51 protein-coding genes (2 of these 51 only partly in view) are annotated in these 56,537 nt (G+C 67.3%); 16 read left to right on the top strand and 35 right to left on the bottom strand.

From position 1 onward, the window contains the following. A protein-coding gene (locus Cte04_RS10230; protein WP_066476109.1) for a 3-hydroxyacyl-CoA dehydrogenase NAD-binding domain-containing protein crosses the window boundary here: on the bottom strand, positions 1-1,877 show its 5' portion. It extends 244 nt beyond the left edge of the window; the window shows 1,877 of its 2,121 coding nt (coding positions 1-1,877); the start codon lies at positions 1,875-1,877; the stop codon falls past the left edge of the window. A 118-nt stretch (positions 1,878-1,995) separates the two neighbouring features. On the opposite strand from Cte04_RS10230, the gene Cte04_RS10225 reads away from it, so the two are divergent. Next, positions 1,996-2,901 (top strand): LysR family transcriptional regulator, encoded by a 906-nt coding sequence (locus Cte04_RS10225; protein ID WP_066476108.1) that lies wholly within the window; start codon positions 1,996-1,998, stop codon positions 2,899-2,901. A gap of 139 nt (positions 2,902-3,040) precedes the next feature. On the opposite strand, the gene Cte04_RS10220 is transcribed toward Cte04_RS10225, so the two are convergent. The 5 genes from Cte04_RS10220 to pyrC form a co-directional block, all read right to left on the bottom strand. Continuing rightward, positions 3,041-3,409, bottom strand: a complete 369-nt coding sequence (locus Cte04_RS10220; RefSeq protein ID WP_066476105.1) for a YXWGXW repeat-containing protein — start codon at positions 3,407-3,409, stop codon at positions 3,041-3,043. Positions 3,410-3,532: 123 nt separating this feature from the next. Then, complete coding sequence (htpX, locus tag Cte04_RS10215) at positions 3,533-4,405, bottom strand: protease HtpX (protein WP_066476102.1); 873 nt, start codon at positions 4,403-4,405, stop codon at positions 3,533-3,535. Between the two features lie 96 nt (positions 4,406-4,501). Then, positions 4,502-5,305: a DUF3025 domain-containing protein gene (locus Cte04_RS10210; protein ID WP_066476099.1), complete on the bottom strand. Its 804-nt coding sequence runs from the start codon at positions 5,303-5,305 to the stop codon at positions 4,502-4,504. Continuing rightward, entirely contained in the window at positions 5,306-6,187 is an 882-nt protein-coding gene (locus Cte04_RS10205; protein ID WP_066476095.1) for an NYN domain-containing protein, read from the bottom strand. A 68-nt stretch (positions 6,188-6,255) separates the two neighbouring features. Next, positions 6,256-7,287: a dihydroorotase gene (pyrC, locus tag Cte04_RS10200; protein WP_066476092.1), complete on the bottom strand. Its 1,032-nt coding sequence runs from the start codon at positions 7,285-7,287 to the stop codon at positions 6,256-6,258. A 148-nt stretch (positions 7,288-7,435) separates the two neighbouring features. On the opposite strand from pyrC, the gene ocd reads away from it, so the two are divergent. Together ocd and rocF are read left to right on the top strand one after the other, a co-directional pair. Next, positions 7,436-8,542: an ornithine cyclodeaminase gene (ocd, locus tag Cte04_RS10195; RefSeq protein WP_066476089.1), complete on the top strand. Its 1,107-nt coding sequence runs from the start codon at positions 7,436-7,438 to the stop codon at positions 8,540-8,542. After that, on the top strand, positions 8,539-9,528 hold the full coding sequence (rocF, locus tag Cte04_RS10190; protein ID WP_245633340.1) for an arginase: 990 nt from the start codon (positions 8,539-8,541) through the stop codon (positions 9,526-9,528). The genes ocd and rocF overlap by 4 nt, the downstream gene beginning before the upstream one ends. 3 nt (positions 9,529-9,531) lie before the next feature. Here rocF and Cte04_RS10185 read toward each other — a convergent pair whose 3' ends face one another. Next, a complete protein-coding gene (locus Cte04_RS10185; protein ID WP_066476086.1) occupies positions 9,532-10,269 on the bottom strand; it encodes a Crp/Fnr family transcriptional regulator in 738 nt (245 codons plus the stop codon). A gap of 165 nt (positions 10,270-10,434) precedes the next feature. On the opposite strand from Cte04_RS10185, the gene Cte04_RS10180 reads away from it, so the two are divergent. The 7 genes from Cte04_RS10180 (at position 10,435) to Cte04_RS10150 (ending at position 19,859) form a co-directional block, all read left to right on the top strand. Continuing rightward, positions 10,435-11,499, top strand: a complete 1,065-nt coding sequence (locus Cte04_RS10180; RefSeq protein WP_066476083.1) for a porin — start codon at positions 10,435-10,437, stop codon at positions 11,497-11,499. Positions 11,500-11,510: 11 nt separating this feature from the next. Further along, positions 11,511-13,673 (top strand): acetate--CoA ligase family protein, encoded by a 2,163-nt coding sequence (locus Cte04_RS10175; protein WP_066476241.1) that lies wholly within the window; start codon positions 11,511-11,513, stop codon positions 13,671-13,673. Positions 13,674-13,713: 40 nt separating this feature from the next. Next, entirely contained in the window at positions 13,714-14,721 is a 1,008-nt protein-coding gene (locus Cte04_RS10170) for a Bug family tripartite tricarboxylate transporter substrate binding protein (protein ID WP_066476076.1), read from the top strand. A 42-nt stretch (positions 14,722-14,763) separates the two neighbouring features. Next, entirely contained in the window at positions 14,764-16,152 is a 1,389-nt protein-coding gene (locus tag Cte04_RS10165; protein ID WP_066476074.1) for a DUF1254 domain-containing protein, read from the top strand. Then, the gene (locus tag Cte04_RS10160; protein ID WP_066476072.1) at positions 16,149-17,519 is read left to right on the top strand and encodes a DUF1254 domain-containing protein; all 1,371 of its coding nucleotides are present in this window, start codon (positions 16,149-16,151) and stop codon (positions 17,517-17,519) included. The genes Cte04_RS10165 and Cte04_RS10160 overlap by 4 nt, the downstream gene beginning before the upstream one ends. Position 17,520: 1 nt before the next feature. Further along, the gene (locus tag Cte04_RS10155) at positions 17,521-18,774 is read left to right on the top strand and encodes an alkyl sulfatase dimerization domain-containing protein (RefSeq protein ID WP_066476070.1); all 1,254 of its coding nucleotides are present in this window, start codon (positions 17,521-17,523) and stop codon (positions 18,772-18,774) included. 92 nt (positions 18,775-18,866) lie between these two features. Then, a complete protein-coding gene (locus tag Cte04_RS10150) occupies positions 18,867-19,859 on the top strand; it encodes a Bug family tripartite tricarboxylate transporter substrate binding protein (RefSeq protein ID WP_066476068.1) in 993 nt (330 codons plus the stop codon). Between the two features lie 168 nt (positions 19,860-20,027). On the opposite strand, the gene Cte04_RS10145 is transcribed toward Cte04_RS10150, so the two are convergent. From Cte04_RS10145 to Cte04_RS10125, 5 genes are all read right to left on the bottom strand, one after another. Next, positions 20,028-20,765: an amino acid ABC transporter ATP-binding protein gene (locus Cte04_RS10145; protein ID WP_066476066.1), complete on the bottom strand. Its 738-nt coding sequence runs from the start codon at positions 20,763-20,765 to the stop codon at positions 20,028-20,030. A 25-nt stretch (positions 20,766-20,790) separates the two neighbouring features. Continuing rightward, positions 20,791-21,462: an amino acid ABC transporter permease gene (locus tag Cte04_RS10140; RefSeq protein WP_066476064.1), complete on the bottom strand. Its 672-nt coding sequence runs from the start codon at positions 21,460-21,462 to the stop codon at positions 20,791-20,793. Positions 21,463-21,464: 2 nt separating this feature from the next. Next, complete coding sequence (locus Cte04_RS10135) at positions 21,465-22,217, bottom strand: amino acid ABC transporter permease (protein ID WP_066476062.1); 753 nt, start codon at positions 22,215-22,217, stop codon at positions 21,465-21,467. A gap of 117 nt (positions 22,218-22,334) precedes the next feature. After that, a complete protein-coding gene (locus tag Cte04_RS10130; protein ID WP_066476060.1) occupies positions 22,335-23,234 on the bottom strand; it encodes a transporter substrate-binding domain-containing protein in 900 nt (299 codons plus the stop codon). Between the two features lie 423 nt (positions 23,235-23,657). Further along, on the bottom strand, positions 23,658-24,608 hold the full coding sequence (locus Cte04_RS10125) for a LysR substrate-binding domain-containing protein (protein WP_174522909.1): 951 nt from the start codon (positions 24,606-24,608) through the stop codon (positions 23,658-23,660). Positions 24,609-24,891: 283 nt separating this feature from the next. Here Cte04_RS10125 and Cte04_RS10120 point away from each other — a divergent pair, with 283 nt between their 5' ends. The 3 genes from Cte04_RS10120 (at position 24,892) to Cte04_RS10110 (ending at position 27,959) form a co-directional block, all read left to right on the top strand. After that, on the top strand, positions 24,892-25,455 hold the full coding sequence (locus Cte04_RS10120) for a TRAP transporter small permease (RefSeq protein WP_066476056.1): 564 nt from the start codon (positions 24,892-24,894) through the stop codon (positions 25,453-25,455). After that, positions 25,452-26,750, top strand: coding sequence for a TRAP transporter large permease (locus Cte04_RS10115; protein ID WP_066476054.1), 1,299 nt, complete (start codon positions 25,452-25,454; stop codon positions 26,748-26,750). The genes Cte04_RS10120 and Cte04_RS10115 overlap by 4 nt, the downstream gene beginning before the upstream one ends. 171 nt (positions 26,751-26,921) lie before the next feature. Further along, positions 26,922-27,959, top strand: coding sequence for a DctP family TRAP transporter solute-binding subunit (locus Cte04_RS10110; RefSeq protein ID WP_066476053.1), 1,038 nt, complete (start codon positions 26,922-26,924; stop codon positions 27,957-27,959). Between the two features lie 288 nt (positions 27,960-28,247). On the opposite strand, the gene Cte04_RS10105 is transcribed toward Cte04_RS10110, so the two are convergent. From Cte04_RS10105 to Cte04_RS10070, 8 genes are all read right to left on the bottom strand, one after another. Continuing rightward, a complete protein-coding gene (locus tag Cte04_RS10105) occupies positions 28,248-29,189 on the bottom strand; it encodes a 2-hydroxyacid dehydrogenase (protein WP_066476052.1) in 942 nt (313 codons plus the stop codon). Between the two features lie 108 nt (positions 29,190-29,297). Beyond that, a complete protein-coding gene (locus Cte04_RS10100) occupies positions 29,298-30,266 on the bottom strand; it encodes a PDR/VanB family oxidoreductase (protein ID WP_066476051.1) in 969 nt (322 codons plus the stop codon). Between the two features lie 23 nt (positions 30,267-30,289). Then, positions 30,290-31,363 (bottom strand): Rieske 2Fe-2S domain-containing protein, encoded by a 1,074-nt coding sequence (locus Cte04_RS10095; protein WP_066476048.1) that lies wholly within the window; start codon positions 31,361-31,363, stop codon positions 30,290-30,292. A 37-nt stretch (positions 31,364-31,400) separates the two neighbouring features. Continuing rightward, positions 31,401-32,765 (bottom strand): MFS transporter, encoded by a 1,365-nt coding sequence (locus Cte04_RS10090; protein ID WP_066476046.1) that lies wholly within the window; start codon positions 32,763-32,765, stop codon positions 31,401-31,403. A 225-nt stretch (positions 32,766-32,990) separates the two neighbouring features. Then, positions 32,991-33,467, bottom strand: coding sequence for a MarR family winged helix-turn-helix transcriptional regulator (locus tag Cte04_RS10085; RefSeq protein ID WP_066476044.1), 477 nt, complete (start codon positions 33,465-33,467; stop codon positions 32,991-32,993). Between the two features lie 85 nt (positions 33,468-33,552). Then, positions 33,553-34,632, bottom strand: a complete 1,080-nt coding sequence (locus Cte04_RS10080) for a Rieske 2Fe-2S domain-containing protein (RefSeq protein WP_066476042.1) — start codon at positions 34,630-34,632, stop codon at positions 33,553-33,555. A gap of 53 nt (positions 34,633-34,685) precedes the next feature. Continuing rightward, entirely contained in the window at positions 34,686-35,450 is a 765-nt protein-coding gene (locus Cte04_RS10075; protein WP_066476040.1) for a GntR family transcriptional regulator, read from the bottom strand. 171 nt (positions 35,451-35,621) lie between these two features. After that, a complete protein-coding gene (locus Cte04_RS10070; RefSeq protein WP_066476038.1) occupies positions 35,622-37,460 on the bottom strand; it encodes an ABCB family ABC transporter ATP-binding protein/permease in 1,839 nt (612 codons plus the stop codon). 41 nt (positions 37,461-37,501) lie between these two features. On the opposite strand from Cte04_RS10070, the gene Cte04_RS10065 reads away from it, so the two are divergent. Continuing rightward, positions 37,502-37,963 carry an acyl-CoA thioesterase gene (locus Cte04_RS10065; protein ID WP_066476033.1) on the top strand — a complete coding sequence of 154 codons (462 nt, stop codon included), beginning with the start codon at positions 37,502-37,504 and terminating at the stop codon, positions 37,961-37,963. Positions 37,964-38,091: 128 nt separating this feature from the next. On the opposite strand, the gene Cte04_RS10060 is transcribed toward Cte04_RS10065, so the two are convergent. Then, entirely contained in the window at positions 38,092-38,730 is a 639-nt protein-coding gene (locus Cte04_RS10060; RefSeq protein WP_066476031.1) for a bactofilin family protein, read from the bottom strand. Positions 38,731-38,964: 234 nt separating this feature from the next. Between Cte04_RS10060 and Cte04_RS10055 the strand changes: the two genes are divergently transcribed. Continuing rightward, entirely contained in the window at positions 38,965-39,492 is a 528-nt protein-coding gene (locus Cte04_RS10055; RefSeq protein ID WP_066476029.1) for a MarR family winged helix-turn-helix transcriptional regulator, read from the top strand. Beyond that, positions 39,489-40,874 (top strand): MATE family efflux transporter, encoded by a 1,386-nt coding sequence (locus Cte04_RS10050; protein ID WP_066476027.1) that lies wholly within the window; start codon positions 39,489-39,491, stop codon positions 40,872-40,874. The genes Cte04_RS10055 and Cte04_RS10050 overlap by 4 nt, the downstream gene beginning before the upstream one ends. A gap of 113 nt (positions 40,875-40,987) precedes the next feature. Here the strand turns inward: Cte04_RS10050 and Cte04_RS10045 are convergent, their stop codons facing one another. The 14 genes from Cte04_RS10045 to Cte04_RS09980 form a co-directional block, all read right to left on the bottom strand. Beyond that, complete coding sequence (locus Cte04_RS10045; protein ID WP_066476239.1) at positions 40,988-41,467, bottom strand: thioesterase family protein; 480 nt, start codon at positions 41,465-41,467, stop codon at positions 40,988-40,990. A gap of 80 nt (positions 41,468-41,547) precedes the next feature. Beyond that, entirely contained in the window at positions 41,548-42,342 is a 795-nt protein-coding gene (locus tag Cte04_RS10040; RefSeq protein ID WP_066476022.1) for an enoyl-CoA hydratase, read from the bottom strand. A gap of 6 nt (positions 42,343-42,348) precedes the next feature. Then, positions 42,349-43,191 carry an acyl-CoA thioesterase gene (locus Cte04_RS10035; protein ID WP_066476021.1) on the bottom strand — a complete coding sequence of 281 codons (843 nt, stop codon included), beginning with the start codon at positions 43,189-43,191 and terminating at the stop codon, positions 42,349-42,351. Between the two features lie 38 nt (positions 43,192-43,229). After that, a complete protein-coding gene (locus Cte04_RS10030) occupies positions 43,230-44,201 on the bottom strand; it encodes an alpha/beta hydrolase family protein (protein ID WP_066476019.1) in 972 nt (323 codons plus the stop codon). Between the two features lie 14 nt (positions 44,202-44,215). Continuing rightward, positions 44,216-45,409 carry an acetyl-CoA C-acyltransferase gene (locus Cte04_RS10025; protein ID WP_066476016.1) on the bottom strand — a complete coding sequence of 398 codons (1,194 nt, stop codon included), beginning with the start codon at positions 45,407-45,409 and terminating at the stop codon, positions 44,216-44,218. 169 nt (positions 45,410-45,578) lie between these two features. Beyond that, positions 45,579-47,981 (bottom strand): 3-hydroxyacyl-CoA dehydrogenase/enoyl-CoA hydratase family protein, encoded by a 2,403-nt coding sequence (locus tag Cte04_RS10020; protein WP_066476015.1) that lies wholly within the window; start codon positions 47,979-47,981, stop codon positions 45,579-45,581. Between the two features lie 190 nt (positions 47,982-48,171). Further along, the gene (locus Cte04_RS10015; protein ID WP_066476237.1) at positions 48,172-48,618 is read right to left on the bottom strand and encodes a DUF2147 domain-containing protein; all 447 of its coding nucleotides are present in this window, start codon (positions 48,616-48,618) and stop codon (positions 48,172-48,174) included. Positions 48,619-48,675: 57 nt separating this feature from the next. Then, entirely contained in the window at positions 48,676-50,472 is a 1,797-nt protein-coding gene (locus tag Cte04_RS10010) for an acyl-CoA dehydrogenase C-terminal domain-containing protein (protein WP_066476014.1), read from the bottom strand. A gap of 88 nt (positions 50,473-50,560) precedes the next feature. Then, entirely contained in the window at positions 50,561-51,322 is a 762-nt protein-coding gene (locus tag Cte04_RS10005) for a TetR/AcrR family transcriptional regulator (RefSeq protein ID WP_370671028.1), read from the bottom strand. A gap of 340 nt (positions 51,323-51,662) precedes the next feature. After that, positions 51,663-52,355, bottom strand: a complete 693-nt coding sequence (gene slmA / locus Cte04_RS10000) for a nucleoid occlusion factor SlmA (RefSeq protein WP_066476010.1) — start codon at positions 52,353-52,355, stop codon at positions 51,663-51,665. Between the two features lie 171 nt (positions 52,356-52,526). Further along, a complete protein-coding gene (locus tag Cte04_RS09995; RefSeq protein WP_066476008.1) occupies positions 52,527-54,026 on the bottom strand; it encodes a sensor histidine kinase in 1,500 nt (499 codons plus the stop codon). A gap of 177 nt (positions 54,027-54,203) precedes the next feature. After that, complete coding sequence (locus Cte04_RS09990; RefSeq protein ID WP_066476006.1) at positions 54,204-54,923, bottom strand: response regulator transcription factor; 720 nt, start codon at positions 54,921-54,923, stop codon at positions 54,204-54,206. A 156-nt stretch (positions 54,924-55,079) separates the two neighbouring features. Further along, positions 55,080-55,970 (bottom strand): acetylglutamate kinase, encoded by an 891-nt coding sequence (gene argB / locus Cte04_RS09985; protein ID WP_066476004.1) that lies wholly within the window; start codon positions 55,968-55,970, stop codon positions 55,080-55,082. 111 nt (positions 55,971-56,081) lie between these two features. Then, positions 56,082-56,537 carry the end of a polysaccharide biosynthesis protein gene (locus Cte04_RS09980; RefSeq protein ID WP_066476001.1) on the bottom strand. 1,533 nt of this gene lie beyond the right edge of the window, so the window shows 456 of its 1,989 coding nt (coding positions 1,534-1,989); its start codon lies off the right edge, out of view; the stop codon is at positions 56,082-56,084.

Below are 56,537 nucleotides of genomic sequence, written 5' to 3'. Positions count from 1 at the left end.
ACCTTGGCGCCTTCGTTGACCATGGCGGCCATGTAGCGGCGCATGATCTCGTCGGCCGTGAACTTGCGCGGCGTGATGCCCTTCTTGGCGCGCTCGGCGTCGACGATGGCCAGCACCTCGGGGTCGGGCTGGCCCACGCGGGCGCCCTGCGGGTACAGGTAAAAGCCGCGGCCCGTCTTCTGGCCGAACCAGCCGCGCTCGCAGATGCGGTCGGCGATCTCCACATAGCGCGCCTTGGGGTCGCGCGTGGCGGCGCGGCGCTTGCGCGTGGCCCAGCCGATGTCGCCGCCGGCCAGGTCGGTGACCTGGAACGGGCCCATGGGGTAGCCGAAGCCGCGCACGGCCTCGTCGATCTCGTAGGGCGAAGCACCGTCTTCCATGATGTAGTCGGCGGCCTGCTTGTACACGGCCAGGATGCGGTTGCCGATGAAGCCGTCGCACACGCCGGCGCGCACGGGCACCTTCTTCATCTTCTTGGCCAGCTCGAAGGCCGTGGTCACCACATCGGGCGCGACCTTGGCGGGCACCACGATCTCCAGCAGCTTCATGATGTTGGCCGGGCTGAAGAAGTGCAGGCCGATCACGTCCTGCGGGCGCGAGGTGGCGGCGGCGATGGCGTCGATGTCCAGGTACGAGGTGTTGGTGGCCAGCACGGCACCGCGCTTGCAGACGCGGTCCAGTTCCTTGAACACGGCCTTCTTGACCTCGATGTCCTCGAACACGGCCTCGATCACCAGGTCCACGTCCCGGATGTCGTCATAGGAGGTGCTGGGGGTGTAGCGGGCCATGATGGCGGCCTTGGCCTCCTCGGTCATGCGGCCCTTGGCGATCAGGCCGTTGTAGACCTTTTCCACATTGGCCTGGCCGCGGGCGATGGATTCGGCATCGCGCTCGATCATGGTCACCGTCAGGCCGGCGTCCAGGGCCGAGACCGTGATGCCCGCGCCCATGGTGCCGCCGCCGATCACGGCGATCCTGGAGAAATGGCGCGGCTGGGCCGCCTTGGCCTCGGGAATCTTGGCGGTCTCGCGCTCGGCGAAGAAGGCATGGATCAGGCCCGCGCGCTGGGGGCTGGCCAGGCATTCCATGAACGATGCGCGTTCCTGGGCCAGGCCCTGGTCGAAGGGCAGCTCCACGGCGGCGCGCACGCACTCCACGATCTTCAGCGGCGAGAACAGGCCGCGGCTCTTCTTGGCGGTCTCGGCGGCCAGCGCGTCGAGTTCGGCCAGCGCGGCCGGCTTGTCGGCGATCTCGATGTCGCGCGTGCGGCGCGGCTTGGCGCCCTGCGCCAGCAGCTCCTGCACATAGGCCAGGCCCGTGGCCACGGGATCCTCGCCCTCGGCCAGCTTGTCCACCAGGCCGGCGGCCTGGGCGGCCTTGGCCGACAGGTGCTTGCCGCTGAGCATGAGGTCGGCGGCGGCCTTCACGCCCATCAGGCGCGGCGCGCGCTGCGTGCCGCCGGCGCCGGGCAGCAGGCCCAGGCTGACTTCGGGCAGGCCCAGCTTGGCAGCGGGCAGTGCCACGCGGTAGTGGGCCGACAGGGCCACTTCCAGGCCGCCGCCCAGGGCCGCGCCGTGGATGGAGGCGACCACGAGCTTGTTCGAGGCTTCGATGCGGTTGCAGACTTCGGGCAGCGACGGCGGCTGGGGTGTCTTGCCGAATTCGCGGATGTCGGCGCCCGCAATGAAGGCCTTGCCCTCGCCCACGATCAGCACGGCGCGCGCGCCGGCGTCGGTATCGGCCTGCTCGATGGCGGCCAGCAGGCCGGCACGCACGGCCTGGCCCAGGGCATTGACGGGAGGGTTGTTGATGCTCACCACCAGCACATCGCCGTCACGGCGGGTCTGGACCACGGGGGCCTCGGCTGCAGAACTCATGCGCTTGTCTCCGGTTAACTCGTCACAGGAAGCACCCATTCTTATTCCGATAATGGGTCTTTACAATCCATAGCCAGATTGACAGAGCGTCAAGTAATTTTGAACAAAGGAGGCCGCGGTGGATTTGAATGCGCTGACGCTGCTGGTGGAAATCATCGACAGCGGCAACCTGAGCCAGGCGGCGCGCAAACTCAAGATGACGCGCGCCAACGTGAGCTACCACCTGACGCAGCTGGAAAAATCCGTGGGCGTGCAGCTGGTCAAGCGCACCACGCGCCGCGTGGAGCCCACCGAGGTGGGCCTGCGCCTGTACGAGCACGGGCGCACCATCCAGAACGAGATGCAGGCCGCGCGCGAGACCGTCACCTCGCTGGGCCAGGGCCTGCAGGGGCGCGTGGGCATCAGCGTGCCCAGCGGCTACGGCCAGATCGTGATGAGCGACTGGCTGATCGAGTTCAAGCGCCTGTATCCGGGCATCGTGCTGGACGTGCTGTTCGAGAACCGTGCCGACAATCTGCGCGACGAGGTGGACATCGCCATCCGCGTGATCCAGGAGCCGCCGCTGTCGGTGATCGCGCGCAGCCTGGGCAACGTGCGCTATGTGGCCTGCGCCTCGCGCGAATATGCCCGGCAGCACGGCCTGCCGGCCACGCTCTACGATCTGCGCAACAGCCCGCTGATCACGGCCGGCGTGGTGGGCCGCCAGCTGCGGCTGTCCGCCTACCAGGGCATGGAGCGGCAGGAAGTGCTGCTGGAGCCGACCATGATCTCCGAGCACTTCCCGTTCCTGCGCCAGGGCATTCTCGCGGGCCTGGGCGTGGGCCTGGTGCCCGACTACGTGGTGCAGGACAAGGTGGCCAGCGGCGAGGTGCTGACCACGCTGGAGGAATACCGGCTGAGCATCTTCGGCACGCACATGTACCTGCTGTACCTGCCCAACCGCCACCAGACGCGGGCCGTGCGCACCTGCATCGACTTCCTGCTCGAGAAGGCCGGCAGCAAGCCGGCACCTCCCGAAAGTTAGTGTCTAGAAAAAAGCAAACACCCCAAACTGGCGTGGCCTAAGCCAGAGACGCCGAGCAAGAGCCGCCTCGCGGCGGGGGCGCCTAGCTGAAGGCGTCGTCCCCCTCAAAGGGAAGCCGCAAAGCGGCTCATGGGGAGCCTTACCTAGGCCCCCAGTGGCCGCCCCGGCCATACCAGCCGCGCGGACCATGGTTCCATCCGCCGGGATGCCAGCCGTAGCCGGGGCGCGGCGGCATGGCCCAGCGGCCCGGGTTCCAGCGGTAGCCGCCGCCCGACCAGCCCCAGGAGCCGCCGATCCAGACATAGGCCGGCGACGGCGCCACCGGGATCACCTCGGCCTGCAGCGGCGGCGGAGCCATGGGCGCATACACATCGCCCGCGATGGTGGTGTCGTACCCGTAGGCCGGATAGGCCGGCGCCACCACGCAGCCGGCAAGCGCGGCGCAGGCGCCTGCCAGGGCCACTGCAGGCAGAAAGCGGCGGAACCCCACCGAAGAAGACGATTGCATGACAACTCCTTGAAAGCGCTTCGGCGCCCCTGCTGCTTCAACGAAAAAGCCCCTGCCGGTTGTTGACAGGGGCTTGTGAAGCGGACGTAAAGATCGGCCGCAGCCGTTTACAAATCGGGGCGCTCAGTGGGCGTTTTGCAGTGCAGCAATGCGCTCCTCGATCGGCGGGTGCGTGGAAAACAGCTTGCCGATGTTGCCCGTGATGCCCATGGCCGCCACGCTCTTGGGCAGTTCGCCCGGGTGCATGCCGCCCAGGCGCGCCAGCGCATTCATCATGGGCTGCTTGCGGCCCATGAGGCGGGCGGCGCCGGCATCGGCGCGGAATTCGCGCTGGCGCGAGAACCAGGCCACGATGATGGCGGCCAGGAAGCCCAGCACGATGTCGAGCACGATGGTGGTCACGTAGTAGCCGATGCCCGGGCCCGAGCTGTTCTCGTCGTTCTTGCGCAGAAAGCTGTCCACGGCGTAGCCGATCACGCGCGACAGGAAGACCACGAAGGTGTTCATCACGCCCTGGATCAGCGTCATGGTCACCATGTCGCCGTTGGCGATGTGGGCCACCTCGTGGCCGATCACGGCCTCGACTTCCTCGCGCGTCATGCCTTCGAGCAGGCCGGTGGACACGGCCACCAGGGCCGAGTTCTTGAATGCGCCCGTGGCAAAGGCATTGGGCTCGCCTTCGTAGATGCCGACCTCTGGCATGCCGATGCCGGCCTTTTCGGCAAAGCCGCGCACGGTGTTGACAATCCAGGCCTCGTCGGCGTTGCGCGGCTCGTTGATCACGTGCACGCCCGAGGTCCATTTGGCCATGGGCTTGGAGATCAGCAGCGAGATGATGGCGCCGCCAAAGCCCATCACGAAGGCAAACCCCAGCAGGGAGCCCAGGTTCAGGCCATTGGCGGTGAGATAGCGGTTGACGCCCAGCAGGCTGGCGACAATGCCCAGCACCGCCACCACGGCGATGTTGGTCAACAGGAACAGAGCGATACGTTTCATCAGGGGTGTACTCCACACAGGGGGACGGGAATGCCGGAATGCGCTGGCATGGCGCCGGGCGCGGGCCTTGCGGGCCGGACGCCGCCCGCTCCGGGCTCAGGCAGGCTGTACCGTTTGTTGTGCTGCTTGTGTGGTACGCGGAGCCCGGAAAACAAGAGAGTCATCATAGAAGGAAAAGTTCTCGTTTTCCGGCCACCAGCCCGGGATTCCGAGCACGGGCAATGGTAGATAGGGCTTGGCCGCCAGATTGCAAGCCCCGGCATGGGCGCTCGCGCTCAGCCACGCGTCCAGGGCCGCGCCCTCTTGCGGCACGCCGGCCGCCTCACGGGCCACGCAGATCACATGCGCGGTGATGGGCTTGCGCGGCGCCACCAGCTTTTCCAGCAGCGCGTGGCCGATCGGCAGCACGCACGCCTGCGCCCAAAGCGGCCGCAGCTCCACAAACAGCGCGTGCCAGCGCCGATGCCGGAGTGCCTCGCAAAGCCGCTGCGGCGCCAGCAGCAGTGCGCCGTTCTCGTCGAGCACGGTGATCGCATCGCGCAGCGGCCCCCGCTGCGCCCCGACGCCCTGCTGCACGATGGCCGCGGCCTGCATGGCGTTCAGGTGCTGCTTGAGCACGGGCCAGTGCAGCCAGATCAGGCCGTTGAAGAAGTCATGCAGGTTGTCGCGCGTGGGAATGCGGCGCTCGGCCCGGATGAAGGCTTCATACGCCTGGCCGGGCGGCAGGGCGCCTTGCGGCACGAACTCCCAGCCTGCCAGCAGGCCCCGTGCATCCGCCACCTGCTGCAGCGCCCGGGCCACGCCGTGACCCTGCCGCACCAGTGCATCGGCCTGCTGCCCCAGGGCGCGCACGCCGGCCAGCCAGGGTGCCGACCAGTCGATCTGCCAGATGCCCGCCATTCAATTGCCCGAACGGGCCCTGGCCGCCCGCTTGTCGCGCACCGCCACGCGCGACGTGCCTTCGTCGCGCAGGTCGAAGGCCTGGGTCGCGGCCAGCAGCTTGGTCAGCGTCGCATAGCCATAGTTGCGCGCATCGAAGGAGGCCTTGTTGCCGATCTGCGTGCCGACCGCGCCCACGCGGGCCCAGCCGTCCTCGTCCTGGGTGGCGTTCACGGCCGAGCGCAGCAGGTTCATGAGGCGGGTGTCCTGGCGCAGCTGATTGCGCGGCACGCGCAGGCAGGAGCCTTCCACGGGACCGACGGCCACGCAGGTGGCGGCGGGCTTGTCCCCCGGGCCGGCGGGTGGCGCGCCATTGCCGCCTCCCTGCTGCGGCGCTGCGCCGGCCGCGGCCACGGGCTTGGCCACAGCGGCAACGGCTTCCGCCGCGGACTCCAGCACGGCGTCTTCGCCCAGGGCCTCGAGGTACAGAAAGCGCGAGCAGGCGTTGACGAAGGGCTTGGGCGTCTGCGCCGCCCCGAATCCGTAGACGGCAGCGCCCTTGAAGCGCAGATGCATGACCAGCGGCGTGAAGTCGGCATCCGAGGAGACGATGCCGAAGGCATCGGGCTTCTCGGTGTAGAGCAGCTCCATGGCATCCACCGTCATGGCCATGTCGGTGGCGTTCTTGTGCTTGGAGTAGTCGAACTGCTGCATGGGCCGCAGCGCATATTCGAGCAGCTTGTTCTGCCAGCCGATCAGCGCATGCTTGGTCCAGTTGCCATAGACGCGGCGGATGTCGATCACGCCGAAGGTGGAGAGCTCGGTGAGGATCTCGTCGATCTTCTCGGCCGGCGCGTTGTCGGCATCGATCAACAGGGCAATGCGGGGCTGCAGCTCGGCCATGGACTCTCCTGTGCAAGGGTGTCGAAGCGGCGCCTGAGCAGGAAGGGCCTGCCCGCGCCGCAGCGAGCTTACACCAGCTTCCAGGGCAGGGCTTCGCCGGCGCGCAGGGGCTTGAGCTCGGCCTCGCCGAAGGCAAAGCTGTCGGGCGGCGTCCAGCTTTCGCGCACCAGCGTGATCTTGCCGGTATTGCGCGGCAGGCTGTAGAAGTCGGGGCCGTTGAAGCTGGCAAAGGCTTCGAGCCTGTCCAGCGCACCGGCCTTGTCGAAGACTTCGGCATACATCTCGATGGCCGCATGGGCGCTGTAGCAGCCCGCGCAGCCCGTGGCATGCTCCTTGAGGTGGGCCGCATGCGGGGCGCTGTCCGTGCCCAGGAAGAACTTGGCCGAGCCGCCGGTGGCCGCCTCGACCAGGGCCAGGCGGTGGGTTTCGCGCTTGAGCACGGGCAGGCAGTAGTAGTGCGGGCGGATGCCGCCCGTGAAGATGGCGTTGCGGTTGAACAGCAGGTGCTGGGGCGTGATGGTGGCGCCGACGAAGCGGTCCGCCTCGCTCACGTACTGCGCGGCTTCCCGGGTCGTGATGTGCTCGAACACGATCTTGAGCTCGGGAAAATCGCGGCGCAGCGGAATCAGCTGCTGGTCGATGAAGGCCGCCTCGCGGTCGAACAGGTCGATCTCGCTGCTGGTCACCTCGCCGTGCACCAGCAGCAGCAGGCCCTCGCGCTGCATGGCTTCCAGTGTCGGGTAGATCTTGCGGATGTCGGTCACGCCATGGTCGCTGTTGGTCGTGGCGCCGGCCGGATACAGCTTGCAGGCCACGATGCCGGCCGCCTTGGCGCGCACGATTTCCTCGGGCGGCAGCCTGTCGGTCAGGTACAGCGTCATCAGGGGCTCGAAGCTCAGCCCTTCGGGCACGGCGGCCAGGATGCGCTGCTTGTACTCCAGCGCCTGCCCGGTGGTGGTGACCGGCGGCTTGAGGTTGGGCATGATGATGGCGCGCGCGAACTGCGCGGCCGTGTGCGGCACCACGGAGCGCATGGCTTCGCCATCGCGCACGTGCAGGTGCCAGTCGTCGGGACGGGTGATCGTGAGGGTCTGGGTCATGCCGACATTGTCACACCATGTACATCGGCCACCGCCACCATCCCCAATGCTCCATTCTGCCCCGCGCGAAAAACCATAGCTACCAGCGCTTTCCACATCTGGATTCAAAGGGTAAAAGTCCTAAGAATCCAACCAAGGAGGAAACGCCATGCCAGTTCCTCAAATCCAGTCGTCCGCGCAGGTGCAGACCGACTTTCTGAGCGCCAGCGATGCGGCGCGCCTAGTGGCCCATGTGGGCATCGTGGAAGTGCTGCGCCTCGTGGCCGAGGCCGTCGAGGCCGACTACGGCCGCTGGCAGGACTTCGACAAGTCCGCGCGCACGGCCGCGCATTCGGACCGGGGCGTGATCGAGCTCATGCCCGTGGCCGACACGCGCGACTATGCGTTCAAGTACGTCAACGGCCATCCCCTCAACCCCCTGCAAGGCCTTCCCACCGTGATGGCTTTTGGCGCCCTGGCCGACGTGGCTACCGGCATGCCGCGCTTCGTCAGCGAACTGACGCTGACCACGGCGCTGCGCACCGCCGCCACCTCGGCCATGGCAGCGCGCCGGCTGGCCCGCAGTGGCAGCCGCAGCATGGCATTGATCGGCAACGGCTCGCAGGGCGAGTTCCAGGCGCTGGCCTTCATGGCGCTGCTCGGGGTGCGCGAGCTGCGCCTGTTCGACATCGACCCCGCCGCATCGCAAAAGCTGGTACGCAATCTGCAACCCTTTTTGCCGCAGTTCGGCGCCACAATGGTCCTGGCTGCCAGCGTGCAGGACGCGGTGCGGGGCGCGGATATCGTGACCACGGCCACGGCCGACAAGACCCGGGCCGTCGTCATGGCCGGCGATCTGGCCGAGCCCGGCATGCACATCAATGCCGTGGGCGGCGACTGCCCGGGCAAGACCGAGCTCGATGCCGGCTTGCTGCAGCGTGCCCGGGTCTTTGTCGAATACGAGCCGCAGACGCGCATCGAAGGCGAGCTGCAGCAGATGCCGGCCGGCTTCGCGGTCACCGAGCTGTGGCGCGTGATCCAGGGCCTGGCCCCGGGCCGCAGCTCGCCGCAGCAGATCACGCTGTTCGACAGCGTGGGCTTTGCGCTCGAGGACTATTCGGCCCTGCGCACCATGCACGCCCTGGCGCGCCGCACGGGTCTGCTGTCGCAGATCGAGCTCGTGCCCGCGCTGGCCGATCCCAAGGACCTGTTCGCCATGGTGCTGCAGGCCCGGGCCGGCCAGGTTGTCCCCCTCAACGAACGCAAGACCGCATGACCATGGAACCAAACGACCACTCCGCTTCTGAAACCGCCCGCATCCAGGCCACGCTGATCGGCATTCCGACCGACGTGGGCGCCTCGCGCCTGGGCGCGGCCATGGGACCGGACGCGCTGCGCGTGGCCCAGCTGGCGCCGGCGCTCGAACGGCTGGGCGTGGCCGTGCATGATCTCGGCAACCTCGCCGGCCCGCCCAATCCGCGCAACGAGCGCGACACCGAAGGCATGCGCAACCTGGCCGAATGCCTGGACTGGACCCAGCTCGCGCACGACGCGGTGCTGCAGGTGCTGCAGCAGGACCGCCTGCCCATCATGATGGGCGGCGACCACATGCTGGCCGCCGGCTCCATCAGCGCCGTGGCACGCCACTGCCGCGCCACGGGCAGGCGCCTGCGCGTGCTGTGGCTGGACGCGCACTCGGACTGCAACACGCCGCAGAGCTCGCCCACCGGCAACATGCACGGCATGCCGGTCGCCAGCCTGTGCGGGCTGGGCCCGGCGGCGCTGGCCGCGCTGTCGGGCGCCACGCCGGCGCTGCCGGCCTCGGCGTTCTGCCAGATCGGCCTGCGCAGCGTGGATGAAAGCGAAAAGCGCATGATCGACGAGCTGGGGCTGGAGGTCTACGACATGCGCGCCATCGACGAGCTGGGCATGCGCGAAGTGATGCGCCGCGCGCTCACGGGGCTGAGCGGCCCGGGCAGCAGCGACGTGCACCTGCACCTGAGCTTCGACGTGGATTTTCTCGATCCCGACATCGCCCCCGGCACCGGCACGCCGGTGCGCGGCGGCCCCAACTACCGGGAGGCGCAGCTGTGCATGGAGATGATTGCAGACACCGGCCGCCTGGCCTCGCTGGATATCGTGGAGCTCAATCCCGCGCTTGATGTGCGCAACCAGACCGCGGAACTCGTGGTGGACCTGGTGCAGAGCCTGTTCGGCCAGAGCACGCTGATGCGCCCGGTTGCAGGCGCCGTGCAGTGCTGAGCCTCAGCCGCTGCGCAGCGGCCGCCCTTCGGCCACGCGGCGCAGCGCATCGAGGTCCTGGACGGTGATGCGCCCGTAGGCCGCATCGATCACGCCGCTGTGCGCCAGCACGCGCAGCTCCTTGTTCACGGTCTGGCGCGACATGGCCAGCATGGCTGCCAGGTCGCTTTGCGAGATGCGCAGGCTCAGCGCAGATCCGCCCTCGACCGCCTGGCCATGGGCCAGGGCCAGCTGCACCAGCGCATCGGCCACATGGTTGGCGGTATGGCCCAGCGCACGCCGCTGCTGCGTCGCGATCTGCTCGTGCAGGCGCGACAGCATCAGCATGCAGACATCGCGCCACAGCAAGGGATGGGCATCCAGTATGGCCAGCAGCGGATCGCCGGGCAGAAACACGATCGTCGTGCCCTCGTGGGCCTGGAAGTCGTAGACAAAGCGGATGTTCTTGAGCAACCGCACCAGGCTCACGATCTCGCCGGGGCCGTGCATGGACAGCACGAAGCGCACGCCGGATGCATCCACCCCCTCCACCTCGAGCCGGCCCGAGGCCACCACCAGCACTTCGCGCCGCGCACGGTCTCCCACCATGATGGGCGTGCGCTTGTCATAGCGTCCCAGCCGCGCAATGGCGGCCAGTTCGTCCAGCACGTCGTCGGGCCAGCCGCTCATCATCCGGCACATGCCCAGCGCACGCCGTATCAGGGCCACGGAATCGGCTTCGGGAGGAGGTTTGCGGGACATGGGGGCTAGGGCTGAAAACCGTCTCCGGGTTAGTCCCCGGCTCGTGTTACGTCAATTGTCAAAGCCTTGACAGAGCACCGGCCGGGCAGCTGCGGATAGTAGCAGTCACACCGCAGCACAAGGCCGTGTGCCGGTGCAAAAAGCACAACCGCAGGAGACATATTCGTGAAGCACAAGCAATGGCTGGCGGCCGCTGGCTGGGCCGCCCTGGGAAGTTCTGCCTGGGCCCAGAGCAGCGTGGAAATCTTCGGCGTCATGGACGTCCACCTCAACAGCGCCAAGTCGGGCCCCACACGGCTGACGCGCCTGGAGGACGGCGGCAGCGCCGCCTCGCGCCTGGGTTTTCGCGGCCGGGAGGATCTCGGCGGTGGCATGTATGCCCGCTTCCTGCTCGAAGCCGGCGTCTCGGCAGACACCGGCCTGGGCACCATTCCCGGCCCTGGCTTTGCGTTCACGCGCCAGTCCTACCTGGGACTGGTCGCTCCCTGGGGCCAGGTCGATCTGGGCCGCATGTACACCCCCATGTTCAACGCCCTGTTCCGCTCCGACCCGTTCGGCATGAACTCGCTGTTCACGACCCTCAACCTGGGCTACGCGACCGATGCCCAGCCCGGCCTGAGCATGTTCGCGCCACGCGCCAACAACATGCTGCGCTACCGCACGCCCGACGCCTCGCCGCTGCTCGTGGACCTGGCCTACGCCTTCGGCGAAACGCCCTCCCCCAACAGCAACAACGGCCAGATCTACGGCGGCACCGTCGCCTGGAACCACAAGGACTTCTTCATCGGCTACAGCTTCCAGAACGCCGTGGCCGGCAGCCCCGCGGCGCCCGTCGCTTCGCCCCGCACCAGCCGCTTCCAGACCCTGGTCGGCAGCTGGCAGGCCCTGCCCACGCTGCGCCTGGGTGCCAGCTACAGCTCCGCCAGCGTCAACCAGCCCGGCACGCGCGACTCCCACCTCGCCCAGGTCGGCGCCACCTGGAACGTCGCCTCCAACGACCGGCTGCTGTTTTCCGTGGCGCGCCGCAGCGTCGAAGGATCCGACCGCAAGCAGACGGCCTGGACGCTGGGCTACGACCATGACCTGAGCAAGCGCACCATGCTGTATGCGCGCTGGCTGCAGTCGAGCAATGCGGGAGGCTCGGGCGTGAGCATCGCCAACGTGCCCGTGATCGCCAACAGCGGCAACGGCGTGCGCTCCGTGGCCCTGGGCGTGCGCCACAACTTCTGATGGAAACGCAGATGCAGGAATCTCCGGACTTCGACTTCGCCGGGCTCGACGCCCTGTTTGCGCCCCGCTCGATTGCCATCGTCGGCGCCACCGATTCGGTGGAGCGCATCGGCGGCATTCCGCTCGACTATCTGCTGCGCTTCGGCTACACGGGCCGGCTGCATGCGGTCAACCCGCGTGCCGCCACGGTGCAGGGCCTGCCTGCGCATGCCCGGCTGACCGATATCGGCGAGCCCGTGGACCTGGCCATCGTGGCCGTGCCGCAGGCCCATGTGGCCGCCGTGCTCGAGGATGCGGCCGCGGCCCGCGTGCGCTCCATGGTGCTGTTTTCCTCCGGCTTTGCCGAGATAGGCGCCGAGGGCGCGGCCGCCCAGCAGGCCCTGCAAAAACGCGCCCGCGAGGCCGGCATACGCCTCATAGGCCCCAACTGCCTGGGCTTCATGCGGCCCGGACACCAGACCTATGCCACGTTCTCGCCCGCGCCCAACGCGGGCCGGGTCCGGCCCGGGCGCATCGGCCTGGTCAGCCAGTCGGGCGCCTTCGGTGCGTATGCCTACAGCCTGGCGCGCGAGCGCGGCCTAGGCCTGTCGCTGTGGGCGACCACCGGCAACGAGGCCGACGTGCAGCTGGCCGACGGCCTGGCCTGGCTGGCGCGGGACCCGGAGACCGATGTCATCATGGCCTACATGGAAGGCTGCCGCGACGGCGAGCGGCTGCGCGCGGCGCTGGCCCTGGCGCGCGAGCGCGGCAAGCCGGTGGTCATGTTCAAGGTGGGCACCAGCGAACTCGGCGCCGCGGCCGCGGCCTCGCATACCGCCTCGCTGGCCGGCAACGACGCCGTCTATGACGCCGTGTTCCGCCGCTATGGCGTGCTGCGGGCCCATACCATCAGCGATTTCTTCGCGCTGGCGGCCAGCGCGGCCATCGCGCCCCGTCCGCGCGACCGCTCCATCGGCATTCTCACCGTCTCGGGCGGCGTGGGCGCCCTGATGGCCGACGATGCCAGCGCTGCGGGGCTGGACGTGCAGGCCCTGTCCGAAGCCGCCCAGCGCCAGCTGCGCGAATGGGTGCCCTTTGCCGCGCCGCGCAATCCCGTGGACATCACGGGCCAGGTCACCAACGACATCTCGCTGCTGGAGCGCAGCGCCGAGCTGATGATGCAGGACAGGAACTTTGCCAGCTGGCTGGGCTTCTTTGCCGCCGGCGGCCTGTCCGATGCATTCTGGGCCGTGCTGCGCGCCCTGGTGGAGAAGCTGCGCGCCGCCCACCCCGACACGCTGCTGGCCATCTGCACGCTGTGCTCCGACGCGCGCCGCGCCGAGCTGGAGGCGCTGGGCTGCCTGGTGTTCTCCGACCCCAGTGCGGCCATACGCTGCATTGGCGCTCTGGCTTCGCTTTCTCCTCCTGCCGGGCAAGGCGGCGCCGCGCCAACACCGGCAGCAGCGGCCGGGCCGGCGGTGCGCCTTGCGCCGGGCGGGCTGTCCGAGGCGCAAAGCATGGCGCTGCTGGCCGAGGCCGGCGTGCCCGTGGTGCCCCACCAGCGGGTGCAGACGGCGCAGCAGGCAGCCGATGCGGTCCAGGCTCTGGGCGGAGCGATTGCCCTGAAGGTGGCAAGCGCCGATATCGCGCACAAGTCCGAAGCCGGCGGCGTGGCCCTGGACCTGCGCACCGCAGGCGATGCACGCGCGGCCTTCGAGCGGATCGTGGCCCGCGCGCGCCAGGCATGCCCCGGCGCGCGCCTGGAAGGCGCGCTGGCGGCCCGCATGGTGCACGGTGGCGTGGAATGCATCGCGGGCGTGCACCGCGATCCGGTCTTCGGCCCGGTGCTGATGTTCGGCCTGGGCGGCATCCATGTCGAGATCCTGCGCGATGTCTCCCTGCGCGTGCTGCCCGTCACGCGGGAAGACGCGCTGGCCATGGTGCAGGAGCTGCGCACCTTTCCCATCCTGGCCGGTGCGCGTGGCAAGCCGCCCGTGGACCTGCAGTCGCTGGCCGATGCGCTGTGCGCGCTGGCCGGCTTTGCCGAGCGCGCCGGCGACACGCTGGCCAGCGCGGAGATCAATCCGCTGATCGCCCGCCCCCGCGACCAGGGCGGCTGCCTGGCGGTCGATGCGCTGGTGATAGGCACGCCCGCCGCCACCGCTGCCGCCACTGCCTGTACGGCGGCGGCATGACGCCTGCGCCGCTTTTCTGTCTTTTGCACGGAGGAACCGCATGACCCGTCCGAACACCTTCTCCCGGCGCGCCTGCCTGCTGCAACTGGCCAGCCTGGCCCCCGCACTGGCCCTGCCAGCGGGCGCGGCCCGCGCCCAGGAGGGCTACCCCAGCAAGCCACTGCGCATCATCGTGCAGTTCGCCGCCGGCGGCTCCGCCGACATCCTGGCGCGCACGCTGGGCGACGGCCTGTCCCGGCGCCTGGGTCAGCCCGTCATCGTGGAAAACCGCAGCGGCGCCGGCGGCATCATCGGCACCGACCATGTGGCCAAGAGCGCCCCCGACGGCTACACGCTGCTGCTGACCGTGCCCGGCCCGATCGCGGCCAACCTCGTGCTCTACAAGAAGCTGCCCTACGACCCGCGCACCGACCTGCGCATGGTCTCCGACATCGCGGGCCAGCGCACCGTCATGGTGGTGCACTCGTCGGTGCCGGCCAGGACGTTTGCCGAGCTGATAGAGCTAGCGCGCCAGGCGCCCGGCAAATACGCCATGGGCTCCTGGGGCCCGGGCACCCAGCCGCACCAGATACAGGCCTTCATGGAGCGCAAATACGGCGTGCAGGTGCTGCACGCCGCCTACAAGGGCGAGAGCCCCATGGTCTCGGATCTGGTCAGCGGCATGATCCAGATGACCTCGGGCTCCATCGCCGCGCTCAAGCCCTATATCGATGCAGGCAAGGTGCGCGCGCTGGCCGTGCCCGGCACCACCCGCGCATCCGCGCTGCCGCAGGTGCCCACCTTCGCCGAGCAGGGCTTCAAGGACGATGTCTACACCTTCATGGCGCCGACTTCACTGATGGTGCCGGCCAAAACGCCCGATGCCATCGTCGAGCGCCTGGGCCAGGAGGTCGCCCTGGTGGTCAGGCAGCCCGAGATGCTGCGCCGCCTGCAGGAAATGGGCGCCGACCCCATCGGCAATACGCCGGCCCAGGCGGCTGCCGCCTACCGCGCCTATCTGCCTGTTGCCATCGCGCTCACCCAGTCCACGGGCGTGCAGCCGAACTGAAGCCTTGCGCCTTTCCCCCCCTTCTTTCCAAAGGTTGATCCCATGACCCAGTCCGCCCCCTCCCTGCAGCAGGTACGCCAGGCCCTGGCCCGCGCCATCGGCCAGACCGCCTTCGTCTACGGCTATCCGCTGACCGAGACCTACCGCACCTGCGCGCTGCAGACCGCGCCGCAGGCCCAGCGCCGCACGGGCAGCTCCACCGGCTCGGACGTGCGCGCGCCGATGAACACGCTGCACCATGCGCCGCGGCCATCGACCCATGAGGACCGCGACGTGGTCACTCCGGCCAACGACCTGCTGTACTCCATGGCCTGGCTGAACCTGGAAGGCGGCCCCATGCTGCTCACCGTTCCCTCCTCGGCCAAGCATCCGGGGCGCTATTTCGTGCTGCCCCTGTACGACGCCTATACCGAGAATTTCGAGAACCTGGGCCCGCGCAACTGCGCGCCCGAAGGCGAGACCGTGGTGCTGGTCGGCCCCGGCGGCCAGGTGCCGGCATCGCTGGCCGGGCTGCGCGTGGTGCACTGCCCCACCCACCTCGTCTGGCTGATCGGCCGCATCCTCGCGGGCGATGAAAGCGACTGGCCCGCGGCCCGCGCGCTGCAGTCGGAAATCCGCCTGGAGCCCGCGCCCGGCACGGCGCCCGATGGGCGCCCCGCCGCCATCGCGCACTGGTGCGGCGAACCCGTGGACGCCATGGCCGCCGCCTTCGAGAACGGAGAGCCGGCCGCCCAGGTGGCGCCGCGCTTTTTCACCAATCTCTGCCAGGCACTGGCCGAGGCACCGGGCCGCGTCGAGGACCGCGGGCTGGTGGCCTGGCTGGGCCAGGCCGGCCTGGTGCCCGGCATGCCTTTTTCCTGGGAAGCGCTGGACGAGCCCACGCGCGCCGGCCTCGTCGAAGGCTTTGCCGACGGCGTGCAGACGGTGGCCGCCATGGGCAGCAACCGCCGCCCCAAACCCTGGACCATGACGGCCAGTACCGGCCGCTACGGCAGCCACTACCTGATCCGCGCGCGCACCGCCTACCTGGGCCTGGGCGCGCTGGCCACGACCGAGGCCATCTATGCTGCTTCGCACTACGATGCGGCCCTGGAGCCGCTCGACGGCCGGCAGCGCTACGTGATGCGCTTCGACGCCGGCGACCTGCCGCCGGCCGATGCCTTCTGGTCCGTCACACTCTACGACAGCGACCGCTTCCTCTACCCCAACGAGATCGGGCGCCATGCCATCGGCGACCGTACGCCGGGCCTGCGGTACGGCGCCGACGGCAGCCTGGAGATAACGATCGGCCACCAGCGCCCGGCCGACACCGCCAACTGGCTGCCCGCGCCCGCAGGGCGCTTCTACCTCATCCTGCGCATGTACTACCCGCGCGACGGCGTGCAAAGCTGGCGCATCCCGGCCCTGCAGGCGCAGGCGGTGCACGCATGACCGCCGTGGCTGCCACCGCCCCCGCCACAGGCGCCGGGCTGCAGGCCCTGGCCGAAGAGGCCGTGACCTGGGCCTATCCGCTCTACGAGATGCGCCGCATGCGCGCGGCCACCTCGCCCCGACGCACCGAGGCCGGCCAGGCTGCGCCCGAAGGCATGCGCTGGTGCAATCTGTTCACCCACGCGCGCCAGCTGCTGCGCGCCGGCACCAGCCGCGTGGTCACGCCCAACAACGACACGCTCTACACCAATGCCTGGCTGGACCTGGGCGCCGGGCCGCTGGTCATCGACGTGCCCGACACCGCCGGGCGCTACTACGTGCTGGGCCTGCTGGACTTCTACACCAACCCCTTCGCCCACATCGGCCCGCGCCTGACCGGCACGCAGGCCCGCTCCTTCCTGGTCACTGCGCCGGGCTGGACTGGCCCGCTGCCCGCGGGCTTCGAGGCGCCGGGCACGCATATCCAGGCACCCACGCGCTGGCTCTGGGTCATAGGCCGCATCCTGGTGGACGGTCCCCATGACCTCGCGGCCGTGCATGCGCTGCAGAACGGCTTCAGCGTGGCCCCGCTGGCCGACTGGCTGGCCGGCCAGGCGGGAGTCGCGCCCGCGCCCCAGGCCTTTGCACCGGATTGCGACCCGCAGGCCCCCGCCACGGCAGCCCACTTCGCCGCCCAGGTCAACGCCGCGCTGCGCGAGAACCCGCCGCCCGCGACGCAGCGCGAACTGGTGGAGCGCTTTGCGGCCGTGGGCCTGGGCAGTGGCTGCACCGCACTGGATGACGGGCAGGCGCGGGCGCTGCAGCAGGCGCTGGATGCGGTGCTGCCGCGGCTGCGCAACGCGCAGTCGGGCACGACCCAGCCCTCGGGCTGGGTGCTGCCGCCGCTGGTGCTGGACGGTTTTGGCAGCGACTATCTCACCCGGGCCCAGGTGGCGCTCAAGTACATCGGCATGCTGGACGGGCGCGAAGCCGTCTACCCCATGGCCTGGACCGATGCGCAAGGCCGGCCGCTGCACGGCGGCGCGCGCTACCGCCTGCGCTTTGCGCCCGAACAGCTGCCGCCCGTGCAGGCATTCTGGTCGGTCACGATGTACGACGCACGCAACTACATGCTGGTGGACAACCCCGTGGACCGCTATGCGATCGGCGACCGCACGCCGGGGCTGCACCGCGATGCCGACGGCGGCCTGACCCTGCACATCCAGCATGCGCGGCCCGAAGGCGAGGCCGCGCAGGCCAACTGGCTGCCCGCGCCGCAGGGCGATTTCTACCTGTGCCTGCGCGCCTATCTGCCGCGCCCCGAACTGCTGGACGGGCGCCATGCGCTGCCGCCGCTGCAGCGTCTGGACAACGACAAGGAGACATGAGATGAACGGCAAAGACGACGACAAGCCCTTTTTGCTCGTGGGCACGGGCAGCGAGACCGTGGCCCCGGGGCTGCACATACTGCGCGGCCAGGGCCAGTCCTTCGTGGCCGAGACCGATGCCGGCCTCGTGCTCATCGACGCCGGCCCCGGCGGCTCGGTGACCCAGGGCATGATCGAGAGCCTGCGCCAGCTCAGCGACGCCCCCGTGCATGCGCTGTGCTACAGCCACGGCCACATCGGCTACAACGCCGGTGTGCCGCAGTGGCTCGAGCATGCGCGCCAGCGCGGCGAGCCCGCGCCGCGCATCATCGCCCACCGCAACGTGCCGCGCCGCCATGCGCGCTACCGCGAAACCCAGGCGCTGCAGCACCGCATGGCCGAAGTGCAGTTCAACCGCTCGCCCGGCTTCTTCGAGCATCGGCTCACCATGCACGAGCCCACCGAGACCTTCGACGAGCGCCTGGTCATCGGCAGCGGCGAGCAGCGCATCGAGCTGCTCTGGGCCCCGTCGGAAACCGACGACGCCATCGCGCTGTGGAGCCCCGCGCAGCGCGTGCTCTACGGCGGCGCGGCGCTGCTGGACTCCATCCCCAACATCGGCACGCCGTTCCGCACCCTGCGCGACACCATGCGCTGGGCCGGCACGCTGGAGGCCCTGGCTGCGCTCGGGCCCCGCATCGCCGTGCGCGAATTCGGCCCCGTGATCGAAGGCGAGGACCAGGTGCGGCAGGTGCTGACGCATACGGCCCGCGCGCTGCGCTGGCTGCGCGCCGAAGTCGTGCGGCTGATGAACGAAGGCCTGAACGAGCAGCAGGTGCTGGCCCGCATGCACTATCCCGAGGAACTGTTCGGCGTGCCCTGGATGAAGCCCACCTATGGCGACCCCAGCTACATCGTGCGCGACATCTACCGCTCCGAAAACGGCTGGTGGGACCGCAACCCTTCCACGCTGCACCCCGAGCCGCCCGAAGCCGTGGGCGCTGCCGTGGCCCAGGCCATTGCCGACAAGCCCGCCGTCATCGCCAGTGCCCGGGCGCTGGCCGACGCCGGCCGCTGGCAACTGGCGCTGCACGTCATCGACCTGCTGGCCACGGCCCACGGCGATGCGCCCGAGATCGCCCAGGCGCGCGCGCTCAAGGCCGCCTGGCTGCGCGAGCGCGCCACGCAGGTTGCCAGCTACGTCTCGCGCAATCTCTACAAGGTCAGCGCCGACATGATCGAACAGGGCACGCAGGGCCGGTTCGGCATCCGCTAGCGGCGCGCCGCCGGAGCCGGCGGCCGCAATGAACAACGCCCCTGCTGCGGGGCAGCGAAAAGCGTGTGACGCCATTTCCCAGGAGAACATCCATGATCGAGCAACTGCACTGCCTGCGCCGGGCCCTGGCCCTGGCAGCCGCCCTGGCATCCGCCACCGGCCTTGCCCACGCGCAAACCACCGCCGACTATCCCAACCGGCCCGTGACGCTGGTCGTGCCCACGGCCGCCGCCGGCGGCACCGACACCATTGCGCGCCTGTTCGCCGACGCGCTGGGCAAGGCCATGAAGCAGCCCTTCGTCGTGGACAACCGGCCCGGCGCCAACGGCATCATCGGCGTCGAATACGTGGCCAAGGGACCGGCCGACGGCTACCGGCTGCTGTTCACCTATGCGGCCTCCATGGTGGTCAATCCCAGCCTCTACCGCAAGCTGCCCTATGACCCTCTCAGGGATTTCGCGCCCATCGCGCAGATCGGCCGCGGCGGCAACCTGCTGCTGGTCAGGAAAAACCTGCCGGTCAACACGCTGAAGGAATTCGTGGCCTATGCCAAGGCCCACCCCAACGAACTCAACTACTGCTCCTGGGGCCTGGGTTCGGGCGGCCACCTGACCATGGAGAGCCTCAAGAAGCAGGCCGGCATCAGCCTGACCCACATACCGTACAAGGGCTCCAGCCCCTGCGTGCAGGACATCATGGGCGGCCAGGTGGATGCGGGCTTCGGCGACACCGCCACCACCGTGGAACTCGTGAAGGCAGGCCGCGTGAAGGCGCTGGCGCACAGCAGCTCCGGGCGCCTGCCGTCCCTGCCCGACGTGCCCTCCATGACCGAGGCCGGCTACCCGTTCAAGAACTACTCGTGGTACGGCATCTTCGCGCCCGCCAAGACGCCGCCGGCCATCATTGCGCGGCTCAACGAACAGGTGCTGCGCGCGCTCCAGGAGCCGGCGCTGGCGCAGCGCATGCGCGAACTCAACTTTCCCGACCTGCCGCTGACCACGCCGCAGCAGTTCACGCAAACCATGCGCCAGGACCTGGAAGACTGGAGCCGGCTCGTCAAGGACACGGGCGTGCAGCTGGACTGAATGCCGGAAGCTCCTGAAAGAAGAGCAGCTTGCGCCATACACACAAGGACTTCAATATAGAAAAGTTCCGGATCCTTTGACAGACAGGCGCTGGCAGCTCTTCTTTTCAATGTGCCAGCCCATAAAAAGGCGCTCCCGGGAGCGCCTTTTTTGCGGGTGCCGGCAGCATCAATGCTGCAGGATCTTGTTGAGGAATTCCTTGGTGCGCGGCTGGCGGTTCTCGGGATGGCCGAAGAACTCGTCCTTGGTGCAGTCCTCGAGGATCTTGCCGCCCACGTCCATGAAGATCACGCGGCTGGCCACCTTGCGCGCAAAGCCCATTTCGTGGGTCACGCACATCATGGTCATGCCTTCGTTGGCCAGGCCGATCATCACGTCCAGCACTTCGCCCACCATCTCGGGGTCCAGCGCCGAGGTCGGCTCGTCGAACAGCATCACGATGGGGTCCATGGACAGCGCGCGCGCAATGGCCACGCGCTGCTGCTGGCCGCCCGAGAGCTGGCCCGGGAACTTGTCCTTGTGCGCGGTCAGGCCCACGCGGTCGAGCATCTTCAGGCCGCGCTTCTTGGCGTCGTCCGCGTTGCGGCCCAGCACCTTCATCTGCGCGATCGTCAGGTTCTCCGTCACCGACAGGTGGGGGAACAGCTCGAAATGCTGGAACACCATGCCCACGCGGCTGCGCAGCTTGGGCAGGTTGGTCTTGGGATCGTGCACGGCCACGCCGTCGACGAAGATCTCGCCCTTCTGGAAAGGCTCCAGCGCGTTGATCGTCTTGATCAGCGTGGACTTGCCCGAGCCCGAAGGGCCGCAGACCACGACCACCTCACCCTTGTTGATGTTGGTGGAGCAATCGGTCAGCACCTGGAAGCTGCCGTACCACTTGGAAACGTTCTTGAGTTCAATCATTGCAATTCCTCAAACGGAAGCAGGCTTAACGGATGATGGCGATCTTCTTGTGCAGGCGCTTGACGAACCACGACAGCGCATAGCAGATCACGAAGTAGGTCACGGCGGCCGTGAGGTAGGACTCCACGGGACGGCCGTAGTTCTTGCCGGCGATGTCGAAGCCCTTGAGCATGTCGTAGGCGCCGATGGCGTAGACCAGCGAGGTGTCCTGGAACAGGATGATGGTCTGTGTCAGCAGCACGGGCAGCATGTTGCGGAAGGCCTGAGGCAGCACCACCAGACGCATGTTCTGGCCGTAGGTCATGCCCAGCGCCTGGCCCGCGAAAACCTGGCCGCGCGGAATCGACTGGATGCCCGCGCGCATGATCTCGGAGAAGTAGGCCGCCTCGAACGCCACGAAGGTGACGATGGCCGAAGTCTCCGCGCCGATGGGCTCGCCGATGATCATCGGCACCAGCAGGAAGAACCACAGGATCACCATCACCAGCGGAATCGAACGCATGCCGTTGACATAGATGGTGGCCGGCAGGTCCAGCCACTTCTTGCCCGACAGGCGCATCAGCGCCAGCAGCGTGCCGAAGAAGATGCCGCCCAGCGTGGCGATCACGGTCAGCAGAACGCTGTACTTGAAGCCCTTCCAGACATAGTTGCTGAACAGGTCCCAGGAAAAGAATGACCAATCGAGATGCAGATCCATTTTCAGTGACCTCCACCGCTGGCTGCGATCAGACCGGGAACCCGCGAGCGCTTTTCAATGAACGCCATGATGCGGTTGATGACAAGGGCAGAAATCACATAGAGGGCCGTCACGGCGAGATAGACCTCGACGCCTCGCGCGGTTTCCTCCTGTGCCTGCATGGCAAACATGGTGAGTTCGGCCACCGAGACGGCGAACGCCACCGACGAATTCTTGAACACGTTCATCGACTCGCTGGTCAGCGGCGGGATGATGATGCGAAACGCCATGGGCAGCAGCACATAGCGGTAGGTCTGGAACGTGGTGAAGCCCATGGCCATGCCCGCATAGCGCTGGCCGCGCGGCAGGGCCTGGATGCCCGAGCGCACCTGCTCGGCGATACGCGCCGAGGTGAACAGCCCGATGGCGAAGACCACAAGCACAAAGGCATCGAGCTTCTTGAGCGCCGGGAAGATCGACGGGATCACGTGGTACCAGACGAAGATCTGCACCAGCAGCGGAATATTGCGGAACAGTTCGACCCAGGCATTGCCCAGCCGCACGATCCATGGACGGTCCGGCAACGTGCGCAGCGTGCCGACGATGGCGCCCAGCACAAGCGCCACCAGCAATGACAACAGCGATACGGAGACCGTCCACCCCCAGGCGGACAGCATCCAGTCCAGGTAGGTGGTGTCGCCGTTCTTTCCAAAACAGCTTTGCCCGACCTCTTGGGTAATGGTGTCCTGGCAAAACACCTGCCAATCCCAACTCATACGAGCACCTCATTCATCTTTACGGGAGATGCACGGGCGCCGGAGCTGTCCGGCACCCTGCAACAAAAACGCCCCTTCAACAACGGCCGAAGGGGCGCGACCTATTGCCAGGACCTATCAGTCCACCTTGTACTCTTCCATGGGCTTGTCGTTGGGATGCGCCCAGGCTTCCTTGGTGGCGGCCGACAGAGGCAGGCCGATCTTCACGTTGTTCGGAGGAATCGGCTGCATGAACCACTTGTCGTACAGCTTGGCCAGCGAGCCGTCCTTGATCTGGCGCACGATGGAGTCGTCCACGGCCTTCTTGAAGGCGGGGTCATCCTTGCGCATCATGCAGGCGATGGGCTCCACCGACAGCACTTCACCCACGATCTTGTAATCGCTGGGGTTCTTGGACTTGGAGATGTTGGCGGCCAGGATGGAGCCGTCCATGATGAAGGCGTCGGCACGGCCGGTTTCCAGCATCAGGAAGCTGTCGGCGTGGTCCTTGCCCATGACTTCCTTGAAGGTCAGGCCGTCGGCGCGCTTGTTCTTGCGCAGGGTCTGCACGGAGGTCGTGCCCGTGGTGGTCACCAGCGTCTTGCCGTTGAGGTCCTTGATGCTGTTGATGCCGGAATTGGCACGGGTGGCGATGCGCACTTCCTCCACGTAGGTGGTGTAGGCGAAGGCGGCATCCTTCTGGCGGGACAGGTTGTTGGTGGTGGAGCCGCACTCGATGTCCACGGTACCGTTCTGCACCAGGGGAATGCGGTTCTGCGAGGTCACAGGCTGGTACTTGATTTCCAGCTTGGCCAGGCCCAGCTGCTTCTGGATGTCATGCAGGATGCGCTCGCCCATCTCGGTATGGAAGCCCACGTACTTGCCGTTGCCCAGCGTATAGCCAAGGCCCGAGGATTCGCGCACACCGAAAGTCACGCTGCCGGTGGACTTGATCTTGGCCAGTGTGTCATTGGCCTGGGCAAACACGCTGCCGGCTGCCAGAGCCGTCACGGCGATGGCCAACAAATGCTTCTTCATACGGATCTCCTGATGGTAAGGATGTAAAACGTTCTGTTATTCGACAACGGACTGCCTTGTGGGCGAACGTCACCGTGGCGAATGAACTGCTGACATTGTGCAGTCTTGCAGGCGACAGCACCGCAATCGCGCCTAGGATTTCCCCTAGGTCTCCCCCTCGATGCGAACACCTGTTATGCCGTCTGCACCGACCCTGTCAACCACAGATTCTGCTATCAATTCTGCTAGCGAGGTGCGAACTCTAATGCTTTCACCGGTGAAATAGCCAATGCCGATGATAAAAGGCCTTATGCACAACTTGCATATTAAGTATTAACCCTAGGCATAACATCGCAACAAATTCCCGTCCGTTCCATCGAGGGAGCCCACAAACAAACAGGGGCCCTCGGGCCCCTGCTTGTGGTTGGCGATGCATGCACCCGGTCAGGCGGCCTTGGAGTCGCCCGTCGCGCTGGCCCCCTGCTCCTTGAGGAAGTTCCACAGCGCCGCAGCACCGCCCTGCGGTGCATCGCCCGTGGGCTTTTCGCGATAGGCACGCACTTCCATGTCCATCTTGAAGCCCGTCATGCCCTCGGGCACGGCGCTCACGAGGCGGCCGCTTTCCAGCTCGCCGCGCACGGCGCTGTAGGGCAGAAAGGCCACGCCATGGCCTTCGAGCACCATGGCCTTCAGGCCTTCGGCCATGTCGGTCTCGTACACGCGCTCCAGATGCACGGCCTCCGCAGCTTCCTTGAGGATGAGCTCGGTCACGCGGCCCAGATAGGCGCCCGCCGCATAGCCCAGATAGGGCAGGGGCTGGCCCTGGCGGCCCGGCAGCTTGTAGATGGGCTGGCCGTCGGCATCGGGCTTGGAATACGGCGCCAGCACCTCCAGCCCCAGGCTCACCATTTCATAGCGTGCAGGGTCCAGCTGGAAAGGCTGAGACGGATGGTAATAGGCAATCAGCAGGTCGCAGCCGCCTTCGACCAGGCGCATCACCGCGTCATGCACGTTGAGCGCGAACAGGCGGCTGCGGAACGAGCCGAACTTTTCGTGCACGGCCGACACCCAGGTGGGGAAGAACGTGAAGGCCAGCGTGTGCGGCACCGCGAAGCCCACCATGCCCTTGCCCGCGCTGACATGGGCGCGCAGCATGCTGCGCGTGCTCTGCAGCGACTGCAGCATCTCCAGCGCCTGTTCGTACATGGTCTTGCCCGCGGGCGTCAGGCGCGTGGGGTAAGAGCTTCTGTCGACCAGGTCCGTGCCGGCCCAGGCCTCCAGCGCCTGGATGCGGCGCGAAAACGCAGGCTGCGTCACATGGCGCAACTGGGCCGAGCGGCTGAAACTGCGCGTTTCGGCCAGGCTGACGAAATCTTCAAGCCATTTGGTTTCCATGGCCGCCATTATCCGCCCAGCTTCGGCCGCCGGCGGAGCCGGCCCGGGTTCGGGCGCGCTATTTCGGTCCGCCGCCTGTCTTGTTTCCTTTGCTGCGCACGCCCGCGCCGCGGCAGCTAAGGGAAATGCCTGCGCCATACCCGCAGACGCTGCACTTGGATACCTTGATAATATTTATGTACATCTACCCGATGTTTCTCCACTCCACACCTCACGGTGCACAACGCCGCGGCGGTAGAGGGACTGCATTTGCCCATGTGTGTTTTTCTGACTTCCCGCGTCCATGTCCTCCACTCCACCCGAGACCGACGGTGCTGCCGACCCAGGCACGCACCCGGATGAGCCCCGCTCGCTGCGCATCGAAGACTGGCTCACGGTGATCATCATGGCCGCCCTGGCCCTGATCACCTTTGCCAACGTGCTGGTGCGCTACTTCACCAATTCCTCGTTTGCCTGGACCGAAGAGATTTCGGTCTTCCTGATGATTCTGCTGGCCCTGGTGGCCGGCTCGGCCGCGGTCGCGCGCGACCAGCACATCCGCATCGAATTCTTTTCCGACAGCGGCCCGGCCGCGCGCCGCCAGGCGCTGGCGCGCTTCGGCTCGCTGATGGTGGCGCTGCTGTTCGCGCTGATCGCCGTGCTCAGCGTGCGCGTGGTCTGGGACGATTTCCGCTTCGAGGAAACCTCGCCCGGCATCGGCGTGCCGCAGTGGTGGTATTCGGTCTGGCTGCCCGTGGTCTCGGCGCTGATCACGGCGCGCGCCATCGGCCTGTTCATCCGCCAGGGCCGGCCCGGCGCCTTCCCCGAAACGCCCGTGGAAAAAGACCACAGCAAGGAGATCGCATGATTGCCACCTTGCTGTTCGTCGCCTTCCTGGGCCTGATGTTCGTGGGCGTGCCCATCGGCGCGGCCCTGGGCCTGGCCGGCGCCGCCGCGATTGCGCTGGCCAATGCCGATGCCCAGTGGTTCGGCCTGCTGGCCGTGCCGCAGAACTTCTATGCCGGCCTGGGCAAGTACCCGCTGCTGGCCATTCCCATGTTCGTGCTCGTGGGCTCCATCTTCGACCGCTCGGGCGTGGCGCTGCGCCTGGTGAACTTTGCCGTGGCCATCGTGGGCCGCGGCCCCGGCATGCTGCCGCTGGTGGCGATTGCCGTGGCCATGTTCCTGGGCGGCATCTCGGGCTCGGGCCCGGCCAATGCGGCGGCCGTGGGCGGCGTGATGATCGCGGCCATGAGCCGCGCGGGCTACCCGAAGAGCTTCTCGGCCAGCGTGGTGGGCGCGGCCGCGGCCACCGACATCCTGATTCCGCCTTCCGTGGCCTTCATCATCTATTCGGTGCTGGTGCCAGGCGCCTCGGTGCCCGCGCTGTTCGCGGCCGGCATGGTGCCCGGCGTGCTGGCCGGCATCGCGCTCATCGTGCCCGCCGTATGGATGGCCCGCAAGCACAGGATGGGTGCGCTCGAAGCCTCGCTGCCGCGCCCGCCGTTCTGGAAGAGCTTCAAGGAAGCCGCCTGGGGCCTGGCCGCGCCGGTGCTGATCCTGGGCGGCATGCGCATGGGCTGGTTCACGCCCACCGAGGCTGCCGTGGTCGCCGTGTTCTACGGCCTGTTCGTGGGCATGTGCATCCACCGCACGATCAGGGTGAGCGACCTGTTCACCATCCTGCGCGAAGCGGGCGAGCTGTCGGCCGTGATCCTGCTGGTGGTGTCGCTGGCCGGCATCTTCGCCTTCTCGCTTTCCACTCTGGGCGTGATCGATCCGGTGGCCAACGCCATCGTCAACTCGGGCCTGGGCGAATGGGGCGTGATGGCGCTGCTGATCCTGCTGCTGATCACCGTGGGCATGTTCCTGGACGGCATCTCCATCTTCCTGATCTTCGTGCCGCTGCTGCTGCCCATCATGAACCACTACCACTGGGATCCCGTGTGGTTCGGCGTCATCCTCACGCTCAAGGTGGCGCTGGGCCAGTTCACGCCGCCGCTGGCCGTGAACCTGATGGTCAGCTGCCGCATCGCGGGCGTGCGCATGGAATCCACCGTGCGCTGGGTCGGCTGGATGCTGCTGGCCATGTTCCTGGTCATGATCGCCGTGATCGCCTTCCCGCAGCTGGCGCTGTGGCTTCCGGCGAAACTTGGCTATTAACCCCCGGAGCGGCTTTGCCGCTTCCCCCTTCTCCCGCTTCGCAGGAAAAGGGACGACACCCGCGCGGCGGGGCGGCGCGGCCGGCCCAGGCCCTTGCGCGGTGTCCCCGGCTTGGGCTCCGCCCGCCACCGGGCTGCGCATCCGATCATTTTTTAACTGGAGACACAACCAATGAAACTGCGTACCTTCCTCACCACCGCCGTAGCCGCTGCTGCAGCCCTGGCCTTCTCCGCGCCTTCGGCCATGGCCGACACCAAGTACAAGAGCGAATACCGCATGTCCCTGGTGCTGGGCACGGCCTTTCCCTGGGGCAAGGGCGGCGAGCTGTGGGCCGACAAGGTGCGCGAGCGCACCCAGGGCCGCATCAACATCAAGCTCTACCCCGGCACCTCCCTCGTGCAGGGCGACCAGACGCGCGAGTTCTCCGCGCTGCGCCAGGGCGTGATCGACATGGCCGTGGGCTCGACCATCAACTGGTCGCCCCAGGTCAAGTCGCTGAACCTGTTCTCCATGCCCTTCCTGTTTCCCGACTTCAAGGCCGTGGACGCGGTGACGCAGGGCGAAGTCGGCCAGGAAATCTTCAAGACCCTGGAAAAAGGCGGCGTGGTGCCGCTGGCCTGGGGCGAAAACGGCTACCGCGAAATCTCCAACTCCAAGCATCCCATCAAGACGCCCGCCGACCTCAAGGGCATGAAGATCCGCGTCGTGGGCTCGCCCCTGTTCCTGGACACCTTCACGGCCCTGGGCGCCAACCCCACGCAGATGAGCTGGGCCGACGCCCAGCCCGCCATGGCCAGCGGCGCCGTGGACGGCCAGGAAAACCCCGTCTCGGTCTACATGGCGGCCAAGCTGCAGTCCGTGGGTCAGAAGTACATGACCATGTGGGGCTACATGAACGATCCGCTGATCTTCGTGGTCAACAAGGACATCTGGAACAGCTGGACCAAGGAAGACCAGGCCATCGTGCGCCAGGCCGCGCTCGATGCCGCCAAGGAAGAGATCGCCATCGCGCGCAAGGGCCTGGTCGAGGCCGACAAGCCCCTGCTCAAGGACCTGGCCGCCCTGGGCGTGACCGTGACTACGCCCAATGCCGCCGAGCGCGAAGCCTTCGTCAAGGCCACCCGCCCGGTCTACGACAAGTGGAAGAGCCAGATCGGCGCGCCCCTGGTGGACAAGGCTGAAAAAGCCATCGCCGCGAGTCAGAAGTAAGCTCCCCCTGAGTCGCTTCGCGCCTTCCCCCTCTCTCTTTGGGAGGGGGACGACAACCTCGCTGCGGGGCGGCCCTTGCTCGGCGTCCCTGGCTTGGGCCGCGCCCAGTTCATGGGCTACGGACGATGTGGACAGCAACATGAAAAATCCCCGCCGGAATTTTCCGTGCGGGGATTTTTTGCTCCTTTAAAAGAAGCCTCTATCGCCAATCATTCATAGATTTCAGGCATTTTCATGCTTGAAATCATGGCGTTCCATGCGCAGGCAGCTTCTGTATCCATAGCAATCTCAGACCGGCGAAACCAGCGGCTTGCCATCCAGATGGTTGCGCATGTTGGCGATGAAGCGATCCACCGAGTTCTGCACGGCCTCGGGCGACCAGCCTCCCACATGGGGCGTGAGCACCACGGCGTCCAGCTCCAGCAGTTCGGCCGGCGGCGCGGGCTCGCTCTCGTAAACGTCCAGGCCTGCGCCGGCCACGCGACCTGCGCGCACGGCAGCGGCCAGCGCAGCCGTATCGACCACCGAACCCCGTGCGATGTTGACGAGAAAGCCCTTTTCGCCCAGCGCGTCGAGCACCTCGGCATTGACCAGATGGCGCGTGCCGGCGCCGCCGGGCGTGGCCACGAGCAGCACGTCGGCCCAGGCGGCCAGGGACAGCACGTCGCCGAAATAGCGATAGCCGGCGCCTTCGCGCGACTTGCGGTTGTGGTAGCCGATCTCCATGTCGAAGGCCGCGGCCCGCCTGGCGATCTTGGCCCCGATGGCGCCCAGGCCGATGATGCCCAGGCGCTTGCCCGAGACATTGGGCGGCAGCGGCAGCGCCGAGCGCCAGACACCGGCGCGCGTGGCCTTGTCCAGACGCACCAGCCCGCGCACGGCGGCGATCATCAGGCCCATGGCATGGTCGGCCACGCATTCGTCGTTGGTGCCCGCGCCGTTGCCCACGGCAATGCCATGTGCTTTCGCATAGGCTACATCGATATTCTCATAGCCCGCACCCATGGCGCAGACCAGGCGCAGCGCCGGCATGCGCCGCATCTGCGCGGCCGACAGGCCGGTGGCGCCGATGGTGCATACGCTCTGCACGCGCGCGCCGTGGGCGGCGATGGCCGCTTCCGCCTGGCCGGCCTCGGGCGCGTAGACCACTTCGAAATCGGGAAAGCTTTGCGCCATCTGTTCGAGATGGGCGGGCAGCTGGAGGTTCAGGACTAGCAGGACTGGCTTCATGGCAGGCAGGGCGCGCTGTCGCGGGGCAGCGCATTCATGGCAAAGGCCTCATTCTGGACAGGCGGCGCCGGCCCTGCGCGCGCATGGTCAAAACCCGGCCTGCGGGCTTCAGAGGTCCAGCACCAGGCGCGCGGATTTGGCGCGCGAGCAGCAGGGCAGGAACTGGTCGCCCGCCGCCTGCTCGTCCTCGGTCAGGTACATGTCGCGGTGGTCGGGCCGGCCCGAGATCACCCGCGTGAGGCAGGTGCCGCACACGCCCTGCTCGCACGAGGTCTGCACGCACACGCCAATGGCTTGCAGCGCCTTCACCACGGTCTGGTCGGGCATCACGCGCACGACCTGGCCGGTGCTGGCCACTTCCACCTCGAAGCTCTCGTCGTCGGCGCGGTGCTCCACCTCGCCCGCGAAGAACTCGTAGTGCAGCTGCTCCGGCGGCCAGCCTGCGACCCTGGCGGTCTCCAGCACCGCGTCCATGAAGCCCTTGGGCCCGCAGACATACAGATGCACGCCGGGCTGCATCGGCTGCAGCAGCGCGGCCAGGTCCAGCGCGGGCCGCCCGTCCGCCTGGTCCACATGCAGGCGGGCTCTTTCGGACCAGGGCGCGGCCTCGATGGCATCGGCAAAGGCCATGCGCTCGCGCGCCCGGGCGCAGTAGTGCAGCTCGAAGTCGGCGCCCTCGCGCGCCAGCTGGCGCGCCATGGACAGTATGGGCGTGATGCCTATGCCGCCGGCCAGCAGCAGATGCCTTTGCGCCTGCGCGTGCAGCGCGAAGTGGTTGCGCGGCGCGCTGATGGAAAGATTTTGCCCCTGCTGCAGCTGCTCGTGCACGGCGGCCGAGCCGCCGCGCGAGGCGCTCTCGCGCAGCACGGCGATCACGTAGCGGTCGGGCTCGGCGCAATCGTTGCTCAGTGAATACTGGCGCACCAGCCCGCCCGGCAGGTGCACATCGATGTGCGAGCCCGCGCTGAAGGCGGGCAGGCTCTGGCCCGGCAGCGCCTGCAGCTCCAGGCTGCAGATGCCCTGGGCCTCGCCCTGCTTGCGCGCGATGCGCACATCGAAGGTGGTCTCGTGGTTCATTCGGATGCTCTCTGTTGTCTGTTTCAGGCTTCGCAGGCCTCGCGGGCCCGGGCGCTGGCCGCGCGCAGGCGCTCGATGACGCGCCGCGCGCGGTTGGGGCCGACGTCCACGTGGATGTCGACCACCGGACGCGCGCCGAAGCGCTGCTGGTTGCGGAACTGGGCCTCGATCACCACCTTGTCTTCCTCGAAGGTGGCCGCCGTCTGGTCGATGACCAGCTGCGTCGGGTCCTCCATTCCGGGATGGGGGTTGGTGGCAATGGTCCAGAAGTAATGTGCCGAGGTCTCGGTCTCGGGCGTCACGCCGTGGAAGCCCCGCATGTGAAAGCCCTCGCGCTGCGGGTTGTCCAGGCGGTCCGTGCCTGCGTCCATGGCGCCCGTCCAGATGCGCACGTGCGAGGGGTGGAACTCCACCTCCTGCCAGCGGTCGATGCGGCCCTTGAACGGCCAGGCCGCGGCATAGGTCGGCGGAGGATCGGAGTCGGGCATGTGGCGCACCACCGTGACCACGTCGCCCTGCTGCGTGACCCGGAGCTCCGCGTTCATGTGGATGCGCGCGTTGCCGCCTATGGTCTTGAGGTGGACATAGCCCAGGTGGCTCAGGTCCAGCAGGTTGTCGTGGATCAGCTGGTAGGGCGCGTCGTAGTGGTAGACGCCGCCGCCGAAGCGGTAGCGCTCGTCGCTGTGCACCGCATAGGCGGGCGGCTCGCCGGCCGGCTTGGAATCGGGCGTGGCGCCCATCCAGATCCAGAGGATCTGGTCGCGCTCGCGCAGCGCGAAGGACTTCACGCAGGCCTTGGCCGGAATGCGCTCCTGGCCCGGAATCTCCAGGCAGCGCCCGCCGTGGTCGAACAGCAGGCCGTGGTAGCCGCAGCGCAGGCCGCGCGCCTCCACGGCGCCGCAGGACAGCGGCAGCTCGCGGTGGCAGCAGCGGTCCTCCAGCGCCGCCACGCGGCCGTCGGCGGTGCGGAACATGACCACGGGATGGCCCAGCAGCGTGCGCGCCACGGGCACGTCCTGCAGCTCCCAGGCAAAGCCGGCCACATACCACTGGTCCAGCGGAAAGGCCGGCGCGCCGGAATGAATGGTTTGCGTCATCGCTTGTCTCCTGATGGTGGATTCCGTGGCCGCGCCTTCAGTGCGCGGCAGCCGTCGCGCCGCCGCTTTGCGATCGGCCCGCTGCGGGGCCGGGGATGCGGTGCATCCAGACGATGGCCGCGGCGAACACGAAGGCCGCGCCATAGCCCACGTACAGCTGGCTGGGCGACCATGCGGCATCGAGCAGGCCGCCGGCGACCAGCGGCGAGACGATGGCGCCCATGCGGCCCACGCCGATGCCCCAGCCCACGCCGGTGGCGCGCACGTCGCTGCCGTAGACCACGGGTGCGATCGCATACAGGCCCGCCACGCAACCATTGACGAAGACGCCGATCAGAAAGGCCAGCGCATACGACACCCACAGCGCGCCCGAGCTGCCGACCAGAAAGCACAGCAGCACGGCCGTGATCAGCATGAAGACCGCCAGCGCGCGGTGCACGGCAAAGCGCGCGGCCAGCAGGCCCAGCAGCGTGGCGCCCAGGATGCCGCCCAGGCTCAGCAGCACGCCGCTGGTCACGCCCTGCTCGGCCGTCAGGCCCGAGGCGGCCAGCAGCTTGGGCGTCCAGCTCATCACGAAGTAAAAGCCGAACATCACCGAGAAGAAGGACAGCCAGACCAGCACCGTGGGCCTGCGCAGCCCTGGGCTGAACAGCTGCAGCGGTCCGCGCGCACGCGCCGCGGCGCCGGGCTGGGAGACCGATTGCACGGGCCCCGGCAGTTGCGCCAGGTCCGGCAGGCCCAGCTTGCGCATCAGGCGGTTGAGCCGCTGCAGCGCCCCTTCGGGACGGCGGGCCAGCAGGAAATCCAGCGACTCCGGCAGGGCCAGCCAGGCGACCACGAGCACGGCCAGCGTGGTGCAGCCGCCGAACATGAACACCGAGCGCCAGCCATGGTGGGCCAGCAGCCAGACCGCGATGCTGCCGCCTATGCTCGCGCCCAGCGCATAGCCCGTGGACTGCAGGGTGACGGCCAGGCTGCGCCAGCGCTGCGAGGCGTACTCGCTGGCGATCACATTGCTGCAGGCCAGGATGCCGCCCACGCCCAGGCCCGTGACCACACGCAGCGCGGCCAGCTGCAGCGGCGTCTGGCTCCAGGCCGAGGCCAGCATGCCCACGCCCGAGATGGCCAGGCAGGCCAGGATCAGCGGGCGGCGCCCCAGCCGGTCGGCCCAGGGCGCCAGCAGCAGCGAACCCGCGGCCATGCCGAACAGCCCGGCGCTGAGCAGAAAGCCCAGCTCGGAGCCGCTGAGCTTCCAGTGCGAGGACACCGCCGAGGCGGTGAAGGCCATGACCAGCACGTCGAAGCCGTCGATCATGTTGAGGACCATGCAGATGCCCACGACGGACCACTGGAAGCGGGTCATGGGCTGCTCGTCCAGGTGCGCGCGCAGGTCCCGGCTCATGCTGGCACCTCCGCAGGGATCGGGGCAGCGCCTTCTGGCCGGCGCCCATGGATAGGCAGTTTCATTTTTTGTCTCCTGTGGTTGTTTTCATTCAGCATGCTTAATCTCATTCAGTTTACTGAATGAAAATAGGCATGCAGGCAGGGATTTCCCGCGCCGCAGCCGGCCGTCACGGCGGCTGGACGATGGCAGCCCTGCGTCTCGCAGGTCTGCAACCTGCCCGTGCTACAGGCTGCCTGCCGCGTCGGAGGCAGCAGCTCCCGCATCGTGCAGCTGCACGAACTTGCGCAGCAGCCGCTTGAACTCCGCCTGCTCCCCCGGCTCCAGCGCCGAAAGCATGCGCTGGTGCAGCTCGTGCACATTGGGCACAAAGGCCGCCAGCATGGCTTCGCCATCGGCTGTCAGGCTCAGGCGGCGCTGGCGCCGCGGCAGGATTTCGCGGTGAATCCAGCCCTTGCTTTCCAGCCGCGCGGCAATATCGGCCGTCGTCGAGTTGTCCAGCGCCACCAGCTTGGCCAGCGTGACCTGGTCTATGCCGGGCGACTCCTGCAGCATGCGCAGGATGGCGTATTGCACGGGCGTCACGTCCGGCCCCAGCACATCGCGGAACAGCTGCGTCGCGATCTGCTGCGCACGGCGGATCAGGTGGCCCGGCTGGTCGTAGAGGTCCAGGGAAATCTGGTCGGAGGCGGAAGATGGCATGCTGCGGCGAATCAGGGGCTATCCAAAGGAGAACCTTCGAGGTTACCGCATTCATGGACATCCTCCCTCCCCGCCGGCGGGCCGGCTAGGCCACGGCCGCCTGGCGCAGCGGCGCCTCCTCTTCCTGTGCCACCAGCCGCTCGATGATGCGGCGGGACTGCACGCCGCCCGCATCGATGTTGAGCTTGAGCAGCTGGCGCTCGGGATGGTCCGCCAGATTGCGCTGCTGCAGTTCCAGCATTTCCAGGTCCTCGCTGAAGATCTTGTGCTGGCCTTCGCGGATCAGGTCGGTCACGGCGGCGTCGCCGGGATTGAACTTGCGCGCCATGCCCCAGAAGTACCACATGGAGCCGTCGGTCTCGGGCGTGATGAAATCCACCACCACGCTGTAGACCTTGTGCGCGTCGTCGGCCTCGTAGCCGCCCTTGCCCGCATGGGCCACGCCGACCTCGATCATCACGTGGCTGGGCGGGGTGAAGCGGCAGATCTGCCAGCGGTCCACGTTCACATCGTCGGCCAGGCCGTTGCTGCGCAGCGCCATCTTCCAGAACGGGGGCGCGGGAATGTCGTGCATGAAGCGGCTGGTGATGACTTCCTCGTCGCCGCGCGTCTCGGTCTTGCAGGGCGTCTCGTCGATCTCGGCCTGGCCTATGCTGCTGGCATGCACATAGGTCTCGTGCGTGAGATCCATGAGGTTGTCGATCATGAGCCGGTAGTCGGCCTTGATGTGGAACAGGCCGCCGCCATAGGCCCATTCGGGATCGCCATGCCACTTCAGCACGGGGATCAGGTCCGCATCGGCCAGTTGCTGCTCGCCCGGCCAGACCCAGATGAAGCCGTAGCGCTCCTGCACCGCATAGCTCTTGATGGCGGGAAAGCCGCGCACGCGCTGGCCCGGCATGGCAATGGTCTTGCCGTCGCAGCCCATCTCCAGCCCGTGGTAGCCGCAGACCAGCTTGCCCTCGCAGACACGGCCCAGCGACAGCGGCGCGCCGCGGTGCGGGCAGAAGTCCTCGACCGCCGCGATGCGGCCTTCCTGGGCGCGGTAGAAGACCATGCGCTCGCCGCAGATCTGGCGGCCCAGCGGCTTGTCCGTCACTTCGGCGGCCGTGGCGGCCACATACCAGTTATTGCGGGGATAGGTGCGTGCTTGGGGGTTGCTCATCGTGGTGTCTCCTTGTCTGTTTTTTTTAAGGGGGTGGTCGTCGGGCCGCGCGCCTAGCGGCCGGCGCGTATCAGCTGGGCGCCAGGCACGCCCGCCGTCTCGGGCGAGCGCATGGCTTCGCGCAGATTGCGCCGCGCAATGCGCGAGTGCTCCTTCATCAGTGCCTCGGCACGTGCGCCTTCGCGGTGCTCTATGGCCTCCAGCACTGCACGGTGCTGCTCCTGCGCGAGAAGCAGGCTGCGGTGGGCGCGCGGGGACTCCGAACGCGCGACCACGAAGCCCGAAGGCGAGGCGAACGGCAGGCGCTTGACGCGTTCGAGCTCGCGCTGCATGAAGCTGCTGCCCGACATGTCGAGCAGGATGTCGTGGAATTCCGAATTCAGCGCCACATAGCGCGAGAACGCCTCGTCGCCCCAGCCGGCGGCGTCGAGCACGCGATCGATGGCATCCAGGCAGCGCTCGGCGCGCGCCAGCAGCGGTGCTTCGGCGCCGCGCTCGGCTGCCATGCGTGCGGCCAGGCCTTCCAGCGTGCCGCGCAGCTCGATGGCATCGGAGACATCGGCCTCGGACAGCACGCGCACCCGGTAGCCGCGCCCGCCCGCCGTGGCTTCGAGCATGCCTTCCTGCTCCAGGCGCATCAGCGCCGCGCGGATGGGCGTGCGCGAGATGCCCAGGCGCTCGGCCAGCACCAGCTCGGAAATGCGCTCCCCCGCCGCCATCTCTCCGGCCAGGATCATTTCGCGCAGCTGCAGCTGCGCCTTGACGACCTGGGAATGGTTTTCTTCGGGTGCGGGGGCTGGGGCTAGCGCTCGTGGCATGTCGGGTCGGCCTTATAGGTTCGATGGACAGAATGTATACATACAAATCAATAAATGGTTGATTTTTCTGCAAATAAAAGGGTAAACACCTAATCACATGTATACATGAAAAGAAAGCTCGCCATGAAAAAGGCCGCCCGGGGGCGGCCTGCGCAATAGGCAACGGAGGGCTCAGGCCGGCTGGGCCGCGGGCTCGGATTCCGGCTGGTTGCGTTGCAGATTCCACATCTGCGCATAGCGCCCGCCCTGCGCCAGCAGGGCTTCGTGCGTGCCGCGCTCGATGATGCGGCCGCTGTCCATGACCAGGATCTCGTGGGCATCGACCACGGTGGAGAGACGGTGGGCGATCACCAGCGAAGTCTTGCCCTGGGCCGCGCTGCGCAGCTCGTTCTGGATGGCGCGCTCGTTGGCCGAGTCCAGCGCCGACGTGGCCTCGTCGAAGATCAGTATGGGCGGATTCTTGAGCAGGGTGCGCGCAATGGCCACGCGCTGCTTTTCCCCGCCCGAGAGCTTGAGGCCGCGCTCGCCCACGCGCGTCTCGTAGCCCTGGGGCGTATGCACGATGAAGTCGTGGATGCGCGCGGCGCGTGCGGCGGCTTCCACCTCCTGGCGGCTGGCGCCGGGACGGCCATAGGCAATGTTGTATTCCACCGTGTCGTTGAACAGCACCGTATCCTGCGGCACGATGCCCACGGCCGCACGCACGCTGGCCTGGGTCACGTCGCGGATGTCCTGGCCGGCGATGCGCACATGGCCGCCCTGCACGTCGTAGAAGCGGAACAGCAGGCGCGCCAGCGTGCTCTTGCCCGAGCCCGAAGGGCCGACCACGGCCACGGTCTTGCCCGCGGGAATCGCGAAGCTCACGTCATGCAGGATGGGCCGGGCCGGATCGTAGGCAAAGTCCACGTGCTCGAAGCGCACCTCCGGCGGCGCGGCCTCCAGCCGCAGGGGCCGGGCATCCGGTGCATCGGCCACTTCGCGCTCCTTGTCCATGAGCGTGAACATGCGGTCCAGGTCGGTCAGGCTCTGCTTGATCTCGCGGTAGATCACGCCCAGGAAGTTCAGCGGTATGTACAGCTGGATCATGAAGGCGTTGACCATGACCAGGTCGCCCAGCGTCAGCCGCCCGTCGACCACGCCCTGCGTGGCGCGCCAGAGAATGGCCACCAGTGCCGCGCCGATGATGAGCTGCTGGCCGCAATTGAGCATGGACAGCGTGGTCTGGCTCTTGAGGCGCACGCGGCGCAGCTGTTCCAGGTTCTCGTCGTAGCGGCGCGCCTCGAAGGCTTCGTTGTTGAAGTACTTGACGGTCTCGTAGTTGAGCAGCGAATCGATGGCCTTGGTATGGGCCGCGGACTCCTGCGCATTGGCCTCGCGCCGAAAGCGCGTGCGCCACTCGGTCACCGTCACGGTGAACGTGATGTAGAAGGCCAGCGCCGCCAGCGTGATCACTGCAAACCAGATGTCGAAGCGCACGGCCAGGATGCCCAGCACCAGGGCCATCTCGATCAGCGTGGGCAGGATGCTGTAGAGCGAATACGAGATCAGCGATTCGGTGCTGCGCACGCCGCGCTCGATGTCGCGCGTCATGCCGCCGGTCTGGCGCTCCAGGTGAAAGCGCAGCGACAGCGCATGCAGATGCTCGAAGGTGGTCAGCGCGATCGAGCGCGAGGCGCCCTGCGTGGCCTTGGCAAAGACCAGATCGCGCAGCTCCGTGAACAGCGTGGTGGAAAAGCGCAGCAGCCCGTAGGCCAGCAGCAGCGCCACCGGAACGACCAGAACCGCCTGGGCCTGGCCCGGCCGGATGTCCAGCGCATCCACCAGATGCTTGAGCAGCACGGGCACGCCCACATTGGCCAGCTTGGCCCCGACCATGAACAGCAGGGCGGCGGCCACGCGCCACTTGTATTGCCACAGGTAGGGCAGCAGGCGTTTGAGCGCGCTCCAGTCCTGGGAAGACGATGCCGAAGATAAGGGTAAATCCCTAGAAGAACCACTGTCGCGACGCATTTGGGACAATCAGGATAGTTTTGTTTTCCCCCGATTGTGCAATGCCGCCTCGTCCAGACCTTCCTCCCCAACCCCTGCCCGAAGACAAGGAGCTGGTTCTCAAAGTCGTGCCCATGCCGGCCGATGTCAATGCCAACGGCGACATCTTCGGCGGCTGGGTCATGGCCCAGGTGGACCTGGCAGGCTCGGTGCTGCCCCAGCGCATCAGCCATACGCGCATGGTGACCGTGGCGGTCAACGAGTTCATCTTCAAGCAGCCCGTGCGCGTGGGCGACATCCTGTCGTTCTATGCCAGCGTGGAGCATGTGGGCCGCACGTCGATCGCCGTGGACGTGGAAGTCTACGCGGAGCGTTTTTCCGATCAGGGCAAGTACGTCAAGGTCACCGAGGCGCGCCTGACCTATGTGGCCATCGACGCCACAGGCCGTCCCCAGGCCCTGCCCGACACGCCGCAGACCCAGGCCTGGCGTGAAAAGCTGCTGGCCCGACAGCGCCCGGCCTGAACGGGCACCCCATAAAAAAAGCGACCGATATCGGTCGCTTTTTTTATGGCTGTCCCGGCCCTGCCTGGAGCAGCCATGCCTGCGCAAAACAGGCAAGGGCAATGGGCTGTGATGGCTCGAAAGCCGGCTCAGACCACCATGGACGAGGAGGTTGCGGCCATGGGCGCCTGGCTGGCCGATGATGCGGCCGACGACGCGCTTGCTGCGGCCGGGGCAGCGCTTTCGCTGCGTGCAGCAGAGTAGCCGTTGCCGCTCTTGCTGCTGCCGGCCTCGATCTGGCCGGTGAGTTCGCCGCCCTCCTCGATCACCACCTTGCCGTAGCGGATCTTGCCGCTGACGCGGCCCGAGCCGAAGATCACCAGCTTTTCGCGCACGGTCAGCGTGCCGTCGAAGACGCCGTGGATTTCGGCAATGTCGATCTCTGCCGTGCCGTGGAATGCACCCTGTTCGGCAATGCGGATCACACGCGAATTCATGGTCGCCTCCACCGTGCCTTCGACCACCAGCGTGTCGCAATCGGTGATCTCCACACCCTTGAGCTTGATGTTGGGGCCCACGGTGAGCTTGCTGCCGCCCGTTTCCTCGCTGGCCGCAGGAGCCGAGGCGGAGGCGGTGCGCGCCGTGCTGCCGGGGCCGGTGGTGCCGGAGCCGGCAAGGCTGCCACTGCCCAGGCTGGATGGGCTGGAAGAAGACAGGCCCGTCATCGAATTGCGGGAAGAGAAGGTGTCGTTGTCGCGTTTGCCAAAAAACGGGTTTTGCACAGCCATTGCAGGTATCTCCTTGACGAAAGCACCCATCCTAAGCAGCACAAGCGGCAACAAATGCCGCCATCTCGCAAGATTAGTAACTGAATTGCTCTCTTGTTGCATGTACTTGCAAGCTTTGCTTGATCACACAGCCAAAGAGCGCAGACAGGCCCTCCGTCGCCGACCGGACAGCTTCGCCCAAATATGTGCATATACACTCAAATCACCTCTGCATCCGCCCGCCGAACACAGACCATGCCCCAACCCTTTGCCCTTCCATCGCAAGGCCACGCGCGAAACGCACCGGCGCCAGCCTCGCCCGTCTGCACCTGCTTCATGGTGCGCAGCCTCTCGCGCAGGATCTCCCAGCTCTATGACGACACGCTGGCGCCCAGCGGCCTGCGCGGCACGCAGTTCAGCCTGCTGATGCAGGTGCGCCGCGCGCCCGCCATGACGCTGACGGTGTCCGCGCTCGCCGAACTGCTGCACACCGACCGCACGACGCTGACGCGCAATCTGCGCACGCTGCAGCAAGCGGGCTGCATCGAACTGGTGGCGGGCACGGATGCGCGCAGCCGCCATGTGCTCATCACGGACGCCGGCCGCGCCCGGCTGCGCGAGGCGGCCGCGCTGTGGCAGCAGGCCCAGCAGCGGGTGCGCGCGCTGTGCGGCAGCGAGGAGATCGGAGCGCTGGAGCAGCTGGTGCTGGGCATGCTGCCGCGACTGGCGCTGGACGAGCCGTCCGAAACGGCCGACGCGGAACAAGCGGAGGACGGCCGGTGAGCGCCGCCGTACCCGCCGCCATGGGGGCCACGGCCTCGGCAGCCCAGGCCCACCCGCTGCTGCATGGCCGCATCACGCCCACGCTGCTGCGGCTGGCCGTACCGAACATGGTGGCGCTGAGCATGTCGGTGCTCGTCGCCGTGGCCGAGACCTATTACGTGGGCCGGCTCGGCACGGTGGCGCTGGCGGCCATGGCGCTGGTGTTCCCGTTCGCCATGCTCACCCAGATGATGAGCAACGGCGCCATGGGCAGCGGCGTATCCTCGGCCATCAGCCGCGCGCTGGGCGCGGGCGACGCGGAGCATGCCTCGGCCCTGGCGCTGCATGCGCTGGTGATAGGAGCCGTCGCCGGCCTGCTGTATTCGCTGCTCTTCGTGGCCTGCGGCGCCACCTTCTACGGCTGGCTGGGCGGGCGCGGCGCGGTGCTGGAGGCGGCCACGGGCTTCGGCACCGTGCTGTTCAGCGGCGCCATCCTGGTCTGGCTGTGCAACACGCTGGCTTCGGTGATGCGCGGCACGGGCAATATGCGCCTGCCCTCGATCGTGGTGTTCTGCGCCAGCCTGGTGCAGATCGTGGTCGGGGGCTCGCTGGGACTGGGCCTGGGGCCGCTGCCGCGCTGGGGCATGCCCGGCGTGGCGCTGGGCAATCTCGTGGCCATGGCGCTGGCCGTGGCCGCGCTGCTGGCCTATCTGCGCTGGGGGCAGCAGCGGCTGCGGCTGTCGTGGCGCCGCAGCCGGCTGCAGTGGCCGGTATTCCGCGACATCCTGCGCGTGGGCGCCCTGGCATGCCTGTCGCCCGTACAGACGGCGCTGACGGCGCTGCTGCTGACCGGCATGGTGGCGCGCCTGGGCCCGCAGGCGCTGGCCGGCTACGGCATAGGCCAGCGCCTGGAGTTCCTGCTGATTCCGCTGGCCTTCGGCGTGGGCATGGCCGCCGTGCCCATGGTCGGCATGGCCATGGGCGCGGGCCAGGTGGAGCGCGCGCGCCGCGTGGCCTGGACGGGCAGCGCCGTCGTCACGGCCCTGCTGGGCTTGCTGGGCCTGGTCGTATGTCTCTGGCCCTGGCTGTGGTCGGGCCTGTTCGCCCATGACGCGGCCGTGCAGGCCTATGCCGACCTGTACCTGCGCATCGTCGGGCCGGTGTTCGGCCTGTTCGGATTGGGCCTGGTGCTGTACTTCGCCTCGCTGGGCGCCGGCCGCGTCTGGCCGCCCTTGCTGGCCGGCACGCTGCGCCTGGCGCTGGTGGCCGGCGGCGGCACCTGGCTGACCGCGGGCGGCAAGGGCAGCATCGAGATGCTGTACGGACTGGTGGCGCTGGGCATGGCCGCCTACGGGCTGGGGACGGCCTGGGGCGTGAAGCGGTCGCGCTGGCACAAGGATTGATCTCCCGCCACCCCACATCAACGTAGCAGCCATCGCTTGCCACACCTTGTTTTCAGATGCAAAAGCATCTGAAACTCAGGATGCCAAGGCGATGGCTGCTATTTTTTTAGGGACTACGAAACAATGTAGGCGGCCGTCCCCGTCGACAGCAATGTGCCGTCCGCCGCGAGGAATTCCATGCGCGTATTGGCCACGCGCGAACCCAGGCGCAGCACTTCGGCGCGCAGCAGGAACTCCTTGCCGATGCCGGGGCGCAGATAGTCCACGCGCAGGTCGATGGTGCCCAGGCGCGAGAAGCGGTGCAGGCGCTGCAGCGGCGCATCGTCCATGTGCTTGGCGCAGATGGCGGCCATCACGGCCAGGCCGCCCATGGAGTCGAGCGCCGCGCTGATCACGCCGCCGTGGATGCGTTCGTAGGCCGCGTGGCCGATGAGCTCGGGCCGCATGGCGATGCGGCCCTGCACCAGCTGCGGCGCCACATCGGTGATCTTCAGGCCCAGCACCTGGTTGAAGGCGATGCGCTGCTCGAACACCTCGCGCAGCGCGGCGACGAACTGCGGCTCGAACTGCACGGGATCCGAGGCTTTCAGCATGGGCTGAAGTCCGGCTTGCGCTTTTGGCGAAAGCTCCGCCGCTGCACCCTGCGCAGCGTCCGCTTCGCGGCCATCGGCCTTCAGCATTTGCTGAAGTCCGGCTTGCGCTTTTCCATGAAGGCCGTGAAGGCTTCGCGGGCTGCGGGACCGGCCATCAGGCGGCCGAAACTTGCGCCTTCCTCGTCCATGCGCGCGGCCACTTGCGCGGCCTGGCCGGCCTTCATGAGGCGCTTGGTCTCGATCAGGGCCGACAGCGGCTTGGCGGCCAGCTTGCGGGCCTGGGCCTGGGCCAGCGCATTGCATTCGCCGGGCGGAACGACGCGGTTGACCAGCCCGACCTCGAGCGCCGCCTCGGCCATGAAGGGCTCGCCCAGCAGCAGGGCCTCGGCCGCGCGGTGGTAGCCGAACATCTGGGGCAGCAGCATGCTGGACGCGGCTTCGGGGCACAGGCCCAGGTTCACGAAGGGCAGCGAGAAGGCCGCGTTGTCGCCCGCATAGACCAGGTCGCAATGCAGCAGCAGCGTGGTGCCTATGCCCACGGCCGGACCGCAGACGGCGGCGATCACGGGCTTGGGAAAGCCCGCGATGTTGCGCAGGAAGCGCCATACGGGCCGGTCGGCCGCCGGCTTGGGCGCGGCGCCGCCGGCCGACTGCTGGAGGAAGTCGCCGATGTCGTTGCCCGCGCTGAAGATGGCCATGTCGCCCTGGAACACCACGCAGCGCACGGCGGCGTCCTGCTCGGCCTGGGCCAGCGCATCGGCCATGGCCGCATACATGGCCTCGGTGATGGAGTTCTTCTTGTCGGCGCGGTTGAAGGTGATGGTGCAGACACCGGCTTCGGTGTGCACCAGGATGTCCTGGCTGTTGTCGCTCATGTGCTTTTATTCCTTGAAGTAAACGATCTGATGGCTGCTGGCCAGCATCTGGCCGGACTCGCTCCACAACTGGGCGGCCTGGTCGCAAAAGCCGTTGCGGAACTCCTGCCCGCGCGCCTGTGCCAGCAGCGGTGCCGTGCCGGCCGCGGCCAGGTCCTCGCGGCTGGCGTGGAAATACACGGTGATGGACACCGTGCCGGCGGGCGTGCGGTGGGCGCGGCGCAGCCACACGCGCGGGAAGAACACATCGGACAGGGCGGCCAGCGATGCGAAATCCAGCGGGCGCGGTGGATTGTCGCGCACCCACAGCCGCGTCAGGCTTTCGGCCTCGGCGCCGTCCCACCGCTGGGGCAGCGTGCCCTGCACAAAGCGCATTTCGTAGCGCTCCAGCCACTGCACGCCGCCCATGATCGGCGGCACGCGCGGCACCTGCGCGGCAGGTGTCACCTGGGGCATGGCCGTGTCGCTGCCGCTCCAGGTGGGGCGCCGCACCGCCGTCACGGCCGTGGCCGTGGTCACGACCTGCGGAGCGCCGTCCTCGCCGGCCTGCTTGACGGTCAGCAGCCAGTGCTGGGTGGAGCGGTTGGTGCGCACCGGATTGGCCTCGATCTCGAAGCGCCCCGCGCCCACGGCCGCCGCATAGTTGACGGTGATGGACACCGGATCGCCCAGGCATTGCGGATGCTGGGCAATGGCCTGCACCAGCGTGGCGGCCGTGATGCCGCCGTAGGGGCCGACCATGTTCCAGTAGTCCTGCGAAACCTGGCCCTGGAAGGTGTGGGGCGCACCCGTGGCCACCAGGGCCACGGCCTGATCGAATGGATGGGAGGATGGGGTGCTTGTGCTCATAGAGATCGCAGTGTGCGCATGTGCGGGAACGAAAGCCGTCAAGCAGGTGACTCGGGCGGCCCGAACAAGGGTTTGCCTGGGCTGCGCAGGCCTTGCCGCCATTGCGCGAGCAGCGGCAGCAGCGGCGGCCACAGCGTCTCGCGCATGGTGGCGCGGAAAAAGCCCATGTGGCCTATGCGGCCCGAGGGTGAGAGCGCGGGGCTCACGCGCTCGAGCAGGCTGGGCGCATTGCGGTACCAGCCGACCAGCGATTGCGTGCTGGCCAGCGACATCATTTCGTCGTCCTCGAAGGACAGCGCATGCAGCGGATAGCGCGCGGCCGCATAGGCGTTGGCGGCCCAGGCGCCTTCCACGCCCATGGCGTAGTCGGGATGCAGGCACCAGCGCCGCCACTGCCACAGCACGCCCGCGGGCAGGTCGCCGATGATGCCCAGGCTGCGCCCCGGAAAGCCGCCGCATGCGGCCGTGACCAGCGGGGCCACGCCCCACCAGAACAGGCGCACCATGCGCCGCGTGGGAGGTGCGTTGTCGCGCCAGTAGCCGCTGCCGCTGCCGACCGAGAGCAGGCCGTTGAGGGGCAGCGGCACGGGCGAGAGGCCGGGCAGCTGCGCGCCCACGCTGTGGCCTATCCAGATCAGCGGCTGGCCCGGAAACTGCTGCTGCAGGTGCGCGGCCACGCGCTGGCAATCCTGCGCCCAGTCCAGCAGGTCGGCCCGGGCCTGGCGCAGCGGCCCCTGGCGCGACAGGCCGCTGCCGCGGTAGTCGAAGGTGGTCACACCGAAGCCCTGCTCGGCCAGCCATTGGGCAAAGGCCTGGTAATAGCCCTGGGGCACGCCCATGGCCGGTGCCACCACGATCTGCGCCAGCGCTGCGGCACCGCCCTGCCCCGGCGTACGGGGCTGGCACTGGCACAGGGCCAGCGCGCCCGCATCCGCTGCGCCAGGCAAAGCGGTGGCCGCAGGCAGCAGCAGCTGCGTCTGCGACCAGTGCACGTCGGGCTCGGCCTGCATGGCGCCCGCGCCGCTTACAGAGCCTCGAAGATGCCGGCCGCGCCCTGGCCCGTGCCCACGCACATGGTGACCATGCCGTACTTGAGCTTGTGGCGGCGCAGCGCATGCACCACGGTGGCGGCGCGGATGGCGCCCGTGGCGCCCAGCGGGTGGCCCAGGGCGATGGCGCCGCCCATGGGGTTGACCTTGGCCGCGTCCAGGCCCAGCGTGTTGATCACGGCCAGCGACTGGGCCGCAAAGGCCTCGTTGAGTTCGTACCAGCCGATGTCCTCGCTCTTGAGGCCCGCATAGCGCAGCGCGGCGGGAATGGCCTCGATGGGGCCGATGCCCATGATTTCGGGCGGGACGCCGCGCGCGGCATAGCTCACGAAGCGCGCCAGCGGCGTGAGGCCGAACTGCTTGACGGCCTTCTCGCTGGCCAGGATCAGGGCGCCGGCGCCGTCGCTGGTCTGCGAACTGTTGCCCGCCGTCACGCTGCCGCGCGCGGCGAACACGGGCTTGAGCTTGGCCAGCGCTTCCAGCGTGGTGTCGGGGCGCGGGCCCTCGTCCAGGCTGACGGTACGCCTCTTCTCCACCACGCCGCCGGAAATGAGGTTGGGGCTGCGCTCCACGATCTCGAAGGGTGTGATCTCGTCGGCAAACTCGCCGGCCTGCTGGGCCTTGATGGCGCGCAGGTGGGATTCGAGCGCGAACGCGTCCTGCGCCTCGCGGCTGACCTTCCACTGCTGGGCCACCTTTTCGGCCGTCAGGCCCATGCCGTAGGCAATGCCCACGTTCTCGTCGCGCGCGAAGACCTCGGGGTTGAACGAGGGCTTGTTGCCGCCCATGGGCACCAGGCTCATGGATTCGGCGCCGCCGGCGATCAGCACGTCGGCCTCGCCCACGCGGATGCGGTCGGCCGCCATCTGGATGGCCGTCACGCCCGAGGCGCAGAAGCGGTTCACCGTCACGCCGCCCACGGGATGGTCGAATGCCAGGCCCATGGCGATGCGTGCCATGTTCATGCCCTGCTCGCCCTCGGGGAAGGAGCAACCGATGATGGAATCCTCGATGGCCTTGGGGTCCAGCGTGGGCACCTGGGCCATGGCACCGCGGATGGCGGCCACCAGCAGGTCGTCGGGGCGGGTGTTCCGGAAGTAGCCGCGGCCCGATCGGCCGATGGGCGTGCGCGTGGCGGCAACGATGTAGGCGTCTTGTACTTGTCTCATGACCAAATTCCTTGCTTGTCTCTTCGCTTTTCAAGCTGTGCGCGAGGCTCCAAATACCGCATGCTGCAAGTCGGCAGCCAGCGAGCAAGGGCCGCCCCGCAGCGTTGCTGGCGCCCCCTTCCCGCGAAGCGAGAGAAGGGGAAAGCACGCAGCGACTCGGGGGGATGCCTCAATTTCTCACCGGCTTGCCGGTGTTGAGCATGCCCAGAATGCGCTCATGCGTCTTGGGCTGGGCAATCAGGTGGCAGAAGGCCTTGCGCTCCAGCGTCAGCAGATATTCCTCGCTGACCAGAGAGCCCGGGTCCACATCGCCGCCGCAGACCACCTCGGCGATCATGGCGGCGATCTTGAAGTCGTAGGCGCTGATGAAGCCGCCGTCGCGCATGTTCACGAGCTGGGCCTTGATGGTGGCCAGGCCGCTGCGGCCCGCCACGGGGAACAGACGCTTGAGCGGCGCACGCCAGCCGCCGGCCGCCATGGCCTTGGCCTCGTTGATGGCGACGAACAGCAGCTCGTCCTTGTGCGGCACGATGATGTCGCTGTCCAGCAGGTAGCCGAGCTTGCGCGACTCGATGGCGCTGGTGCCCACCTTGGCCATGGCCGCGGCCGTGAAGCCTTCGGTCAGGAAGGGCAGCACGTCCTTGCCGGTGCTGCTCTTCGCATTCTCGGCGGCGCGGCGCGCGATATAGGTCAGGCCGCCGGCGCCGGGCACCAGGCCCACGCCCACTTCCACCAGGCCGATATAGCTTTCCATATGGGCTACGCGGCGCGCGCTGTACACGGCCAGTTCGCAGCCGCCGCCCAGCGCCATGCCGTGGATGGCCGCGACCACCGGCACCTGGGCGTAGCGGATGCGCATCATCAGGTTCTGCAGCTCCTGCTCCACGCTCTCGATGGCATCGGCGCCGCCGATCACGAAGGCCGGCATGGTGGCCTCCAGGTCGGCGCCCACGCTGAACGGCGCATCGCCCGACCAGATGACCATGCCCTGGAAGTCGCTCTCGGCCGTGTCCACGGCCTCCATCAGGCCTTCCATGACCTCGGGGCTGATGGCGTGCATCTTGTTCTTGATGCTGGCGATCAGGATCTGGCCGTCCAGCGTCCAGGTGCGCAGCGCCTTGGATTCGAAAACCGTGGTGCCGGCCGTCTTCCAGTCGGGCAGGCTGTCCTCGCCCAGCAGCTTCTCGGGGAAGATCTGGCGCTCGTACACGGGCAGCACGCGGCGCGCCACGAATTGTCCCTGCGAGGGGCTCCACGAGCCCTGGGCGGTGTGCACGCCGCCGGCCTCGGCCACGGGGCCTTCGAACACCCACCGGGGCAGCGGCGCCTTGCACAGCGCCTTGCCCGCGTCGATGTCCTCCTGGATCATCTTCGCCACTTCGAGCCAGCCGGCTTCCTGCCACAGCTCGAACGGGCCCTGCTTCATGCCGAAGCCCCAGCGCATGGCCTGGTCCACATCGCGCGCCGAGTCGGCAATGGTTTCCAGGTGCACGGCCGCGTAGTGGAAGCTGTTGCGCAGAATGGCCCACAGGAAGCGGCCCTGCGCGCCCTCGGCATTGCGCAACAGCTTCAGGCGCTCGGCCGCGGGCTTCTTGAGCATGCGGCCGTAGACTTCGTCGGCCTTGCCACCTGCCGGCACATAGTCTTCGCTGGCCAGCTCGAACTGGAAGATGTCGCGGCCGACCTTCTTGTAAAAGCCCTTCTTGGTCTTCTGGCCCAGGTGGCCCAGCTCGATGAGCTTGGCCAGCACGGGCGGCGTGCCGAAGCTGCCGTAGAAGGGGTCGGTCTCCAGGCTCAGGTTGTCCTGCAGCGTCTTGACCACGTGGGCCATGGTGTCCAGGCCCACCACGTCGGCAGTGCGGAAGGTGCCCGAGGAGGCGCGGCCCAGCTTCTTGCCCGTGAGGTCGTCCACCACGTCAAAGCTCAGGCCGAAGTTCTCGACCTCCTTCATCGTGGACAGCATGCCGGCGATGCCGATGCGGTTGGCGATGAAGTTGGGCGTGTCCTTGGCGCGCACCACGCCCTTGCCCAGACCACTGGTGACGAAGGCTTCGAGCTGGTCCAGCACCTGGGGATCGGTGGTGGGCGTGTTGATCAGCTCCACCAGCGGCATGTAGCGCGGCGGGTTGAAGAAGTGGATGCCGCAAAAGCGCGGCTTGATGGCATCGGGCAGCGCCTCGCTCAGCTTGGTGATGGACAGGCCCGAGGTGTTGGAAGCCACGATGGCGTGCTTGGCCACGAACGGCGCGATCTTGGCGTACAGGTCCAGCTTCCAGTCCATGCGCTCGGCAATGGCCTCGATGATGAGATCGCAGCCCTTGAGCAGCTTCATGTGCTCCTCGTAGTTGGCCGGCTGGATCAGGTCCGTGTCCTCGGCCACGCCGATGGGCGAGGGCTTGAGCTTCTTGAGGTTGGCGATGGCCTTTTCGGCAATCGCGCTCTTGGGGCCTTCCTTGGCGGGCAGGTCGAACAGCACGACCGGCACCTTCACGTTGACCAGATGGGCCGCGATCTGCGCGCCCATCACGCCGGCGCCCAGGACGGCGACTTTCTTCACATTGAATCGGGACATAGTTGCATTCATTTCAGTTTTTCATAATGCTCACTGCGCATGAAACTGGCATGCCCCAATCCAGGGCAGCCGAGCAAGGGCCGCCCCGCAGTGAGGGCTGCGTCCCCCTCCGTTAGCGCGTAGCGCGTACAGAGAGGGGAAAGGCGCGGGGCCGCCCAGGCGAAGCGACTCAGGGGGAGCTTCATTTCAGTTACTGCACGCGCACCCAGGTCTGGGTGCGGCCGAACGGGCCGATGGAGCCGCGCACTTCCAGCTTCTTGCCCTCTTCCACGGGCGTCAGGCGCAGGGTGTAGGACTTGCCGCTTTCGGGGTCGAGGATCTTGCCGTCCTCCCAGACGTCCTTGCCCTCGGCCTTTTTGGCGCCGGTGATGATCTGCAGGCCCACCATGGGCTTGTCCTTGAGGCCGTCCCTGCACTCGGTGCACAGGGCCTGGGGATCGGCTCCCTTGCGCAGCAGCCTGGTGATGTGGCCGCTGAGCACGCCGCCGTTGTCCGTGATCTGGATCTCGGACTTGGCCTCGCCGGTCTTGTCGTCAATGCTGCGCCATGTGCCCACGGGCGACATCTGCGCCCAGGCCGAGGTGGCGCCCAGCGCCGCTGCCGCTACGCAAAAAAGAGCTGCTACCGCTTTCTTCATGGTGTTTTCCAATCAAATAAGCCTTCAATTGCAGAAAGTGCGTGCGCTGGCTGCTATTCAAGCCAGAGCAGCATCGGTATCCATCAGCACCTTGCTGCCGGCGCGGGCCGTGCGCATCAGCGTCGCGGTCTCGGGGAACAGCTTGGCGAAATAAAAGCGCGCGGTCTGCAGCTTGCCCTGGTAGAAGGGATCGGTGCTGCCATTGGCGATCTCGCGCAGCGCGACCTGGGCCATGCGGGCGAACAGGTAGCCGAACACCAGGTGGCCTGCCACGCGCAGGTAGTCCACCGAGGCGGCGCCCACTTCGTCGGGATTCTGCATGCCCTTGAAGCCGATCTCGGTCGTGAACTTGGTCATCTGCTCGCCCAGGTAGGCGATGGGGTTGATGAACTCGGCCATGCGCTCGTTCACGCCTTCTTCCTCGACCAGCTGGGCCACCAGCTTGCCGAACTTCTTGAGCGAGGCGCCCTGGTTGCCCAGCACCTTGCGGCCCAGCAGGTCCAGCGCCTGCACGCCGTTAGTGCCTTCGTAGATCATGTTGATGCGCGCGTCGCGCACGAACTGCTCCATGCCCCATTCCTTGATGAAGCCATGGCCGCCGAACACCTGCTGGCACTGCGTGACCGCGCTCCATCCGTTGTCGGTCAGGAAGGCCTTGACGATGGGCGTCAGCAGCGCGACCAGCTCGGCGCTGTCGGCGCGCACCTTCTCGTCGGGATGGTTCAGCTCCTTGTCGATCAGCAGCGCGCAGAAGGTGGACAGCGCGCGGCCGCCTTCGGCATAGGCCTTGGCCGTCAGCAGCATGCGGCGCACGTCGGGGTGCACGATGATGGGGTCGGCCGGCTTGTCCTTGGCCTTCACGCCCGACAGGCTGCGCATCTGCAGGCGGTCCTTGGCATAGGCCAGCGCATTCTGGTAGGCCACTTCGGTCAGGCCCAGCGACTGGTTGCCCACGCCCAGGCGCGCGGCGTTCATCATCACGAACATGGCCTGCAGGCCCTTGTTGGGCTGGCCCACCATGTGGCCCACGGCCTCCTCGATCACGATCTGGGCCGTGGCGTTGGACTTGATGCCCATCTTGTGCTCCAGGCCGCCGCAGTAGATGGTGTTGCGCTCGCCCAGGGAGCCGTCGGCATTGACCTTGTATTTGGGCACCACGAACAGGCTGATGCCCTTGGAGCCGGCCGGCGCATCGGGCAGGCGGGCCAGCACCAGGTGCACGATGTTGGGCGCCATGTCGTGCTCGCCGGCGCTGATGAAGATTTTGTTGCCGGTGATCCTGTAGCTGCCGTCGGCCTGGGGTTCGGCCTTGGTGCGCAGCAGGCCCAGGTCGGTGCCGCAGTGGGGCTCGGTCAGGCACATGGTGCCGGTCCACTCGCCGCTGGTCAGCTTGGGCAGGTACAGGGCCTTGAGCTCGTCGGAGCCGTGGGCATGCAGGGCCTCGTAGGCGCCATGCGACAGGCCGGGGTACATGGTCCAGGCCTGGTTGGCGCTGTTGAGCATCTCGTACAGCGCCGAATTCATCACGAAGGGCAGGCCCTGGCCGCCGTACTCGGGGTCACACGACAGCGCGGGCCAGCCGCCCTCCACGAACTGCTGGTAGGCCTGCTTGTAGCCCTTGGGCGTGGTCACCTCGTGGGTGGTCTTGTCCAGGTGGCAGCCTTCCTCGTCGCCGCTGATGTTCAGCGGGAAGGTCACGTTGGCGGCGAACTTGCCCGCCTCCTCGAGCACGGCGTTGATGGTGTCGGCATCGACATCCGCGTGCTTGGGCATCTGCTGGTAGGCCTCGGTGACCTTGAACACCTCGTGCATGAGGAATTGCATGTCGCGCAGAGGCGGGTTGTAGCTGGGCATCTGTCTTCTCCTGTGATGATGGGTGTGCGTGAATCGATAAGGCTCCGGCTGGCTTGCGTGGCGGCCCGCTCAGAGACCGGGCGCCGCCTCAGGCGGAAAACGGTTCGCGCGCATAGCGCGCCAGAATGTTGTTGAAAGCGGCCTGCGCGCGCTCTATCGAGCCTTCGCTGCGCAGGAAACGGGCTTCGTAGTGCAGGGCCAAGATCAGGCCGTGGATCTCGAACAGCAGCTGGCTCTCGTCCACGTCGGCGCGCAGGTCGCCGCACTCCTTGCTCTGCACGATGGTGCGGCGCATGGCCGCATGCCAGGTGCTCACGGATTCGACCAGCGCATCGCGCACGGGGCCTGTGCGGTCGTCGAACTCCACGGCTCCGCTGATGTAGATGCAGCCCGAATCGATCTCGATCGAGGTGCGCTTCATCCAGTTGTCGAACAGCGCGCGCAGACGCGGAATGCCGCGCGGCGCGGTGATTGCGGGGTAGAACACTTCCTGCTCGAAGCGGTCGTGGTATTCATGCACCACCGAAATCTGCAGCTCCTCGCGCGAGCCGAAATGGGCGAACACGCCCGACTTGCTCATGCCCGTGAGTTCGGCGATGGCACCGATGGACAGGCCTTCGAGGCCGATGTGCGTGGCCAGATTGAGCGCGGCCTCGACAATCGTGGCCTTGGTCTGCTGGCCCTTGTGCAGGGCGCGGCCGGCGGAGCGGGCGCGGGTGGCCGGCGCCGCTACAGCAGCAGCCGGGGATTTACCCTCTGGCGGAGTCCCGGAGGCTTGCAACGATGCGGCAGCTTTGCGAGACTTGGCCGCAGGCCTTGCGGCAGCCTCGACCCCCACAGCCCCCTCCATGCGCGCAGGGCCTTGCGCCCCCGGCGCGGAGCGCTTGGAACGGGTAGCCGGAGAGCGGGTGACAGATGACGAAGCCATGCAAAATCCAATAAAACGAACGTTCGTTCTATTTTGCACAAAAATCGGCCCGCAGCAGACCCCACCAAGGGAAAATACCTAATCGAATTGCAACGCGGCAATCCGTTGCTTCCAACCCTGTCCTCTATCCCTGAAAAAAACGCCGCCAACCCAGAAGGTTGCGGCGTTTTTTCATTGCCCAGCCCCTCAAGAGAGGCCACCCTGCTGCGGCGCTATTTGCGTGCGGCGCCGTCCGGGCGCAGCTGCATGGCCATACGGAAAGTCAGACCACCATCACCATGGCCAGGCTGGCTTCCAGGTGCTCGGTGGGCAGGCGGCGGAATCCCGAGCGCGCATAGCGCTGCAGGCGGCCCAGCGCGAACGAGGTCAGCACGCTGGCGGCGATCTGGGCTTCCACGGTCGGCGCATTAGAGCCCAGCGCACCGGCGGCCGGACGCAGGCACTGGCGCAGGGTGGATTCGATGCGGTCGAAGAACTGGTTCATGCGCGCCTGCAGGCGCTCGTGCTCGAACACGATGGCATCGCCCACCATGACGCGCACCATGCCGGGATTCTTCTCGCCGAACTGCAGCAGCAGCGCGATCACGCGGTTGGCATTGCGCGCGCCTTCCAGGGCGCCGTGCTCGTCGGGCAGTTCGCGGCCCACGATCTGCTGTACCAGTGCAAACACGGACTGCTCGATGAATTCGATCAGGCCTTCGAACATCTGGGCCTTGCTCGCGAAATGGCGGTACAGCGCGGCTTCGCTCACACCCAGATGGGCGGCCAGCGCAGCGGTGGTGATGCGCTCTGCGCCCGGCTTTTCCAGCATGGAGGCCAGGGCCTGCAGGATCTGCTCGCGGCGCTCGCCCGGCTTGGGGCGCTTGCGAGCCGGAGCCATGGCAGGCGCGACAGGCGTGTCCTGTGCATGGGTTTCGGAAAGGGGCTCAGGCGACAGGACTTCAGACTCAGACATAGGCGATTCAGTATTTGCTAGCAATTTTCTCACAGCCCCCGGCGCCCAAAGCGCATGGCTGCCCTCTGTCGGCGGGTCGCCAGGCCCGGGCACGAAGCGTGCGCTACTCGCGTGTGCACGCCGCCGGCTTGCAACCGCCGCTCTCACCAGCCACCGAGCGTAACCGAGAATTCAATGGCCGGAGTTTGCCCGGCCGTCATTATTGCCATCCGCTGAAAGCTCGATTGGCAGCTCCAGCCGCACCAGCAGCCCTCTGTGGCTGCTGCCTTCGTCGAAACTGAGCACGCCCTGGTGCAGCTGGGCGATTTCATCGGCAATGGCCAGGCCCAGCCCCGTGCCTTCGCCCACTGCCCCCTGCGCGCGGTAAAAACGCTGGGTGATCTGGCTGCGCTCCTCGACGGGCACGCCGGGGCCGTCGTCGTCCACTTCGACAAACGCCCAGCCGGACAGCGCCGAAGCCAGCAGTACCGCATCGTCGCTGCCCAGCGGCTTGGCACGCCGGCCGCAGCGCAGGGTGACGCTGCCCCCTTCGGGCGTGTACTTGACGGCGTTCTCGACCAGGTTCGAGACCAGTTCGCGCAGCAGCCAGCTATGGCCCCAGACCGAAACGGATTCGGTCTCCAGCCCGAAATCCAGCCCCTTGGCCGAGGCACGGTCGATGAAGGTCTCCAGCATGCTCTCGCACAGCTCCTTGAGGTCGACCTGCTGCAGCGGCTGCACTTCGGCATTGCGCGCATCGGCGCGCGACAGGGCCAGCAGCTGGCGTGCGAGCTGCGAGGTGCGCCGCGTGGCGTCGCGCAGCTGCTCAATCTGGGCCAGCGTCAGCATGACGGGTGCCTCGCTTTCGCCCTTGCGGCGGGCGGCGCGCTGGGCGCTTTCGGCGCTCAGCGCCCAGGCCTCGACCTGGGCCTGCAGGGCCGCCAGCGGCGTGCGCAGCTGGTGCGCGGCGTCGGCCACGAAGCGGCGCTGCCCCTCGGCCTGGGCATTGACCAGCGCGAACAGCCGGTTGAGGGAGCGCACCAGCGGGCGCACTTCGGCAGGAGTGGTCTGCTCGTCGATGGGGCTGAGATCGCGCGGCGAGCGCCGCTCCACGGCCTGGGTGAGCTTGTGCAGCGGCTTGAAGGCGCGGCTCACGGACCAGTAGATGGCCACGGCCGCCCCGGCGATCAGCAGCAGATTGGGCAGCAGCACATGCGTGAGCAGCTGGCGCACCCACTGCTGGCGCACATCGCTGCTGTCGGCCAGCATGACGACCAGTTCGCCCGCGCCATAGGTCTCGGCCTTGAGCACGGCCACGCGGTAGGTCACGCCGTCATGCTCCTGGCTGTGGAATTCGGCCAGCGAGGTGGTGGGCACGTCGAACTTGATCCAGGTGTCGCCCGCGACCACATGGCCCTGCAGATCGCCAATGGCATAGCCTACCTCGTCGCCCTGCCCGCGCAGAAAATCCTCGATGGCCGGCGTGAGCGAAACCAGCGGCGGCGTGCCCTCGGCAATCGAAGGCGCAAGCACCGAATCGGCCAGCGCGGGCAGCAGCCGCATCAGCCGCTGGTCATGCTGCGTCGAGGCCTCGTCGGCCGAGGTATAGCCGAACCAGCCCCCCATCAGCGCCAGCAGCACCAGCGGCACCAGCAGCAGCACCAGCAGGCGAAAGCGCAGATTGGCGGTCATGGGCGGAAATAGAGAGAAGGCTTGATGTTCGCCGGTTCTGTATGGCCTGGCCAGTCAGTCACATAAAGATAGCTGCTGACGCCTTTCATTCGTTGGTTTCAACATGCTTCTCCATTGAAACCAATATGCAGCAAGCGCTGGCAGCTATCATTTATTCGACCATGCCGTTTGCTGTCTTCAGGCGGCCTCCGGCATCAGTTCCAGCCGGTAGCCAAAGCCGCGGATCGAGCGCAGCGCCACGCCATGGGGCTCCAGCTTGCTGCGCAGGCGCGAGACATAGACCTCCACAGCATTGGGCGTGATCTCCCGGTCCCAGCCCGTGAGCGCCTGCAGCAGCTTTTCCTTGCTCGCGGGCTTGGGGGCGTTGAGCAGCAGGTACTCGAGCACCGTCCACTCGCGCGGCCCCAGGTCGATGGGCAGCAGCTTGCCCTCGGCTTCGCCCTCCTGGGGCGGCTGGCGTGCACCGGCCCGGCGGCCCGCGGTGTCCAGCTCGATCTGGCCGAAGGTCAGCACTGCCGAGGTCGCGGCCTGCGAGCGGCGCATGAGCGCGCGCAGGCGTGCCAGCAGTTCCGGCAGCTCGAAGGGCTTGACCATGTAGTCGTCCGCGCCAAGGTCCAGGCCATGCACGCGGTCCTGCAGCGCATCGCGCGCCGTCAGGATCAGCACCGGCATGGCCTTGCTTTCCATGTCGCTGTTGCGCAGCCGGCGCGTCAGCTCCAGCCCGTTGATGCCCGGCAGCCCGATGTCGATGACGGCCACGTCGAAGGCCTCCTGGGCCAGCACTTCCAGCGCCCGTTCGGCACTGCCCACCCAGTCGACGGCATAGCCCGCGTCGGTCAGACCCAGCTTGATACCGCTGGCCACCATCACATCGTCTTCCACCAGAAGCAAACGCATAAAGTCCTACCTAGCTCCAAAACAAAAGCCGCCCTGAAGGCGGCTCAGTCCATACCGTCACACAGGGCCCCAACGATGGTAACGCTTTCCGCGTTCCCGTTTCGCCAGCAGCCTGACGACCCCGGGGGGGCGCCAGTGGCGGCGCCCGTCCCGGCTTCAATGGCTGCGGATCATGGTGCCATAGGCCTGGTCGGTCAGGATCTCCAGCAGCATGGAATGCGGCACGCGACCATCGATGATGTGCACGGCATTGACGCCGGCCTTGGCCGCATCCAGCGCACCGCTGATCTTGGGCAGCATGCCACCCGAAATCGTGCCGTCGGCAAACAGGCCGTCGATTTCGCGCGCCGTCAGGTCGGTCAGCAGATTGCCACCCTTGTCCAGCACGCCGGGAGTGTTGGTCAAAAGCACCAGTTTTTCAGCTTGCAGCACAGTTGCCAATTTGCTTGCAACTACGTCCGCATTGATGTTGTAGCTCTCGTTTTCCTCGCCGAAGCCGATAGGGCTGATCACAGGAATGAAGGCATCGTCCTGCAAGGCCCGCACCACGCTGGGATCGATGGACACGATGTCGCCCACCTGGCCCACGTCGTATTCGATATTCGGATCCTTGTTGTCCACCATCTTGAGCTTCTTGGCGCGGATCAGCCCGCCATCGCGTCCCGTCAGGCCCACGGCCTTGCCTCCGGCCTGATGGATCAGGCCCACGATGTCCTGCTGCACCTCGCCGGCCAGCACCCACTCCACCACTTCCATGGTCTCCGCATCGGTCACGCGCATGCCCTGGATGAACTCGCCCTTCTTGCCCAGACGATTCAGCGCGGTCTCGATCTGCGGCCCCCCGCCATGCACCACCACCGGATTGATGCCCACGAGCTTGAGCAGCACCACGTCCTCGGCAAAGTCCGCCTGCAGGGCGGGATCGGTCATGGCATTGCCCCCATACTTGATCACCATGGTCTTGCCATGGAACTTGCGGATATAGGGCAGCGCCTGTGCGAGGATTTCGGCTTTGTCGCGGGGGGCGATGGTGGGAGTGGTGGTCATGAAAGCGAAAGCCTGCCAAGGCAGGACATATAAGGTTCCAAAATAAAGACCGCCGTCGTCGGCAGTCTTTGTCGTTCGATGCGGATTTTGCCGCAATAACGGCGCATGCCGTCAACAGTTCGCCAGTTGCTGCGTTGCGGCACTTCCCTGGCGCTCCTGCTCGGCTCCATCAGGGGCTACGTATCCACTGACCAGTTGTAGCAGTTCAGAATGGATTGACGCATCGTCCCCTTGCTTGGCAGCTTGGCGCAGCGTCAACAGATGCGGCAACAGATCCTTCCATGGCAGATAGCTTTCATGAGCCTTCATGATACGAGCATGCTCAGTGGTTTCAGGGTTGTCACCAATCAGCAATTCTTCGTACAGCTTCTCCCCTGGCCTCAGGCCAACCACCTGAATCTCGATATCGCCCGAGGCATGGGCTTCGTCCTTGACTGTCAAACCCGATAGCTGAATCATCCGACGCGCCAAATCGATGATCTTCACCGGTTTGCCCATGTCGAGCACAAACACATCTCCGCCATTGCCCATGGCACCCGCCTGCAGCACCAATTGGGCAGCCTCGGG

Origin of the sequence: Comamonas terrae, assembly GCF_001544075.1 — a bacterium.
In the GTDB taxonomy this organism is placed as follows: Bacteria; Pseudomonadota; Gammaproteobacteria; order Burkholderiales; family Burkholderiaceae_C; genus Comamonas; species Comamonas terrae.
The sequence above is the reverse complement of the archived record's forward strand: the minus strand, read 5'-3'. Positions and strand labels throughout refer to the sequence as shown.

Coding starts and splice junctions, on each gene's coding strand:
- Cte04_RS10220 (WP_066476105.1), bottom strand. CDS start 3,409: ATGCAATCGTCTTCTTCGGTGGGGTTCCGCCGCTTTCTGCCTGCAGTG.
- htpX (WP_066476102.1), bottom strand. CDS start 4,405: ATGAAACGTATCGCTCTGTTCCTGTTGACCAACATCGCCGTGGTGGCG.
- Cte04_RS10210 (WP_066476099.1), bottom strand. CDS start 5,305: ATGGCGGGCATCTGGCAGATCGACTGGTCGGCACCCTGGCTGGCCGGC.
- Cte04_RS10205 (WP_066476095.1), bottom strand. CDS start 6,187: ATGGCCGAGCTGCAGCCCCGCATTGCCCTGTTGATCGATGCCGACAAC.
- pyrC (WP_066476092.1), bottom strand. CDS start 7,287: ATGACCCAGACCCTCACGATCACCCGTCCCGACGACTGGCACCTGCAC.
- ocd (WP_066476089.1), top strand. CDS start 7,436: ATGCCAGTTCCTCAAATCCAGTCGTCCGCGCAGGTGCAGACCGACTTT.
- rocF (WP_245633340.1), top strand. CDS start 8,539: ATGACCATGGAACCAAACGACCACTCCGCTTCTGAAACCGCCCGCATC.
- Cte04_RS10185 (WP_066476086.1), bottom strand. CDS start 10,269: ATGTCCCGCAAACCTCCTCCCGAAGCCGATTCCGTGGCCCTGATACGG.
- Cte04_RS10175 (WP_066476241.1), top strand. CDS start 11,511: ATGCAGGAATCTCCGGACTTCGACTTCGCCGGGCTCGACGCCCTGTTT.
- Cte04_RS10170 (WP_066476076.1), top strand. CDS start 13,714: ATGACCCGTCCGAACACCTTCTCCCGGCGCGCCTGCCTGCTGCAACTG.
- Cte04_RS10165 (WP_066476074.1), top strand. CDS start 14,764: ATGACCCAGTCCGCCCCCTCCCTGCAGCAGGTACGCCAGGCCCTGGCC.
- Cte04_RS10160 (WP_066476072.1), top strand. CDS start 16,149: ATGACCGCCGTGGCTGCCACCGCCCCCGCCACAGGCGCCGGGCTGCAG.
- Cte04_RS10155 (WP_066476070.1), top strand. CDS start 17,521: ATGAACGGCAAAGACGACGACAAGCCCTTTTTGCTCGTGGGCACGGGC.
- Cte04_RS10150 (WP_066476068.1), top strand. CDS start 18,867: ATGATCGAGCAACTGCACTGCCTGCGCCGGGCCCTGGCCCTGGCAGCC.
- Cte04_RS10145 (WP_066476066.1), bottom strand. CDS start 20,765: ATGATTGAACTCAAGAACGTTTCCAAGTGGTACGGCAGCTTCCAGGTG.
- Cte04_RS10140 (WP_066476064.1), bottom strand. CDS start 21,462: ATGGATCTGCATCTCGATTGGTCATTCTTTTCCTGGGACCTGTTCAGC.
- Cte04_RS10135 (WP_066476062.1), bottom strand. CDS start 22,217: ATGAGTTGGGATTGGCAGGTGTTTTGCCAGGACACCATTACCCAAGAG.
- Cte04_RS10130 (WP_066476060.1), bottom strand. CDS start 23,234: ATGAAGAAGCATTTGTTGGCCATCGCCGTGACGGCTCTGGCAGCCGGC.
- Cte04_RS10125 (WP_174522909.1), bottom strand. CDS start 24,608: ATGGAAACCAAATGGCTTGAAGATTTCGTCAGCCTGGCCGAAACGCGC.
- Cte04_RS10120 (WP_066476056.1), top strand. CDS start 24,892: ATGTCCTCCACTCCACCCGAGACCGACGGTGCTGCCGACCCAGGCACG.
- Cte04_RS10115 (WP_066476054.1), top strand. CDS start 25,452: ATGATTGCCACCTTGCTGTTCGTCGCCTTCCTGGGCCTGATGTTCGTG.
- Cte04_RS10110 (WP_066476053.1), top strand. CDS start 26,922: ATGAAACTGCGTACCTTCCTCACCACCGCCGTAGCCGCTGCTGCAGCC.
- Cte04_RS10105 (WP_066476052.1), bottom strand. CDS start 29,189: ATGAAGCCAGTCCTGCTAGTCCTGAACCTCCAGCTGCCCGCCCATCTC.
- Cte04_RS10100 (WP_066476051.1), bottom strand. CDS start 30,266: ATGAACCACGAGACCACCTTCGATGTGCGCATCGCGCGCAAGCAGGGC.
- Cte04_RS10095 (WP_066476048.1), bottom strand. CDS start 31,363: ATGACGCAAACCATTCATTCCGGCGCGCCGGCCTTTCCGCTGGACCAG.
- Cte04_RS10090 (WP_066476046.1), bottom strand. CDS start 32,765: ATGAGCCGGGACCTGCGCGCGCACCTGGACGAGCAGCCCATGACCCGC.
- Cte04_RS10085 (WP_066476044.1), bottom strand. CDS start 33,467: ATGCCATCTTCCGCCTCCGACCAGATTTCCCTGGACCTCTACGACCAG.
- Cte04_RS10080 (WP_066476042.1), bottom strand. CDS start 34,632: ATGAGCAACCCCCAAGCACGCACCTATCCCCGCAATAACTGGTATGTG.
- Cte04_RS10075 (WP_066476040.1), bottom strand. CDS start 35,450: ATGCCACGAGCGCTAGCCCCAGCCCCCGCACCCGAAGAAAACCATTCC.
- Cte04_RS10070 (WP_066476038.1), bottom strand. CDS start 37,460: ATGCGTCGCGACAGTGGTTCTTCTAGGGATTTACCCTTATCTTCGGCA.
- Cte04_RS10065 (WP_066476033.1), top strand. CDS start 37,502: ATGCCGCCTCGTCCAGACCTTCCTCCCCAACCCCTGCCCGAAGACAAG.
- Cte04_RS10060 (WP_066476031.1), bottom strand. CDS start 38,730: ATGGCTGTGCAAAACCCGTTTTTTGGCAAACGCGACAACGACACCTTC.
- Cte04_RS10055 (WP_066476029.1), top strand. CDS start 38,965: ATGCCCCAACCCTTTGCCCTTCCATCGCAAGGCCACGCGCGAAACGCA.
- Cte04_RS10045 (WP_066476239.1), bottom strand. CDS start 41,467: ATGCTGAAAGCCTCGGATCCCGTGCAGTTCGAGCCGCAGTTCGTCGCC.
- Cte04_RS10040 (WP_066476022.1), bottom strand. CDS start 42,342: ATGAGCGACAACAGCCAGGACATCCTGGTGCACACCGAAGCCGGTGTC.
- Cte04_RS10035 (WP_066476021.1), bottom strand. CDS start 43,191: ATGAGCACAAGCACCCCATCCTCCCATCCATTCGATCAGGCCGTGGCC.
- Cte04_RS10030 (WP_066476019.1), bottom strand. CDS start 44,201: ATGCAGGCCGAGCCCGACGTGCACTGGTCGCAGACGCAGCTGCTGCTG.
- Cte04_RS10025 (WP_066476016.1), bottom strand. CDS start 45,409: ATGAGACAAGTACAAGACGCCTACATCGTTGCCGCCACGCGCACGCCC.
- Cte04_RS10020 (WP_066476015.1), bottom strand. CDS start 47,981: ATGTCCCGATTCAATGTGAAGAAAGTCGCCGTCCTGGGCGCCGGCGTG.
- Cte04_RS10015 (WP_066476237.1), bottom strand. CDS start 48,618: ATGAAGAAAGCGGTAGCAGCTCTTTTTTGCGTAGCGGCAGCGGCGCTG.
- Cte04_RS10010 (WP_066476014.1), bottom strand. CDS start 50,472: ATGCCCAGCTACAACCCGCCTCTGCGCGACATGCAATTCCTCATGCAC.
- Cte04_RS10005 (WP_370671028.1), bottom strand. CDS start 51,322: ATGGAGGGGGCTGTGGGGGTCGAGGCTGCCGCAAGGCCTGCGGCCAAG.
- slmA (WP_066476010.1), bottom strand. CDS start 52,355: ATGTCTGAGTCTGAAGTCCTGTCGCCTGAGCCCCTTTCCGAAACCCAT.
- Cte04_RS09995 (WP_066476008.1), bottom strand. CDS start 54,026: ATGACCGCCAATCTGCGCTTTCGCCTGCTGGTGCTGCTGCTGGTGCCG.
- Cte04_RS09990 (WP_066476006.1), bottom strand. CDS start 54,923: ATGCGTTTGCTTCTGGTGGAAGACGATGTGATGGTGGCCAGCGGTATC.
- argB (WP_066476004.1), bottom strand. CDS start 55,970: ATGACCACCACTCCCACCATCGCCCCCCGCGACAAAGCCGAAATCCTC.